Source organism: Rhodococcus shunpengi, assembly GCF_048381395.1.
Lineage (GTDB): Bacteria > Actinomycetota > Actinomycetes > Mycobacteriales > Mycobacteriaceae > Rhodococcus.
In genome coordinates this window covers 74237-131907 of record NZ_JBLWIU010000008.1, presented here as the reverse complement: position 1 = coordinate 131907, position 57671 = coordinate 74237, and the positions used below count along the sequence as shown (strand labels likewise).

Below are 57671 nucleotides of genomic sequence, written 5' to 3'. Positions count from 1 at the left end.
TGACACGCCTGCTGCCCGCGTCGTGGTTCCGAGGGCCCGGAGCTGTGATGACGACGATCCACGCCGAACTACGGGCTCATGGGCGCCGCGACGCCAGCCAGGTGTGCGAAGCCTACGAGGCCTTCGTCGTGTGGTGGTTCGACCAGCGGCTGGCGGACGCCGAACGTGTGATTTCCGGACCGAGAGGATCGATCTGATGCCGGGTTACGTACTCGACGGGGCAGGGCGGGTGGAGTTGCCTCGGCAACCGCTGGCCGTCACCGTCACAGCGCTCGACGTTCCGGTGGTCGTTCGTGCGACGACCGCGGACGGCCAGGACCTACCATCGGCGCTGCATCCGAAGCCCGGCTTCGTGGTGTTGCCGCGGATCGACAGGGATGTCGTCGTGGTTGCTACCCCTGGGAACGACTCGGGATTCCCGCAGGGCACGGTGCTTCAGGCGATCGTCGCGGTGGACACGACGAATGCTGTCGATCCGGACCGGGCCGAACTCACGCCCTTGGACGTGTCGGGATTACACCATGTCGAACTTGCCACCATCACCCCGACCGATGATCGGCTCGTCGTCCGCGCGCGCAAGACCGCAGTCGACGTCCCGCTGAACGAACTCGGTGCGCGAGCGCGCTCGGCCGCCCGAGGAGTGCTCGGTGTGGACCGGTTGCCGGAGTCCAGGCAGGTTCGGATCGAGGTCGACATCGACACCACAATGTCGATGCTTCCCCTCATCGAGAACGGCACCGTACGCGACGTCGTCGACCTTCTGACCGGCATCGCTGCTGTCGTCGGACGTCGGGAGCAACTGCACGTGAACCTGATCGGACACGGGGTCACGGCCTTGCCGATCGAGGAACTGCGACGCGCTGCAGATACCGTGCAGGGCGCTCTGGACGTTGCCGGACTGGGTATCGGCTTCCGGTCTTCCACCGTCGACCGGTCGCACCCCGCCGAACCGACTCTTGTCTTCACGGTGACCGACGCTGTGCCGGCGGATCACACCGCGGTCCCGGTCGAGGGGGTGCGACGACGTCCCATCATCCTGCAGGCCGGAGGGGACTCGCCGAACGAGCTCGAACCGGGCGGGACGGTCGTATCGACCGCGACCGAGACGCACGCGAGTCGGGGGTGGCTGGACGATCCGCACGATCTGTTCCGGACCGTGAAGTCGCTCGTGGCGGGACTGGCCCCTGGCATGCAGACGGAAGGTGCCTTCTGATGACGAAATGCCCACGGTGTTTCACCGACCTTCCGGCCGACCGGACTGCTTGGTTGCCCACTGCGCCCGCCGAGGTGGAGCCGGACCAGATCGCCACCGCTCATCAAGGGACGCCCGTCCGGTCGGGGAAGGTTGTCTACCTCGACCGCCCCGCTGCAGCAGGGGAGGACTGGTGGCCCGAGGCCGAGACGGTTGAGGAGAAGGCCGGAGGGCCGGCTGTCGAGGCATGCCCGACCTGCCACTACCGGCTTCCTGTCGGACTTCGGGGTGCGCAGACCACCTGTCTCGCGATGGCCGGAGCGCGCGCGACCGGAAAGACCGTCTACATTGCGGTTCTCGTCAAGGCCCTCCAGCTGCTCGGGGAGCGACTGAACTGCGTCGTGGAGCCGGCGACGTCCGAGACGGAGATGGTGTATCGCGAGCTGTACGAGAAGCCGCTCTACGAAGAACGCGGCATCCTCGAACCGACTCCCGCAGCGCATACGAGCAACCAGTACCAGCGTGAACCGCTGGTCTTCTCGCTCGGAGTATGGAACGGACGCCGTCAGTACTTGATCCTGCGGGACGTGGCGGGGGAGGACCTGGAGAATCCGAACAACGTCCACGTCCAGCACATGCGATTCTTCGCGCAAGCCGACGGCGTGGTGTTCATGTTCGATCCACTCCGGGTCGAATCCGTACGTCAGCAGCTGCACGACCTGGTGCCGGTGCAGGAGCGGGTCGGCGGTGACCCGCGTTCGGTGCTGCGCACAGTTCTCTCGATCATCGGGAACTTCACACCGAACCTTGCCGTGGTGCTGTCCAAATTCGATGCGCTCCAAGCACTCCACAACGTGGAGGGCAGCGACTGGAGTGAGATCATGGGGCAACCGGGTGCAGCGTTCTCCCGCGACCCGAGTCTGCAGTACGCGCCGTACAACGAGATGGACGGGCGACTCCTTCACGAGGAGGTCCGGAGTCTGCTGGACAAGCTCGAAGCGAAGTCGATGGTGATGTCGGTGGATCAGCCGCATACCGGAGTGACGCTGAACAGCAGATTCTTCGCTGTCTCCGCTCTCGGCGAGTCGCCGGTGGGGGATCGGCTGCACCACAACGGCATTTCGCCGTTCCGGTGCTTGGACCCAGTGAGGTGGATCCTTGCTCAGCGTGGGGTGTGGGTATGAGACAGCGCGTGCGATGGCTAGTTGGCGGTCAGAACGCATGCGCGGTCGAGGCTACCGTTTCGATCCCGAATCCCGTGTAACGACAGAGTTACTCGCGACGATTCTCCATTGTCCGGCTCGAAGTGCCGGTATCCAGAAGGAGATAGATCATGTCGTGGAGCGTCGGTACTTCTGTTCGTGCTGCAGGAGCCGTCTTGACGGTTGTGGGGTTGGCGGCAGGTCTGTCGGCCTGCGGCTCGGATTCCGAGTCCACGACAGAATCGGCCTCGACTTCCGTGACATCATCGGTGTCTCAACCGTCTACGACGACCCAGGCACGTACGTCGGCGGAGACCACGACGAAAGCGCCCGTGAGTTCTTCCACCACCGAGCTGCCTCCTGCTCCTGTAGCTGCGCCGAGGACCACCACGTCGTCGGCTACGCCTGTCCCGACGACGGTTCCCATGCCGAACGTGGTGTGCATGAATCTTCAGGACGCGCAGAACCTTATTCAGGAGCTCGGCGTCTTCTACTCGCGTAGTACCGATGCGACCGGTAAGGGACGGAACCAGGTACTCGATGCGAACTGGGTCGTGGTCGGACAGACTCCGGGCGTAGGTGTTCCGATCGGTGAGGGTGACGCGGTGCTCTCGGTTGTGAAGCTGACCGAGCCGAATCCCTGCTGATTCGACATCGAATGTAAGAGCCGGGGTCGTGCTGACCTGTGACGACCCCGGCTCGGGTATCAGAACAATGGGGTTGATGTGAATCCTTTGATCAAGTGGGAATATCTCACCGAGTCGATCAGTGTCACCGAGCGGTGGAACCCGAAGAAGCAAGCAGAGTCGCTGCAAAACTTCAGCGACCGCTTGAACGGTCTCGGGGCACAGGGGTGGGAAATGATCAGTTACCAGAACATCCCTTTGATGGGCAATCTGACGGGGAACGTGAAGGGTCAGCTCTACCTTGCGATCTTCAAAAGGCAATTGGCTTAACGGGCGCGGGGTACCTCGTCGCGGATCTTGCAAAGCTCGCCATCGCTGTTGTGTGCTGAGCTGATCCGCTGATCTATGTAGCCTTGGGGGGCTGCATCATTGAGTCCGCAGCGCATGCTGCATGATGGACGCCATGCAACAGCTCGAGGCGCGTGAAGTGCCGCTGAACAAGGTCTTCTGTGGCGACTACGACTTCCATATTCCGGAGTATCAGCGGCCTTATGCATGGCAGGTCGAGCAGGCCGGCCAGCTGCTCGAGGATCTTGTGGAAGCGATGGAACGCGGCGGCGACGAGCCTTACTTCCTCGGATCGATCGTTCTGGTCAAGTCTCCGAATGCGGCGCGCGCAGAAGTCATCGATGGTCAGCAACGTCTGACCACATTGACGATCCTGCTCGCGGTGCTTCGCGACTCCACGACGAACCCGGAACTTGCGAAGCAGATCGATGCGATGCTTCAAGAGCAGGGAAGCCTGATGCTCGACCTCGAAAGCAAACCGCGGTTGGCGCTTCGAGCCAGGGATCGCGAGTTCTTCGCCGAGCACGTCCAGTCGCCGGGCGGGATCAAGCTTCTTGAATACGTCAAGCCGGGAAATCTGAGGACGGACGCGCAGCGCGCCATCCATGGAAATGGTCGCGCTCTGTTCGGAACGATATCCGAATGGGCCGAGGATCGGCGGCTTCAACTCACGAAAATGCTTGCGGCCCGAACCTTCCTCGTGGTGGTTACTACTCCGGACCTTGCGAGCGCGCACCGCATTTTCAGCGTCATGAACTCGCGCGGTTTGGACCTGTCAGCGGCGGACATCTTCAAAGCGCGGGTCGTCGGCGACGTGGCAGAGAGTCGTCGCGACGAGTATGCCGATCGGTGGGACGACGCTGAAGAAGCTTTGGGAACAGACGACTTCGCTGACCTTTTCCTGCATATCAGAACGATTGTCGTCAAGGAACGTCCCAAGAAGGAGTTGCTGAAGGAGTTCGAGGAATCGGTCCTCTCGTCCTACATTCCCGGCAAGGGAGCGGAGTTTGTCGACTCTGTCGTTGTGCCGTACGCCGAGGCATATGGCACCTTGCGGGATCAGAATTACACCTCATCGTCGGGTGCGGAGGAGGTGAACCGCTGGCTGAAGCGATTGGATCAGCTGGACAACGGCGATTGGCGTGCACCTGCTCTGTGGGCGTTGAGAAACAAGAGTGATGACCCGGAGTTCCTCAACAGCTTCTTCCGCTCCCTCGAGCGACTCGCGGCAAGCATGCTCGTCCGGCGCGTGTATGCGACTCCCAGAGCCTCTCGCTACATCCAGTTGCTGAAAGACCTTACGGCCGGCCACGGTCTCGATTCGCCTGCGTTCGAGTTGAGTGGCGACGAGGTCAAGGAAACCGGAGATCGCCTGCGTGGCGAGATCTACAAGGTCGCTCCCGTGCGGAAGTACGTACTTCTCCGGCTCGATGAATTGTTGTCGAATGCGTCCGGAGTCTCGTACGACCACCCGCGCATCTCGGTCGAACATGTGCTCCCGCAGAATCCGAAGGTCGGGTCGGATTGGACGAAATGGTTCACTCCTGCGCAGCGCGAGTTCTGGACTCATCGACTCGGCAACTTGGTGCTGCTGAATCGGACGAAGAATGCTTCGGCAGGAAACTACGACTTCGACCGCAAGAAGACCCAGTACTTCACGGCGAAGTACGGCGTGGCGTCCTTCGCGATCACTACTCAGGTCCTGCAACAGAAAAAGTGGACGGCCGACATTCTTGAGGAGCGTCAGGAAGAACTCGTTGGTCTGCTGACAAAGGAGTGGAGGCTTGAAGGCGGACTGTGGTAGTCGTCGCAGACGAGCGATCGAATCGTCCGTTCATTAGACAGCGCGCTGGGACCTACTGAGTTCTCTGGTCCCGTTGCGTGCGGCTTCGCGCTGAATATCGATCTTGTTTGTGCCACGGACGAGTGCGGATAGCATTTGATCAGGAGGTAGGAAAGTGGTGAATCGCCGGGGTATGCACAGCCTCAGTGACTTTCTGGAGCCGTCGGACCAATCACTCCGCATGGAATGGCGCTCGGTTCTGGCCAGGCAGCCGGTAACGCCAGGACAGAGGCAGGTGAACTTCGTGCCCAGCGAAGTCGTCCTCTGCTTATGTGCCTCATTACTTGTCGACCACAGCCGGTTCGGTAGTGGCAGTGCACATCGTGCGGGCTTCCCGGTGCAAGAACTTGCAGCCCTGTACAAACGTCCACCGACGAGCATCCTGGCAAAGATGGCGAACCTCGACGGGACGCGTAGCAATGGTGGCCGACATGAACTCGAAGTATCGGCCCGAATGAGTTCCGACAGCGAGCTGTTGCAGGATGTCTATCTTCGAATTCTGCGTGCGGCTCGGGCAGAAGGTATTGATCGTGATCCATTACCGGATTTCCTAGAGCTGGAGCACGGAGGAACTCTCTGGCTTGCAGGTCAGGAGGAACTCGTTCCGAGTGAGATCGAGTCCGAGTTGGAAGTGACGATCGAGAAATGGGCACGTGACCGCACGGATATCCCGATCGAAGTAACGCAGCGCGTACTCACTTCAACGGTGAGAATCGGACAACACCGCTTCGCCAGAGCTGTTATGGGCAACCACGGCAATCGTTGCGTTTTTTGCGGGATGAGCAGCGTCGTCGGTGGGCAACGCTGGCCGAGAATGCTCACGGCCAGTCATATCAAACCGTGGCGTGACAGCTCGGATAAGGAAAGGCTCGACCATCTGAACGGGTTGGCTGCCTGCCCCACCCACGACGTCGCTTTCGACACTGGATTGATCACAGTTGCCGAGGACCTCTCAATCACTTATGCGCGAGACCTGGAGCGCGCGTTGGAGGAAGAGGAGCCTTTACGTCGAGCGTTCGGGAAGCCTCCGCTAGCGGACAAATTGATTCTTCCCAGCAGTGCGGATCTGCCTAACCGTGCATATCTTGGTTGGCATCGAACCAAGATCTTCGTGGCGACTTGACGTATAAGGCGCTTCGCTGGAGACAGGCTCAACGTCTTTCAGTCGCCGCTCGAATCTGCCGAATTTACCTGCGCATCTTCGGTAGTCATGCCTTGAACTGCGCTACGGGAGTGCTGTTCAGATCAAGAACGTGTGCTGCGGTAAGGTCATTCTGGGGCCCAGTAGCTGGTTTGCCGGTCGCTGCGGTGCTGCAACCCAGGAGACCTCGATTCGTTGCTGTTCGACGAAGATCGCGCCTTGCGAATGACCGACTGTGGTGATCTTTGCGAGGTGCGCTAGAGGTCGATTCGGGAGTACGCCTTGGTCGATATACAGCAGGGCGTCGTCTCGATCGCCCTGATGCGATACAGGCCGACCGTGTTGGCGGGGAGCGCGTAGCGGACATTCGGCAGCGCTATCCACGTGCTCCAACGATGTCCGCACCCACGGTTGGCTCTGGATGTCTGGCGTAAGCGAATCAACTGGGGGCGTCCCGGCATGGTGCTCTGTTATTGGCGGTCCGTCGTACATGCCTCCACGGAACCTGGAGCCTGCGGCCACCGCAGGCGCGAGTTGTTCGGAGAGGGAGCGCGATAACCGTCCGGTACCCAGCCGAACCGTACGGTCGGGACGAACCGAACTCCCGGCGGTACAACCCGATCGCCAACGCTTCCAGTCCCTTCCGGGTATGGGAATCCCTAGCAACTGTTGCGAACGATGCCTCGAATTCACCGTCGGTTGCATGGCGTAATGCCCAGAGCGCGGGTGCAGCCGTATGAGGGGCGCGATAGGGAATTTGCTTCGCGTGGCACCGGGACAATGGGCCCAGGCGCTCGCGAAGACTTCGTTCGGTCTACCAGATGTAGTCGAGACCATCGAAGTCTTTGTGGCGCACACAGTAGATGCCTGACAGTCGGGGGACAGCGGCATTGCAGGAAATACTCAGTAGGGGAAGCCCGCTACTCCATTCGAGGGTTGAGTCAACGATCATCGGATCTGCGTCCTACCGAACGCAGGGTAACAGGCGCTGAAGGTCGCTTCCCGGAAACCAGAGGAAAGCCGCGCCACGACATAAGCGGGAAGTGGTAACAATGCCCGCTAGCATGCCGGTTAGTCCAGCAAATCCCCGTCGAGAATGGACAAGACATGAGCACGCAAGCGGGATGGTACGCAGACGGCAATAGCCCGGGCGTCGAGCGCTGGTGGGACGGAAATCAATGGACAGAGCAGACTCGTCCGATGTCGGGGCCGGGATTCGGAGCGCCGGCTCCCGTAAATCCGGAGAAGAATGGGATGGGCCTGGCCTCGCTGATTCTGGGGATCGTGGGTCTCCTGTTCTGTTTGATGCCGATCACCGGGTTCATCGGCTTCATTCTCGGCATCATCGGGCTCGCTCTGGGTCTAGCGGGTATCAGCCGTTGTCGTAAGAACAAGGCGACGAACAAGAAGACCGCGATCTCGGGCATCATTCTCAGTGCCCTTGCCGTGATCTTCGGCATCGTTGGCATCGTCATGTTCTTCACCGCCGTCGACCAGCTCGGAAACGATCTCGACCAGATCGGAACCGACCTGCAGGATTACAGCGATTGCATCAGTGAGGCAGAGAATCTCGACGAAATGAACCTGTGCGAGTAGCCGCAGTTTCGGCTCTTCACGCTGCCTGAGCAGTTCGGCAGGGACACCTCACCGCCCTGCCGTGCGCGTCGTCCGGTAGCCACCCGTACTCGTCGCACGCTCCGCACTTCGCCGGTCGGATCCGTGGAACGGACAGTCCCTGCCACATCGGTAGCCACGCGTGCGCGTATCGCATCGGATCGCTGGGGCGATGCGCAGCCTTCGCGGTCGCTACCAGCGTCGGAACGCCGTGCGTCGCGATCAACGCTTCGATCGCGGCTACGGCATCCGGCCTGAGGTACGCGAATGTTGCTGTCAGTCCGGATTCTCTACATGCCGCCGCCAACCGGGCGACCTCGGGATTGTGCGATGCGTTCGAGACCTGGGACGTGCGGTTGGTTTCCGTCCTTGGTGAATCAGTACTTAAAAGACCGCCTGGCTCTCCGATGTCCGCGTTGCCGCGGGTCGGATTTTCAGGCCCCGGCTGGACGTGCGGCTCCTCGTAGATCGTCTGAATGGTGATCCACTGGCCACGCTCGTTCTGAATCTTCTCGCGGATCAGATATCCGAGTTCGGCAAGCTCTCGGAGAGCGGAGCGGATGGCGTCGCGACCTTCCTTCGGCGACTGGCCGGCGATCGAGTCGGACCGGGTACGCCAGTCGTCCGGTTTGGACAGCAACCAGATGAGCACACCGCGTGCGCGGAAGGAGAGGCGCTCGTCGTTGATGACGGCGTTGCTGAGGATGGTGAAGTTGCTGGCCAGGCGCGGTCCACGACGCACGCCGCCAGCCAGGGTATTCTGGCCCACGTTCGACTCCCTATAAGTCGGACATCCGGCCCGTCGGGAGTTGCCGCTCCTGGCGGGCCTTCTTCACTTGTGACGCCACGCGGATCGGTGACGATCTTGAGATCTTGGCACTCCTCTGGTTGTGTGCGCAAGGAAAAACTTCGAAGTCGCTTCAGCGCAACGGTTTACATGACCACGCGGGCCGCGACATCTCTGCGGCGGTCGTCATCGGGTCTTTCTGCCGGAGTTAGGGAGCCGATCAGATCCAGCTGCACGCTTCTCTATGCCGGCCGAGCGCCGCAGCGTCCGGGCGATGAGCGGAGCTTTTCGGTACGCGAAGCCGCTTGCCGGCCAGTGCGGCGTACTCGCTGCCCGCGAGTTGGGGAGCCACTTCGATGGTGAGGTCGCTGCGCACCGTCCACAGTTGCAGGTCGAACAAGGTGTGGAGGTCGGCGCGGAGGAGCAGACCCTTGGCCACATGGTTGCTGTGCTCTCCGAAGTAGCGGTCGATATGGGCTGCTTCCAGGACCGCCTCGACGTCGCATCCGGTGACTGCGCAACCACGTTCATACGCTGCCAGCAGTGCGCGACGGAACTTGGGCTGACCGTATCGCACAGCAATGGCTCGTTGAGCGCGCTTACGGACATCGTCGCCCTTCTCGTAGGTGGGAAGGCTGGCGGGCAGCTCTACATCGACGACGGGGAAGTGGGTGAAAGCAAGATCGGCTTCCGGGCCGAACAGAGAGCGCAAGCGACTCTCGGCAGACGGGTCGGACACTTGGTTGGCTCCGGCCTGCGCCGCGAGATTCCTCCCGAGCAACTTCTGCAACTGAGCCCAGGTGGGAGATGAAACTACGTCCTCACTGATTGTGTCGAACTCGAATCGGTGGGTGTAACCGCCGGTTCGACCGTCGCTCCAATGTGCGGGCGGCGCGCTGGGAGTGATTTCGTAGAGGCCGGAAGTTGCTCGTGCGTACGCGACGAACCCGTTGCCCTGACTCGTTATGCAGAAGTAGATGTCGTCACCGGGCACAATCTTCTTGAAGTACGACGGGCTACGCACATCCCAGAAGCCATCGTCCCGCGCGTAATCCCAGTGTTGTGGCGTCTTCTCGTTGATCTTGACGATCCAGCTGGTCATTGCCCATGCGCCTTCTCAGGTTCGCATCGGGTGGGGGCATGTCCTGCTGCGGAAGCCCGTCGGGCCGTGCTCGGTGTTCGATACTCGTCGTGAGGTGTCAGTCGGCGATCAGTGCACGGAGCGCATCGCGCGTTTCGGCGTCGGTCGAGTAGATGACGGTGCCGATCATTCCGCGGGTGAGCAGCACCTTGTAGACGTTGCGGACCAACCGGTCGAAGCGCACGTCGGAAATTCGCGTGCGGTTCTTGAAGTCGGGATCGCGGTTGGCCTCTCGGACCGTGGTGAATCGTCCGTTACGCCAGACCAGATCAGGTCCGAGGATGACTCCATTCCAGTCGTATTCGAAACCTTGGGCGGTGTAGACGCAACCGACCTGGCCGAAGCCGCCGCCCTCGGTAGCCCACAACGCTGCTGGGGGAGCGTCGCCGACCCGGCGGTCGCTCTTGCTGTTCCACGGACGCGCCCAGCTGCCGATCCGAACGTCGGGAACCAGATTTCCGGCCTTGTCCGCATTACTCCACGGCCAGCAGTAGCCCGCCGTCATCCGCGCCGAGTATCCGCGCTCCCGCTGCTGGGAGAGGAAATGTTCCATCTCTTCAGGGCTGTCCGCAACACGAACGGTGAACTGCGGATCGCCCTTCCACTCGAACGGCCCTCCGTCCTCCAGATCGAGCAGCCGTTTCACCCACAGCAGATACTCTTCGCTACCCCCGCAGCGGAACTGTTCTCCCAGGTGGATGTGCTGCGTCTCGAGCCCGAGCGCGGCTGCATAACGTTCGATCTGTGCGAAAGACCCCATCTCTCCGGGGCGTACCACTTGGTGCTCGTCGAGAAGGAAGACAGGGACGCGCGCGGCCGCAATGAGTTCGTCGACCTGCGGTCGGTCTGTGCGGAGCTCGGCTCGGGTGTAGCGGTCTACGGAAGTTTCGCGAATGCGGTGGGCCTCGTCGAGGATGAGGACGTCCAACCCATTGCGATCTGCCGTCATGAATTGGTTGAAGTACTTGAACATCTTCTGCACGCGCGGCGCACGGTGCCCCGCAACCTTCCGGAGGGTTTGCGTGAACGATCGAGACCCGGTCGCGTGTAGGACGGTTCGTCCACGCCGAGCGAGCTCGCCGAGCAGTGACAACGCCACCACGCTCTTGCCGCTGCCGGGACCGCCGGTGACGATGATGACGCGCTTGCGATCGGCGGCGCGTGACTGCTCGACCTCGTGGAGTACGAGGTCGACGGCGAGCTGCTGGTTTCCGAGCAAATGAAACTGGGGGCGGTCGCGTACTTCTGCGGCGGCAACCTCGAGGAGTTGCCGGGAGGGGGCGATCGCCGACTTCATCAGAGCGTCGCCGGCGGAATAGCCGGGCGCAGGGGCGAGACGGCTCCGAAGGAACGCAATCATGTCTCCGCGCTCGGCAGCGGTGAACATGCGTCCCGTGACGCTCATCGGATAGGAACGCAAATCGGCGACGGCGCTCTGATCGGTGGCGTTGTGGAGGTAGGCGATACCGGCAAGAGCGTCGGGTTGATCGGACACCGTGCGGGCGAAGTCCACGAGATAGTCGCAGTACCCCTTCACCTGTGCGGCCGGGTGCAGCTTCGGTCCTCCGGGCATCCCGGCTACCTCGACAAGTTCGGGGTTGTCCTCGTACCGCCGCGCTGCCGACCATTGCTTCAACTCGACGACCACATACGAAGCTGCACCGGTCTGCGGATGCGTCCCCGCCAGGACGACGTCGGCACGCTGGGACGTCAGAGGAAGGTGATATTCGAGCAGCATCTCGACGTCGTCCAACCCGGCGTCGACGAGGTCGCGAGCGAGAACGGGCAGGCTCCGTGCCCAGGACTTCTGCTCGGATTCTCCGGCGCGTCGTCCCGTGCGAAACAGCATCTGTTCCAACAACTGCTCCGCGAGCGATTCGGGACGATCGAGGTCGACGATCCGGCGGGCGGTAGTACGAAGCAGCGTCACAGTCAGGTCCCCAAGGCAGCACGAATCCACTCGTGCGGGTGGGGGCATGTCCGTAGCTGCTCATCGCAGCGGAAGTCCGTCGGGCCGCAGACAGAACTATATCGGTGAGGGTTGCCCCAACTCGTTCAGGGCGAGTGCGGCTGGTACGTACCGGACGATCTCCACAGCAACGAGCCGGCAGGCAAGGCCGCATAGACGCCGTGAGCGGCCGACGCCGTCCGCTTGTGCAGAACCGGGATCCGGGTGAGGCTGGAAACGTCGGCCAAGAATTGTCGTTCCAGGGCTCGCGTCACATGGTCCTGCACCGGGATGCTGGCCGACTTGTCGAGGTTGCATCGCGCGTCGGTTGCCACCAGGTTGGCAACACCGTCGATGGGGATCATCGACCACGGCACCACGTGATCGATGTGGACTTCGGATTGCAGACGACCGTCGCAGTAGAAGCAGCGACCCGACTGCAGGTCACGGAGCGGGTCGACGAGAGCACGCAGCGCGGTGCGGTCGGTGCCGAAGAGAAAGCCGTCGACGTCCTCGGCATCGAGTTCGGCGCGGTTGAGATCGATGACATCGTGCGCCCATACGGAGCGGACGAAGGTTCTGAGCAGCACGGATGTGCGGCGGAGCCCCTCGGGCACACCTGGGCGCAGCACGATGACGGCGATCCGGTCGACGTCACTCACGGTCATCTTCTTGTGAAAGCCCGCCGCGTCGTACAGGAACTCGTCGCGGGCAGCGCTGTGGGGAACGGTCTGAAGGTGCGTGAGCGGTTGTTGCGCGATCGTCAGCCGCACGGAGCGAACGAGTCGTCGATAGACCGGATGGGCGGACTCCCGAGCTGCCTCTGCGGTGCGAAGCCCATCGGATATCAGGATGTCTCTGACCTCTGCGATGCGATCCGGGATCGAACGTCCGCGCCGGACCTGAACGAGCCGTCCGTGGCGGTGGAACGAGCGAACCTGATTCCAGTAATAGCCGATGATCCGCTGCGCGATCTCGTCGATCGGAACGGTGAGACTCCCGTCGGGAGCAGCGGTGTTCTCGACACAGATATCGACGAGCGCCATGACGGTCGCGAGTTTGTACGTGGAATTGCGGCGACCGGCTTCGAGGAGTTGCACGACGCGGCCGGCGACGTCGAGAGGATCAAGTGCCGCGTAGCTCATCCCGGCACAATATCCGCCGCTCGAGCCGTGAGGCTTTCGCGCTACGAATTCTGAACCGGAGGTCGTGCGGTGAGAGCGCTCGGTCGATGCGGTTCTTCTGTCAATCCGAATCGTTCATCGAAGATGTCCTGCGACGTGAGAGCGATCTATTGCTCGGCTCAAGCATGGGCGAGCAGCATCGTGACGTTTGGTCACTGTTTGTGGGGCGGATCCGAATGGAGACAGGGACGACGAGCGGCCCGCAATGATCGAACTCGAACCCGAATTCGATATGTAGATGATAGGGGAGTCCAGTGGGCTTCCTCGCGCGCTGAACCGGGGCTTGCCCGCACTACACGCGGGGCGAGTCTCGGTTCAGCGCGCGAGAGTTGCACGGGCGCAGGCGGCCCGGAGACAGGTCCCCGGGCCTTCTGGATTACGACCCCTTCCACCACGACGTGTACACGCGACCGTCGTTGCCACAGATCAATGCGTCGAGATTTTTAGGACCACGCGCGATCGCGGTTACCTTACGACCGGCCGGGAAAACTCCGCCGATGTTGCGCCAGCGGTCGCCGATGCCCGACCAGTCGCCACCCTGGTACCACCACGACGTGTAGACACGACCATCGTTTCCGCAGATGAACAGGTCGATGCTGTCGCGGGACTTGGCAACTGCACTTACCGGCGCACGCTTCGGGAAGATACCGCCGATGTTCCTCCACGTGTTGTTGATGCCGGACCAGTCGCCGCCTTGGTACCACCAGGAGGTGTAGACGCGGCCGTCGTTGCCCGTGATGAAGGCGTCGAGGTTGCCGGCGCTGCGCGACGTGACCGCGACAGGGGCGCCCGGAGGGAAGAAACCACCGATCGAACGCCAGCGGTCGCCGATGCCGGACCAGTCGCCGCCCTGGTACCACCACGACGTGTACACACGTCCGTCGTTGCCGGTGATGAACAGGTCGATGCTGTTCGACGACTTCGCGATCGCGCTGACCGGTGCGCCCTTCGGGAAGACACCGCCGATATTGCGCCAGTTGTTGTTGATGCCGGATCAGTCGCCACCTTGGTACCACCAGGAGGTGTACACACGTCCGTCGTTCCCGGTGACGAACAGATCGAGATTGCCGGGGCTCCGTGAAGTGACCGAGATGGGCGCACCAGGAGGGAAGAATCCGCCGATGGAGCGCCAGCGGTCGCCGAGTCCGGACCAGTCGCTGCCGTAGTACCACCAGGAGGTGTGGACACGGCCGTCGTTGCCGGTGATGAACAGGTCGATGCTGTTCGACGACTTGGCGATCGCGGTGACCGGCGCGCCCTTGGGGAAGACACCACCGATGTTCCGCCATCGATTGCCGGTACCCGACCAGTCGTTGCCCTGGTACCACCACGAGGTGTAGACGCGTCCGTCGTTGCCTGTGATGAACGCGTCGAGGTTGCCGGCGCCACGTGACGTGACGGACAGCGGTGCTCCCGGTGGGAAGACGCCTCCGATGTTGCGCCATCGGTCACCGATGCCCGACCAATCCGGGTACAGCGTGTGCACTGCGGTGATGTCGCCGCGCGACAGGCCGTTCCGTTGCCCCATCACCACACCGGGCGGTAGTGGAACTCGCGGCACGATGGTGGGTTGCCCGTTGGTGCTGAAGGCCGTCGCCGAATAGTGCATGACGGATCCGAAGTCGTAGGCACCGATGTCGTCGCCGTCCGTGATGTGCTGGTTGAAATTGTGCTGACTCGCGGGATCGATGTTCGCGAAACGGATCTCGACGAGATTGTTGCGGTCCTCGCGGCTCTGCTCGTGCCACAGTCCCAGCGCGTGGGCCATCTCGTGGACGACGGTGCCGACAGGAGCATTGGCAGCGATCTCGATGTCCTGACGACCACCGCGCATACCTACCGGTGACCGGCTCGCTGTGCTCGGACGGAACCGAACGAAGTTCGCGTGTCCCGCACGCGCGATGAACCGTACTCGGGTGTTGGCGGTCCAATGTGCCACGGCGTCCGTGATGCGCTGAGCGTTGGGGAATGCGGGGTCGACCTCGAACGGGACGGTCGCGTTCGGCCAGCGCAGGTGAGGGCCCGTGATGCCGATCCCCTCGGGACCGGCCTGGGCTGCGACCTCCTCGACCGTACCCAGCACGATGTCGCCTTCGAACACCGCCAGGCCGTCCACGTCGGCGTACTGGACTTCCCGATCACCGTCGGTGGTGTGGACGACGGCTGTGCCGGCGACCGGCCCCGACCGGTATTCGCCGGTGTCGCCGTAGTCCTCGGCGTGGGTGAGTGGTGCTTCGTCGATGGACATGGGATGTGTTCCTTCCGTGGGGTGCGAACCGTCCCGGTCGGGAATCGATTCGTTCGGTGCGGGATCCGATGGCCTTCTCCCGCAGAGGTTGTGATCGCAGAGTCGTCACGTGACCACGTCGACCGGCACTGTGAGCGGACCGGCGTCACCGGTCACCGGCACCGGTATCGACCGGGTCGACAGCAGATCGCCGACCGCGACCACACCCTCACCGACGAGGTCGACGTGGCAACGCAGCGACAGTGCCGTAGCAGCAGACACTTCCGGTACATCGAGTACGAAGGAGATACGCCCCCCGGGCCGCACTGGAATGTCTTCCATCGCGACACTCGCCAGCACAGACGCAGTCCCGTCCGCGTACGACACGTCCCTGACCTCCACCACGACCCGCGCCGTCGTGGTGGGTGCATCGGTCGGAATCGTCACGACTCCGCGGACACGCCTCACGCGTCCTCGCATCGGTTGAGCCGTCACCAGTGGATGGCGGCCACCGAATCCAATGGTTCCGCGATCGCCTCCGCCGCGACCTGCAGATCCGCATCACGCAACGTCTGCGGGAACCGCAGCAGTGCGCGCTGTTCGATCTCGATCAACGGCACCTGGAAGACCCGGAACTCGTCGAGGTCGAGCACCTCGAGCTGGTCGAGGTTCTGGCTCAACAGGAAGCCTCGGGCCTTGAGCTCGCCGTTCTCCACGAATACGAGCACCTTCCAGAACTCGCGTGGGATCTTCACCCTCCGGAACTCGCGGTCGTCGTCCGCGAACACGGGGCCGCCGAACGCCGATACCTTCAGATCGTCGACGTCCACGTCTGCGAAGACGGCGTCCTCGAGCTTGCCCCAGACGCCGTCGCGGGCGCTCTGGTTGAAGTCGTCCATCTGCGGGGTGATGTTGGTGTAGAAGAACGAGTCGGTGTTCGCCTTCTTCGCCTCGCTTGTGCTGCCCCACAGCAGGTCGGCGCGTCGTGCGAGGTGGCCACGATCGAGTCGGTTCGCCCGGTACAGCTCGTTGCCGACCTGGGCGTCCGCAGCCAGACGCGGATCCTTGACGAAGTCGATGTTCTTGCGGCTGAGATTCTTCATGGATCCGCCATCGATGTTCCACGCCACCCAGGCCGCGAACCGACGCGACCTGCGCATCGCCAGCGAGAAGTGCGTGTAGTGCAGCACCTCGGACCCGTCGTTCGCCTTCGCGATGTCGGGCTTCACCTCGGCCGTCACTTCGGGAAGCGGGACGGGCGTCGACAGGAAGTTCGGGTCGTAGCCGACGTTCGCGACCGCCTCCGCCGAGGCCGGCGGGGTGAGGGTCACGCCCAGTTTCTCGAAGACGGACTGCGGCAGGCACGCCAACGCGTGCTCGTCGGAGTTGCCGTTGGCCTCCCCGGCGAAATGCAGACCGGCCAGGACCGTGGTCGCCGCGCCGGGTCCGGACCGGAACATCCATGCTGCTCCGGAGTCGCCGCCGCTGCTGATCTCACCGTCGGCTGCGGGGTGCTTCGGGTCGGGTCCGATCTCGAACCCACCGATGGACTTCGTGCCGACCCCTCGATACGTGATCTTGGCGATCACATCGACACGACGCACCAGGCCGTGGGTGATGCCGGTGGTGCGACCACTCTTGATCACCTTGTCGCCGAGCTCAGGTTCTCCTATGGCGTCCGGCACGACGCCGAGCCCGCAGATCTCCGGATCGAACTGCCGATCCTCGATCGTCGCCACGGCACAGTCCCCGGCCGGCCCGAGATGCGACCGCACGAGTCGTCCTACCCGGTTGTCGTCGATGCGATTGTCGTCGTGCGGACCGGGCTGGACGATCGTGTCACCCACCCGACCCGTCGCGTTGTGCAGTACGTGCCAGTTGCTGAGCATGTAGGGGGTGTGGTTGTCGACGTCGTAGACGATGCATCCGATCGTCCCGGCACTGACACTCGTGTGCCCGACGCTCACACCCGGGACGATCGGATCCAGTCGCGTCTTCCGGGGCGGCGTCGCTGCCTCCGGTACGCGATGGAATGCGGGTGCGTACGACCGCTCGATCACATCGGTCGGAACCTCCACACCGTTCACGGTGATGCTCTCGGGAAGCGGGGAGGTACCCAACGCTTCGAGAGCCTCGGGCTCCGATACCTTCTCGTTCACCGTGAACTGCACGGCGAGCTCGCCGGTGGGTTTGCCGTCCACATGCTTGTAACCGACGCCGACGGACGAGACGTTCGGATCGTCGAGGTAGCCAGCGCCCTTGGTGCGGATGAACTTCCGTAGAGCGACGGCGAGGTCGTCCTTTCCAGAGCGGGGTGTGCGCCCGTTTCCGCGATTCTTTGCAGGCATCCTGGATCCCCTTTCAACACGGCGCTGAAATGGTGGGTGGCGCCGTCGGCACGCCCCAATCGTCGCGGTGATTCCTGGGGACTACACGAGTAGGGCGCTACCCGAAATGACGGGGCGACGCCACCCGCACACGGGAGCACGGTGATTCCGTACTCGGACGATTGCCCGAGTACGACAGCAGGATCCGACCTCGCGACGTCTACTCGATTCGGCAACCCCTCGGCCACCCGAATCCGCGTAGTAGGGCACTCGTGCGGTCGGCGCTGTCCGCTTCCATCCTCGACACGAGTCCGAGTGAAACTCTCGGTCGAATTCGGAAGGAAGAACAATGACCCTTACATTCAACGGTGCCGTCGTCGTGACCGATGCTGCGGAAGAGACCTCGCCACTGGATCTCGTCGCCGCCGAGACGGTACTCGAGCAATCACCCCCATCCACCGGATCCGATTCGGGAGTGATCGATCGGACCTTGTCTGGCGTAGAGGTGCTCACCGACTATGCGGGAACCCCGCAACCCCTGGGCACCACACTGGAAGAGCTGCTGCGCCGGCAATTGCCGGACGCCGCGGAAGCGACCTTCGGTCCGGCAGAACAAGGCCAGCCGTCTCCCGAGTCCGTGATCGGGACGGACGACCGGGTGCGGATCGTCGACACTGCGGTGTACCCCTGGCGGGTCCACGCGTCACTGCTGATCCAGATGGCGGACGGATCTTTCGCTTCCGGCACGGGATTCTTCATCGGTCCGCGTACCGTCATCACGGCCGGCCATTGCGTCTTCGTTCAGGGCACCGGCCCCAGTCGCGGGTGGGTACGGTCGGTGACGGTGATGCCGGGACGGAACGGCACGTCTCTGCCTTACGGCTCGGTCGTTGTTGGTGCGGCAGGGATCCGGTCGGTATCGGGTTGGACGAACAGCGGAGATTCGAACTGGGATATCGGCGCACTGATCCTGCCGTCGAACCTCGGCTCGCAGACCGGCTGGCTCGGATTCGCGAACTACAGCGATGCCACCCTCCTGGCGACGACGGCGAACATCGCCGGCTACCCGGGTGACAAGCCGACGGGGACGCAGTGGTACCACTCTCGTCGCATGTCATCCGTGACGGCGCAGCGGCTCCGCTACGAGGTCGACACCTTCGGCGGTCAGAGCGGTAGCGCGGTGTACAGGTTGGAGAACGGCCAGCGGCACGCCGTCGGTATTCACACCAACGGTGTGTCCCCGGGAGTACCCGTGAACTCGGGTGTACGGATCACCCAGCCCGTTTTCGACCGGTTGAAAGCGTGGACCGCGTGATCCGAGGAATTGTCCGGTCTGCTGGTGCCCCGGTCCCGTTCGCCCGCGTGATGGTGGAGATGGGACCGGGGCCGATGCCCGACATCGCCATCCTTTCCGGCGCCGACGGGCGATTCGCCGTCGACACACCTTTTCGAGGGCCGTATGCGCTGATGATCTACGCGGATGAGTACCGACCGGCGCATCTCACTGCGGACGTGTCGAACCCTGAGGACTCGGTGGAAGTGGCGGTGGAACTTCGCCCCGACTCGCTCTGAGATCCGGATGGCCCCCGCATATGCATCGTGCGATGGAAGTGCACTCTCCCTGTTCCGAATGGGGGCGACGACATTCGCGTAGCGCACTACTCGTGCCTGCCGCACCCTGCCGCGTGACGATCGTTGCACCAGCTTCGAACCGATGCGGCAAGGACGAATCGACATGCCGAAGAACATCATCTATTGCGCTGACGGAACCTGGAACTCGGGCAAGCGGACGAACACGAACGTGCACCGCTTCCACGAAGCGCTCGCGTCGACCCCCACCCAGGTCAAGATCTACGACCCCGGAGTGGGTACGGAAGGGAACCTGCTCTCGCGTTTGCGGGGCGGCGCCTTCGGGCGGGGCCTCATCGAGAACGTACGGGAAGGTTACGGACGCATCGCCGACGTCTTCGAGGAAGGTGACCGTCTCTTCCTCATCGGCTTCAGCCGCGGCGCGTACACCGCGCGGAGTCTCGGCGGGATGATCGCCTACTGCGGGCTGCCGTCCCGTCGTCCCACGGGTCGCCTCGTCGAGCAGGCCTTCCGCGCCTACCGCAACCGGACACCCACCGACAAGAAGTGGACCGGTCCTGCCGACGGAATCCGCATGGTCGACGGGCACATCGAGATGATCGGCGTGTGGGACACGGTCGGAACACTCGGAATCCCGGGCGCACTCTTCGGCCGGCTCGACCAGAAGGACTACGGCTTCCTGGACACCCGGCTCCACCGGGACGTCAAGGCCGGCTACCACGCGCTGTCACTCGACGAGCGGCGTCGACAGTTCCCGCCGACCCTCTGGGAAGGTCCAGCGGCGGAGGGGCAGACCATCGAACAGGTCTGGTTCGCGGGAGTGCACTGCGACGTCGGAGGTGGCTTCCCGACGACCTCGCTGGCCGACATCAGCCTGGCCTGGATGTTGTCGAACGCCGAGAGGCACGGTGTCGAGATCGATCCGGCTGTCGCGTCGACCTATCCCGCGCTCCTGCTGGACTGCACTGCGGCACTCGGACCGGTCAACGAGTCGTGGAATCCCCTGTGGGGCTTCCCTCGTCGCCGGACGGTCGGGAGCGACCCGCGCGTGGCCGACTCGGTGGTCTTCCGGGTGACCATGAACTCCCGGTACTCACCTCCGCTGACCATGACCAACAATCCGCGGCGACTGTCGGCGTCGTACCGGCTCGCCTCGGTGGTTCGCATCTAGCCGGTCTCCACCGGCATCGATATCGACGACGGGAAACCCGGTGTTCACACGAGTTCGGCGCGATCGAACCCGCGAGGCGCGAGTAGTGGTGTACTCGAATTCGAGATGGCCCATCGCCCCGATTCGGGTGGAGTCAGCCCCGCTGAGTGGGGTCTGACCCACCAAGATCGTCGAAGGAGTGAACCGCATGCGTCCGACCGGCATCACCACGAACATCAACGTCCCGGACATCGGGGAGGCGCGGAGCTTCTACGCGGACTATCTGGGGCTGAGCGTCGAGGAGATGAACCTCGGGTGGGTCGCGCGGTTCACCACTCCCGATGGTCGCGCTGTCGTCCAATTGGTCAGCGGCGACGAGTCAGCTCCCGTGGACTCGGCGATCTCCGTCCATGTCGGCGACGAGGTGGAAGCCGCCTACGAGGAGGCGCAGCGTCGCGGGTTCGAGATCGTGTATCCGCTGACGACGGAGCCGTGGGGAGTGCGGCGGTTCTTCGTGCGCGCACCGGACGGCACGGTCGTCAATATCGTCAGCCACTCCGACGACCCGCGGTAAGGGGACGAGGACGCCGTTCCGATCCGGTGTTCTCGACGGCGTATATCGGTCGAGAACACCAGATCTTCCGGCTCGTCGCGCCGTCGCGTGCGGAGGCGAGGAAGTACCCGGTCCTGTAGCACGTCGGCGTACATCTGGCGCATCGCCTGATGCGGACACTGATTGTGTGGGTTCGACCCCTGATAGCGGGGCTCAACCCACACAGATCAGCTGAGGCCGAGGTCGATGGCGGCGAGTCCTGCCTGCGTGCGGTTGTGGACGTCGAGCTTGGTGTACACGTGCTCGACGTGATTGCGGTCGTCTTATGGGCGATGCCCAGCTCGTCGGCGATCTGCCGGTTCGAATAGCCGAGAGCGACGAGTCTGAGGATCTCCACCTCGCGACCCGTCAGTCCCGCAGGCCAGGGCGCGCGTCGCTTCGTCGGGTGCCCCGCCGCGAGCAGCACGGCCTCGACCGCTTCCGTGTCGAACAGGTCGGCCTGCGCGTCGCGGCACATCCGGGCCGCCGCGGCCTCCGCTGTCAGTGCTTGGCGGTGCGGCCGAGGTTCCCGTAGCCGCTGGTAGGTCTCCGCCGCGGCGAGGATGCGCGCCGTCACGCCCAGGTCGGCGGCCCGGAGTCCGCCGGGATATCCGGAGCCGTCGAGTCGCTCGCGGTGCGTCACAGCGACAGCGACGACGGACTCCAGCCCGCCGACGCGGCTGAGGATCCGTCCGGTCAGATACGGATACAAGCGGACCCGCTCCCATTCCGCGGTGGTGAGCGGACCGACCTTCTCCCAGATCTGATTGGGTACACCCATCCGTCCCAGTCCGTGCACGAGACCTGCGCGGTACAGGAGTTCGACCTCGTCGACCGGAAGTCCGCGATGCCGGCCCGCAGCTGCTGCCAGATCCGCGACGCGTCTCGAATGCCCCAACAGGTAAGGACATTTCAGGTCGACGAAATCCGCCATTGCGCGCAGCATCTCGTCCAGTTCGGGTCTGCTCAGGATGTAGTCACGATCGGACGCCTGGGCGAGCGCCGCCGACCATGCGTCCTGTTCGAGGACACCCGCCGTGATGGCGTCGACGTCGTCGACGAACACCTGCACTACACGAGGACCGAACTGGGTTCCGCTTCGCGCACGAGCGACAGCGACCGCCTGCGCGGACCCACCGAGACGCACGTACACCTCCGCGACATCGGCCAGCTGCACGATCTGCATCTCGACAGGAATCTCGTCACCGCGAACGCCCTCGGGTAACCCCGCGCCGTCCCAGCGCTCGAAGGTGAAGGTCAACATCGCACTCACCCGAGGGTCCAGCCCGACGCGATCGGAGAGAACACTCGCGGACCCGCAGTGGGACCGGATGAGTTCGGACACCTGCCGGCGCGCGGTGAACAGGAAGGCCGTGGCGTGGAGGAAGCGCTCGGCGTACGGCAGTCCCCGCCCACTGTGGCCCATCAGCATGCGGAAGAAGGGGAGTCCCGTCATGTCCACCGCGTAGGTGTCGGCGCGGAACGCGATGTCGTCACCGAACAACCGTGCCAATTCGTGGGAATCCGCGTGGCACCCGATCCAGGCCACCAGGTTGGCGTAGAAGACGACGTCCCGCTGGTCGCCGCTCAGCCCCATCCGGTCGGCGATGCGCGTGGCGATCACTGCGGAACGCAGCATGTGCTCCATCGGCTGACCGAGACCCAGATCGATAGCGAGGGACAACGCGGCGACCAGTTCCGCCCGTCGCGGACCGTCACCCGTGGACGTCATGGAATCAGTGTCCTCGCACGATGCCCGGTCCGAAAGATGAGGCAGCGGCCTCATGACGTGCGGACGCGGCGAGCACAGGATCGAAGTACCCGCAATCGAGGAGGACGACATGACCATCACCCCGCACGAAGCCGCCCAGCAGTCCTGCGAACTGCCCCGGGTTTCCGGAGAGCGTTTCGCCGGCTACGCCGTGATCGGCGCGCCGTTTGCAAGCGGCCACTATCTCGCGCTGCGCAGATTCCCGATCAACAGCATCGGCGACGGCTTCACGTCCGTGTGGCACCGCAACCCGGTCGGCACGTGGACTGTCTACAGCGACGTGCCCGCCGAGCTGAGCTGCCCGCGCTATCTCGGTCGCGCGCTGAGCCGTACCGAGCAGACCGACGTGCGCGCCGAGTGGACCGGACCGGCCGACCTGCACGTGACGGTCGGTGGCGAACTGGAGTGGGATCTCCGGATGACGACGTCGCCGGCGACCACCCTCATGAACGCGGCGGGCAGTCTGATGCCCGACGCCCTCTGGCACAGCCCGACGGTGCTGGCCGCGATGGGTCGCGTCGCCGGACCGGTGCTCGGCGCCGGCCGGATGCGGCTCGGTGGGCACCTGCCGAACGGGCAGTGGTTCCGGGCCAACCCGCGGCAACTGTGGGCCGCGCACACCGAACACGCCGTCGTAAATGGAGTGGATCTCGGCCCGGAAGGTCCACTGACCCAGCAGGACCGCCTCGGTGACTTCCGGCTCCCGCAACGCGGACTGTTCGCGACGGTGCAGGTCTGGCTCGAACCGTTCGACGCTCGACGTCACTTCCCGGCACGTCCCGACACGGTGTATGCGGACGACGAGTGACCGGTGGGTGTTCCCGGGGGTAACAGTCTCCGGGGCAGGAGTGTCACAAGGTTTCGTTCGAAAGTCGAGGCAACTCTTGCGCAAATGACACACAATGGATTTCGGTAACGAGTCGTCAAGTGGGAAAGGCAATTCAAGGTCAATTCACCCGCCCGCTCCGGTCTGCTGACACTTGCGGGAGGCCTGGCGTTTTCGGGATGTGCGATGATCGAAGCAGTCTTGGGAATCCATGCGAGAGACTACGAGCCCGTCGAGGTTCGATCCGGACCGCCCACGCGAACGGACGACGACGCAGGGGGCGGCGGCGTAGAACTCGGAAGACTGCTTGCCGTAGCGACTTTGACGCCTGCGCAGGCCGCGCTGCTCGTCACCGATACGGTCGATCAACTCGAACTCGCACACACCCGGGGCCACCATCCGATCCGCCTCCGAGGCGACGCCGTGATGGTGTCCGAGAGCGGACAGCTCACCATCGACTGCATCAAGAATGCACGCTCCTGGGACGAGGTGCGCGACGCGACAGCCGATCTTCTTCGCCGAATCGTGACGAACTGCCGCAACGAAGCGCTCGAGGAGAGAGTGGACGCGGCGATCACCGAGTCGTCGGATCTCGTCGGCCTGGCGAGACGCGTTCGTTATGCTGCTGCAACCGAATTCGATGAAACCGAGGTCGAAAGGAAACGATCTCAAATCGCCGCGCTCGTCTCGGTCGTGAAGGGAACTGCTCGTCCGGTGGACGGTACGGCGGAACGGACGGACGTGCCGCGCTCGACGACAGAGGGGACCTTCGTCCCGAATCGCCGTCGTCCGCCGGCCGGGAAGGTGTGGCATCGCAAGAAGCGACGGTTGCCGCGACGCCGGACCGTCATCGCGCTGCTCTCGATCATCGCGCTCGTCGGGCTGGCATGGGTCGCTCCCGCCGCGTGGTCGGAACTGAACCGGGGCTGGCAAACCCTTCTCGACCCGGTGGAGTCGTCGATGGACGACCGGATCGATCCGGTCTCACCACCGCCACCGGTGCCCGAAGTCGCACCGGGATCGCCCGTGCCGGGGCCCGTCGGCACCGGTCTTCCCGGAAGCGCCGGACCGATCACGCGGGTCGCCGCGAGCTTTGCGAACGGTCCCTGCGAGCCGGGAGAATCGTGCACCGTCCGCGTCGACGTCGGGCTCGACCCCGCGGCGAATATCGGTACAGTCACATGGAATCTGACCGTCTACGACCGATGTACGGGTGTGACACAGCCGGGAGGGGAGATCACTGTGCCGGTGCCACCGGGAGGCCCGGAGGCCTACGGCATCGGAAGCGTCGACCTGCCGCCCGGATCGGCACTCGCCGTCGCCGCGGTCACCACTGTTCCCGCATCGGCCGCGTCCGAGCCGATGTACGTTCCCGCCGAGAATGCCGCCTGCGTGCCCGGGGGCACTCGTGACGGCGGATAGGCACCCATCCGATCCCTGGCTCGTCACGGCGGCCGTCGCACTGGTCGCTCTCGGCATGCTCAACATGATCTCGACGGGCATGTCGTCGCTCGCAGTGCGTCACGCCGTTCTCGCGGCCGTGGGGCTCGGTGCGATGTGGGCGACCTCGCGCATGCGGATCGCCGCTCTGGGCCGTTTCGGGTGGGCGCTGTTCACCGCCTCGGTGGTCCTCCTCGCAGCGGTGCCGCTGGTGGGTATCGCGACCAAAGGCGCTCAACGCTGGCTCGATCTCGGCGTGTTCACCCTGCAGCCCTCCGAGATCGCCAAACTCGCTTTGGTCATGGTTCCCGCCGCGATACTGGCCGGCGGATACACGCTCGGCAGGTTCGTCGGTGTCCTGATCGTGTCGGCGGTGCCGATCGCCCTGGTGGCGCTGCAACCCGACCTTTCGACCGCCGTGGTGCTCGTGGCGACCGTGCTGCTCATGCTGATCCTGGCGAGAGTCCCGCTGCGGTCGCTGTTCCCACTGTTCGCGCTCGGGCTCGCCTCGTTGCCGATGGCCGTGCTGTTCCTGCGTCCGTATCAGCTCGAGCGGATCCACGTCTTCCTGTCGAACGACGCCGACCCGCAGGGATCGGGTTGGGCCGCATGGCAGGCGGACATCGCGATCGGCAGTGCGGGGTGGTGGGGCCTCGGCCGCGAACCGGACTACGACCTGCGGGCCCAGTACCTCCCCGAATCGGAACACGACCTCGCCTTCGCGAGTCTCGTGTACGGGTGGGGTCTGGTCGCCGGCATCGCCGTGGTGGCGGCCGTCGTGGTCATCGTGTGGCGTTCCGTGGTCGCCGCCCGCGTCGCACGCACCCGGGAGGCGGCACTCGTCGCAGCGGGCATCGGTGGTGTCTTCGGCCTGCACACCGTGGTGTCGGTGGCCCAGAGCCTGTCGCTGCTGCCGCACACCGGCATGCCGATCCCGATTTTCAGCTACGGAGGCACCGCCTCGATCATCGGGTTCGTCTCGATCGGGTTGGTGCTCGCAGTGCGCCGCGACGGGGTGACCCGGCCGCTGTGGGTGACCGAGCCCAAGAAGCGGCGTCTGCCGCGAGGAGTGTCGGTGGGTGCGCTGACGCTGACGGCCTCGCTCGCCGCGATGTCGGTGTTCGCGTGGCAGATGCAGACCGAGCACGGCACCGAGTTCCGCGCGACGAGCGATACCCAGATGCTCCGCTGCATCCGTCTGCCCGCCGAGCGCGGCCAGATCCTCGACCGGACCGGCGTTCCCGTCGCGACCAACGTCGCCGAGTACACCGTCGCCGTGGTCGCCCGGATGTTCGCCGAAGGTGCCCCGTCGGCGCGCTACGAGCTCGCCGCGCTGCTCGGCATGCCCCCGGAGAAGCTCGACGAGGAACTGCGGAGCAGTACCGGCGGGGACATCCAGGTCGTGCTCGGACGCGTCGGACCCGAACAGGCCCGGGCGATCGTGGACGCTCGGCTGCCCTGGGTGCTCGTCTACCCGACGGGACGCAGGCAGTACCCGCACGGAGAGGTGCTGGCGTCGCTCCTCGGGTACGTCGGTATCGCGGACGAGCAGGACATGGAGCTGTGGCCGACACTCGCGCTCGGATCACGGGTCGGCAAGGCCGGGCTCGAGCGGCAGTACGACGCGTTGCTGCGCGGCGTCGACGGCAGGCAGTGCGTCTACGTCGACCCGTCCGGGCTCCCGGTGGGCACGGGGGAGCGGGTGGATCCGATCCGCGGCCACGACCTGCGATTGCACCTCGATCTCGGCATGCAGCAGGCCGCGACCGACGCGCTCGCGCAGACGGTGCGCACCAGCGGAGGCGACCTGGGCGCGGCGGTCGTGATGGACGCCCGCACCGGTGCGGTGCTGGCGCTGGCCAGCGTTCCCGGCTACGACAACAACGTCTACGGACCCCCGGCCGACCTCGCCGCGATCGCGGCGCAGACCGCGGCATCGGGTCCGGGCCGCATGCTCAACCACGCGGTGCAGACGGCAGCGCCACCGGGGTCGACGTTCAAGATCGTCACAGCGTCGACGAACGCGGCGTTCGACGTGCTGTCCCCGGATGCCTTCCTGGCGGGTGGTGCGGCCTACACCTACGGCGGTCACACCTTCGCCAATTGGCAGCCGATGGGCCCGAACAACCTGCTCGGGGCGATCCAGTGGTCCGACAACGTCTACTTCTACCAACTGGCCGACCTTCTCGGTCCCTACCGCATCGCGCAGATCGCTTCCGAGCTCGGCGCGGGTGCCCCCTCGGGGATCGATCTGCCGGCCGAGTCCGCAGGCTTCCTCGGTACCCCGGACAACGTCGAGAGCATCGGAGGTGCCTGGTATCCGGGTTCGACCCTGCTCATGGGTATCGGCCAGGGCACCGTCACGGCAACCCCCATCCAGGTCGCGCGGTGGACGGCGGGTATCGCGTCGGGGCAGATGGTGACGCCGAAGCTCGCTGCCGCCTACGGCCCCGGCGACGCGGTCCCGATTCCTACCGAGAAACCGCGGCCGTTGTCGTTCGCCGACAAGCTCGAACCGGTGCGCGCGGGCATGCGGGCGTCGGCGTCGGCCGGCACCGCCGGTCAGCTCGCGAGCCTGCCGGTCACGGCCGCCGCCAAGACCGGCACGGCAGAGGATCCGTCGGCGCCGGGCAAGGGACTCAACGCCTGGTTCTCCGCGGTCGTGCCCGCCGAGTCGCCGGAGGTCGTGGTGACGGCGCTGGTGCGCGGCGGCGGTTTCGGATCGGCCACCTCGGGACCGGTCGTCAAGGGTCTGCTCGAGCGTTACCTCGCACAGCTCCGGACGTCGAATCCCTGAGTGGGTCGGGCGGCCGAGGGGTCAGGCGGCGTAGGCGGCGATCACGTCGGCGTGCTCGATGCACGAGGTCGCGCCCTCGGCGACGCAGGTGAGCGGCCGCTCGGCGGTCTTCACCGGCAGGCCGAAGGCCTCCTCGAGCAGTTGCGGCACGCCACGCAGCATCGATCCGCCGCCGATCGCCAGAATGCCTTCGGCCATCACGTCGCTGATCGCGCGCGGCGGCAGGTCGTCCAGGCAGCTCGACAGCGTCTGCACGATGCTCGTCGTGGTGGGCCGAACCGCATCCATGATCTCCTCGGTCTCGAGCGTCACCAGACGCGCGCGGCCGGTCGCGGCGTCGCGACCCTCGACCACGAGCGACCGTTCGTCGGCGGTCTCGGGCGCACCCACCTTGGCGCGCTCGGCAGTGAGTTCACCGACGATGATCTGGTGTTCCGCGCGGAGATACCGGAGGATCGCGCTCGTCAGGTCGTCCCCGGCGATGCGGCAGCTGCGGTGCGACAGGACACCGCCGTAGCAGAGAGCGGTGACTTCCGAAGTGCCACCGCCGATGTCGACGACGAGATGGGTTCGGGGCTCGAGCGGGTCGATCCCGCAACCGATGGCACCGGCGACCGGCTCGGGAATCAACCCGACCTTCCGCAGGCCGGCCTCGTGTCCGACCTCGAGCAGCGCACGACGCTCGAGCGGCGTGGCCCCGGCGGGAGCTGCGATGACGCCCACGGGCCGGATGCCGTAGCGGCGGCGCGGGGCGAGCTGGGCGAGCACGGCCGTGACGAATGTCCGTGCCGTTTCGAGATCGACGATCACCCCGTCGCGTATCGGGTGGACGGGGGTGATCCCACCGGGTGTGCGGTCGACGAGGTCGCTCGCCTCCTTGCCGATCGCGAGCGCGCGGCGCGGTTCCTTCGTCCGAACCATCATCAGTGACGGTTCGTTGAGGACTATGCCCTCGTCGGGCGTTCCGACGACGGTGTTGGCTGTTCCGAGATCGATACCGAATCCACGCACGTCGGCCTCCGAGAGGATCCCAGCGAAATTTTCCGGATGGTGTCCAGCGGCATCGTGATGATGTCGTGTACCGCTCAGGTTACCGCCGCCGAATTCCCTTACGCGCGTTGTTCACCGGAATGATATGGCGCGTTGTGCCGCTGAGTGCCCCACTCGTCTCGGATGACCGGATCAGGCGGGATCGAGTTGCAGCACAACCTCGACGCGACCGCGTTCGTCGCGTGTCGCAACGGCGTGGCCGGTGCGTTCCTCCTCGTCGAGCTCGATGCTCATGGGAGCACCGACGCCGAGAAAGTTGCGCCACCAGGACTTCTCGTCGGGCATCGCGACGCCGATCGTCACAGAGTCGCCCGAACGTCGGTAACTGATCGGTAACGTGATCGTCCTGCCGGATTTTCGACCCGTGTACGTGATCGGTGCGACATAGTTACGGATCCGGTTACCGATGACGGGTAGGCCGGCGGCTGCCATGACCATGGAATTGAAGGGACCTGCGAGACGGAAGAGCGAACCGGCAATTGTCATGTCTACCTCCCGCAGACACGGTACGGGAAGACGTAACCGTCCGACATCGATTCGGACTCGGACCTACGCTGGTGCGGTGACGATTCTCGTAACGGGGGCGACCGGAAACGTCGGCAGACTCGTGGTGGACGAACTGGTGCGGGCAGGCGCCTCGGATGTTCGCGCACTGACCGTGGATCCCGCTCGGGCAGCACTGCCCGCGGGCGTGGAGGTGGTGAAAGGGTATGTGGGCAGACCGCAATCCCTCGACGGCGTCTTCGACGGCATCGACACCGTCTATCTTGCTCCGGTTCCGGCCGTAGCGCGCGATGTTGCGGTACTCGCCCGGGATGCGGGTGCGCAACGGTTCGTCACCCTCACCGGAGCGCCCGGGACGGAGTGGCACGGCATCGAGGCCGACGTCGAAGCGTCGGGTCTGCCGTGCACGCATCTCGAACCGGGGGAGTTCATGGCGAACGCGACCATCTTCGCCGGGCAGATCCGCACGACCGGCCGGGTCCTCGGCGCCTATCCCACCGCGGCGAACGCTCCGATCGCTCTCGAGGACATCGCCGCGGTCGCGGCCCGCGCACTGCTCGACGACTCGCATGCGGGCCGGACGTACGACCTGACCGGACCGGAGTCGCTGACCCACCCGCAGATCGTCCACGAGATCGGACGTGCCCTCGGCCGCGACGTGCCGTTCGTCGAAGTGCCACGCGAGGAGGCCGAAGCGGTGCTCGCCGACGCGATGGGGGAGTACGCCGGCTGGTATCTCGACGGTCGCTCCGAACTCGTCGGCAACCCGCAACTGCCGACGACGGCGGTCGCGGACGTGCTCGGCCGGCCTGCGACGACTTTCGCTCAGTGGGCCGACGCGCACGTCGACGAGTTCCGCTGAGGTCTACTCCTCCGAGCGCTTCTCCTCTTCGGAAGCAGCGCCGGGAGGAGCCGGTATCACCGCGGTCGTCAGGGTGATGCGCATCCGGTCGTCACCGGTATCCGTGCGATACGGGGCAAGGATGTCGGCGAACCTGCTCTGGATCTCCGCGAGATCGTCGGTGGTGACGTAGAGCGGGGTGGTACCGAAGCCCAGATAGTCCCGCAGGCTCCGATCGTCGTCCTCGATGAACTTGTCGAAGCTCTCGCCGAGCGCACCCAGGAAGGTGACGAAGGCATTGCGCAGTTCGGCGTCGCTCATCGCGGCGAGGTCGTCGTGGCCGACGTGTGCCATGCGGTCGCCGAGCGCGAGGGTGCGTTCGACGGTCCCGCGCACGCGACGTTCGTCGACGACGGTGACGATCTCGGCGTCGATCAATGCTGCGACGTGTCGGTAGAGCGTGGCCTGGGTGACGTCGGGAAGTGCCGACCGGAGTTCGCTCGTAGTCAGCTGCCGTCCTCCGAGTTGCTGCACGATCCGCAGCCGAACCGGATGCAGCACGACTTTCGCAATCGGGGACGTCTTCGTCATCGGTACCTACCCATCATTGTTATCACCCTGATAATGTTCTCAGTGCTGTAGCCAGTTTACCGTCGACGGAAGGTCCGACGTCATGGCCGAAACGACATACGACAACGCAACCCTCCACCTGTCCTTCTCTCGGTGGGAAGCCTTCCTGGTCCGCCGCGCCGCGATGGAGATGCCGATCTCGGCGATCACCCGCGTAGAGGTCCTTCCGGGATGGACGTCCGAGATCCTCGGCATCAGATCGGGCATGGTGATCTCCGGCCTCTTGAAAGTGGGCACCTTCCGGCACCCGCGCGGCATCAAGCGCCTGGTCGCCATGAAGCGAGGTCATCCGGTGCTGCGCGTCGCGCTGGGTGGCCCCGGCGTCGAGTTCGACGAACTTCTCCTGAGTTCTCCTGAGGCGTACGCCCTCGCGGACGCCCTGCGCTCGGCCGGGGTTCGATGAGCGGCGGCCTCAGTCGGTGAGTTCCGCGAACAGTGCCCGCGCCGCCTCCACGGTGGCGTTCTCGTCGCCGGCGATGACGGCGGTGACCAGGGTGGTGTGTTCAGGTTCGAAACCGAGACCGGTGACGCGGACGTGCCGGTCGATGGTCCGCCGGATCGACGGGAGCAGCGAGTCGTAGAACTCGAGGTACACCGCGTTGTGGCTCGCCTCGACGATGCCGCGGTGCAATGCGACATCGGCGGCCACCGCGGCGTCGGTGTCGGATCCGGCGAACAACCGGTTGCGCTCGGCGAGCAACTGCTCGAGCCGGGCCACGTCGTCGGGGGTGCGTCGGCGCGCAGCCAGGACGGCGGCGGTGACGTCGAGTGCCTGCCGCAGTTCGAGGACGTCGCGTTCGTGGGCGGTGGCGAAGTACTTGCCGAGGGTGCCGGTGACGTCGGAGGTCGCGATGACATAGGTGCCCGAGCCCTGCCGGCGTTCGAGCATGCCGGTATGGACGAGTGCCTGCACGGCCTCGCGGACGGTGTTGCGTCCGGTGCCGGTGAACTCGCACAGCTGCGGTTCGGTGGGGATCTTCTCGCCCACCTTCCAGCGTCCGCTGCAGATCTCACTGCGCAACTGCTCGGTGACCTGCTCGATCAGGTTCGTCCGCTGAACAGGTTTTCCCAAAGTCATCCCATCATCCTATGATTTCCGGTGTGAGTCTTCTGCGTGGTCGGCTGCTGGTGTTCTGTGCGATCGCGATGTCGGCCCTCGTGCTGAGACTCGCGGTCACCTCGTTCAGCCCGCTCGCCGCGCAGATCAGTGAGGAGATCGGCTTCTCGTCCACGGTCGTCGGCGTGTTCGGCATGATCCCGACCGCGATGTTCGCGGCTTTCGGCCTCGCCACCCCGGCGCTCGGCCGACGATGGGGGCTCGAACGCACCGCGCTGATCGCGATGCTCATGGCCGGTGTGGGCATGGCGACCCGCGCGCTCATGACCGACACGTGGTCGCTGCTGCTCCTGTCGGGGCTCGCGCTCGGTGGGATGGGCATCGGCAACGTCGTCATCCCTCCTCTGGTCAAGCGCTACTTCTCCGACACGCTGGCACTCGTCAGTTCGGTATACATCGTCGGCGTGCAGTTGAGCACCATCGTGCCCGCCTTCGTCGCGGTTCCCCTCGCCGACGCCTTCGGCTGGCGCGTCTCGCTCGGAGTGTGGGCGCTCATCGGGTTCGCCGCGGCCGTTCCGTGGGTGTGGGTGCTGCTGCGTCATCGGAACGCCGATGCCGGGGACGTGGCTCCCGTCGACCGGAACGTCGACGGCAGGGTGTGGCGGTCGCCGGTGGGCTGGGGAATGGCCGGCATGTTCGGCATGACATCCCTCGTCACCTACTCGATGTTCACGTGGATCCCGGACATCCTCGCCGACGCCGGTGCCAGCGCTGCCTTCGGCGGTGCGATGGTGGGCTTGTTCGCCCTGCTCGGCCTGGTCTCCGCGTTCGGCGCTCCGTCGCTGTGCGCGCGGATGACGAATCCGTTCCCGGTGGTCGTGGCGTGTGCGTCGTGCTTCCTCATCGCGTTCGCCGGTCTGTGGATCGCGCCGATGAGTGCCCCGATCCTGTGGATCGTGCTGCTCGGACTCGGGCCGAGCACGTTCCCGATGGCCCTGACTCTCATCAACCTGCGCTCCCGCAGCCACGCCGGATCCGCGGCCCTGTCGGGCTTCACGCAAGGCGTCGGTTACACCGTCGCGTGCCTGGGCCCGCTGCTGTTCGGTGTCTTCCACGACCTCACCTCGGGCTGGACGGCCTCGTTCGCCTTCATGACGGTCGCCGTCGCGGTACTGGTGACCGGTGCCTATCAGGCCTGCAAGCCGCGGGTGGTCGAGGACGGCTGGAACGCCCGCCCGATTTCGGTGGGTTAGACCCCGCTCGGCGGGGCCGGATCCACCGAAATCGTCGTTCGGTCCTGAGCCTTCCGGGAACGTCCCATTGAGCGGGCGCATCCTTGGATCGGCCCGCCCGGGTCGACAGAGTCGAAGTGATGGGCATCACGCAACCGCTGTGACCCATCGACTCCGTCCCTGCGACCCCAGGAGTACTGAATGGAGCAGCCTGCGTCGACCCCGACCGAGGAAACGAACACAGCGCGCGACGTACAGAGCCCGCCGTCAGGTGACATCGCGCAACTGCGGAAGGTCACCCTGTCGAGCCTGCTCGGCACCACCATCGAGTACTACGACTTCCTGCTCTACAGCACGATGGCCGCCCTCGTCTTCGGCGACCTGTTCTTCCCGTCGTCGAACTCGGCGGTCTCGACGATCGCGGCCTTCGGAACACTCGCGGCCGGATACGTCGCGCGACCGCTGGGCGGCCTGGTGTTCGGGCACTTCGGCGATCGGCTCGGGCGCAAGTCGATGCTCGTCATCACGATGGTGATGATGGGTATCGCCAGCTTCGCGATCGGCATCCTTCCCACCTACGAACAGATCGGCATGCTGGCGCCCGTCCTTCTCGTGACGCTGCGTGTCGTGCAGGGTGTCGCCGTCGGTGGCGAGTGGGGTGGCGCGGCACTGATGGTCGCCGAGCACTCCGACGACCGTCGTCGCGGACTGTGGACCGGCCTCATGCAGCTCGGTTCGCCGATCGGATTCCTGTTGTCGACGTCGGCCGTGATGCTCGCGACCCTGCTGCCGGACGAGTCGTTCGAATCGTGGGGATGGCGACTGCCATTCATCGCCAGCGCAGCGCTTCTGGCGATCGGCCTCTACGTGCGCATGAGTGTCGTCGAGAGCCCGGTCTTCGAGCAGGCCCCGGCGAGAGCGGAGGACGCCGCGGAGGCGAAACCGCCGGTGCTGCAGCTGCTCCGGCGTCCGCGCCCGCTCATCCTTGCGTGTGCGGTGGGTATCGGCCCGTTCGCGATGACGGCCCTGATCACGTCGCACATCATCGCCTACACGACATCGGTGGGATACAGCTCGTCGACCGTCATGCGGATTCTGGTGCTGATGTCTGTCGTCTCGATCTTCGCGATCCCCGGCTTCTCGGCGTTGTCCGACCGCGTGGGACGTCGCGCGGTGAGCCTCACGGGTGCGGCCGTCGCGGTGCTGTACGCCTTCCCGCTGTACATGATGATCAACACGGGTTCGATCGCGCTGCTCACGGTCGCGTTGCTGTTCGGGCAGGTCGTGCAGTCGGCGATGTACGCGCCGCTCGCACCGATGCTGTCGGAGATGTTCGGCACCGACGTGCGGTACACCGGGGTGTCGTTCGGCTACCAGTTCGCCAGCCTGATCGGCGCCGGCTTCACGCCGATGATCGCGGCGAGCCTGCTGGTCGCGTCGGACGGATCGAGCCTGCCGCTGAGCCTCATCCTCGTTGGTACCGCGTGTGTGACGATCTTCGCCGCGTGGATCGCGTCGGAGACCCGGGGCAAGAACCTCGCCGCTGCCCGGACCGAACAGATCTGACGTCGATTTCGGTGGGTTCGACCCCGCTGAGCGGGGACGAACCCACCGAAGTCCTGTGACTGCTCTACTGGAAGGAGACACCGAGAGCAGAGGAGGACCTCGATGAACGACACGAAGCCGAACACCGTCTCCGCGGAGTGGTTGTACGAGCAGTTGGGGGACGAGGACCTCGTCATCGTCGACGCGACCGTGCACCTGAGCATGCCACCGGACGGGTCCGTGCACATCGAGCCCGGGTTGGCGACCTACCTGGAGGAACACATTCCCGGCGCGGTCTACGCCGACCTGTTCACCGACTTCTCCGATCACGAAGCGCCACAACCGTTCACCGCCGCATCGTCGGACCGGTTCGCCACCGCCGCCGGTGCGGTCGGAATCGGTGAGGGACGTCGGGTGGTGCTGTACGACCAGAAGAACGGCATCTGGGCCGCGCGACTGTGGTGGCAGCTGCGGCTCGAAGGTTTCGACGACGCCGCCGTGCTCGACGGCGGGCTGCCCGCCTGGAAGGCCGCCGGATATCCGGTCTCGGACGAGCAGGTGGTCCCGCACGGCGCGACCTTCACCTCGCAGCACCGTCCCGAGCTCGTGCGGTCGACGGAGGAGATCGCGGCGTCGCTCGACGACCCGAACACGCTGATCATCAACGCCCTGGATCCCGCGACCTACCGCGGTGAGAGCCCGTCCTACCCGCGACGCGGCCACATCCCCGGCAGCATCAACATCCCCTTTGGCGACCTCGTCGACCCGTCGACCGGACGCTTGAAGCCGGCGGCGGAACTACGCGAGATCTTCGACAAGGCGGGTGCCCTCAACCCGGACGTCAAGCCGGTGACCTACTGCGGTGGAGGTATCGCTGCCTCCGGCCTCGCGCACGCGCTCGCAGCGGCAGGTCGGTCGGACGTCGCGGTGTACGACGGTTCGCTCAACGCGTGGACCGCCGACGAGTCCCTGCCGCTCGTGGAGGGCCCCGACCCCCGCTGATTCGATGAAACTTCGGTGTTCTCGACGTCGCACAGCGCTGTCGAGAACACCGAAGTCGGTTTCGCCGTTGCATCAGTTAGAGCAAACATGATCTAATCGCTGCCACAAGCGAAAGGCGGCGATGATGATCGCATTTCTGAACTCGACGGCGTTCACCGCACTCGGTACGCCCACGACCTGGGCCGAGGTGATCGGTTTCGTCAGCGGCGCGTGGTGCGTGTACCTGGTGGGACGGCAGTCGATCCTCAACTGGCCGATCGGGATCGCCAACAACCTCGTGTGGATCCTGCTCTTCGCGACCGCCGGGCTCTACGCCGACTCCGGACTGCAGGTCGTGTACATCGCGCTCGCCGTGTGGGGGTGGAGCAACTGGGCGCGGGGCAGGGACGGCGACGCTCTGCAGGTGACGGGCACGAACACGACCGAATGGAGCGTGCTCGCGGTCGTCGGTGTCGCTGCGGTGATCGGGCTGACGGCACTGCTGGAAGTCGCGACGAACTCGACCGTTGCGTTCTGGGACGCGACCACCACCGTGTTGTCATTGCTGGCGACGTGGGGGCAGGCGAAGAAGCGGTGGGAGTCGTGGCTGCTGTGGATCGCCGCCGACCTGATCTACATCCCGCTCTACCTGCACAAGGGGCTGACGCTCACGGCGCTGTTGTACGCGGGCTTCCTGCTCCTGTGCATTCGGGGCCTGCTCGCCTGGCGACGCTCCATGGCGGCCGAGCGGGAACTCGTGGAGGTGCGCTGATGTATCGGCACGCACTCGTCATCGGGAAATTCTACCCACCTCACGTCGGTCACCATCACCTCGTCCGGCGTGGCGCGGAGGTCGCCGAACGCGTCACCGTCGTCGTGATGTCCTCTGCGGCAGAGACGATTCCGCTGGATGACCGCGTGTCGTGGATGCGCGAATCGCACGTCGCCGACACGGCGGTCACCGTGACGGGGATCCCGTGCGACGCACCGATGGATCTGGAATCGGACACCGTATGGACCGCGCAGGTCGCCTGCATGAAAGCAGCCGCGCGCACCGTCACCGATGTTCCGGTCGATGCGGTGGTCTCCAGCGAGAAGTACGGCGACGAGCTCGCTCGACGCTTCTCGGCCACGCACGTGTGCGTCGACCCGCTGCGTGTCGCGCATCCTGCCTCCGGCACGGCCTGTCGCAATGATCTCGCGGGGCGCTGGGACGATCTCGACGCACCCGCCCGGGCCGGCCTCGCGACCCGCATCGTCGTCCTCGGCGCCGAATCCACGGGTACCACCACCGTGAGCCGAGAGTTGGTGCGTCGATTCCGTGCTCGCGGTGGTGTGTGGGAACGAACCGGCTGGGTGCCGGAATACGGTCGACAGGTCACCTACGACAAGCTCGGCACCGGAACCGTCGACGACATCGTGTGGACCGGCGACGATTTCGAGAACATCGCCGTCGAACAGACGCGACTCGAGGAACGGGCAGCACGGGAGGGGTCTCCGCTGCTCGTCTGCGACACCGATGCCTTCGCGACCACCGTCTGGGAGCGACGCTATCTCGGCAGCAGTGAGCGGGCGTGGCGCGGTGTCCGCGATCGGCGAGCGCTGTGCCTGCTCACCGACTACAGCGGTGTTCCGTTCGTGCAGGACGGCATCCGGGACGGCGAGCATATCCGCGCGCGGATGACGGAGTGGTTCGTCGACGCGCTCACTGCCACGGGACGCTCGTGGGTGTTGCTCACCGGCAGTCTCGAGGAACGGGTGGACCTGGCGGTACGGGTGGCGGACGAGGCGTTGCGGTTGGGCTCGCAGTTCGGCGCGCCGCTGTAGAGGTGGATTTCGTCTTCCCCTTCTCACGTTATACCGGATCCTCGGCCCTCATGAGGATCGAAAATTGGGTTCATACTCGCCCACACAGCATTGAAGTCGCAGGTGGGGAGCTGGAATGGGTTACGTACAGAATTTTCGGGAGATCGACCGCACGGCGGTGTCGATCGTGGGTGGCAAGGGAGCGAGTCTGGGGGAGTTGTGGCGCATCGCCGACGTCGACGTGCCGGACGGGTTCTGTGTGACGACGGGCGCCTATCGAATGGTGCTCTCCGAGCTATCGCGCGTCGACGACCTGCTCGAGCGACTCGCGAAGGCCGAATCCGACGACATCGCAGCGCTGAGCGCGCAGATTCGCGCGGAGATCGAGGGGTGCACGATCCCCGGCGACATCGCGGAGGAGATCGCCGCGTGGGTCCGCGACCTCGGGGAGGACGTGCCTGTCGCGGTGCGCTCGAGCGCGACCGCCGAGGATCTGCCGACGGCGTCGTTCGCGGGGCAACAGGACAGTTACCTGGACATCCGGGGCGTCGAAGACGTTCTCCGGCATGTGAGCAGGTGCTGGGCCTCGTTGTTCACCGAGCGCGCCGTCGCCTATCGGGTGAACAACGGCTTCGACCACCGGAAGGTGCATATGGCCGTGGTCGTGCAGCGGATGGTGTTCCCGCAGGCCTCGGGTGTTCTGTTCACCGCCGATCCTGTCACCTCGGACCGCACGGTGTCCCGGGTGGATGCGGTCGCCGGGTTGGGTGACGACCTGGTGTCGGGTCTGGTGAACGCCGACGCGTACGCGGTGCGTGCCGGCGAGGTCGTGGACCGGACGCAGCGCCAGGAGGTACCGGTGCTGAGCGACACGCACCTCGTCGAACTCGTGCAGCTGGGCAGACGCATCGAAGCGCACTTCGGGCGTCCCCAGGACATCGAATGGTGCTTGGCCGACGACGTCTTCCACATCGTGCAGAGCCGCCCGATCACCACGCTGTTCCCCGTTCCGGAGGCCGGCGACGACGACAACCACGTGTACCTGTCCGTCGGTCACCAGCAGATGATGACCGATCCGCTGAAGCCACTGGGAATCTCCGTGTGGCAGTTGACCAGTCGTGCGCCCATGCGTCACGCGGGTGGACGGCTCTTCGTCGACGTCACGCCCATGCTGGCCTCACCCACCCAGGGGCCGGGCATCGTCGGGATGATCGGCAGCTCCGACCCGCTCTTCGGCGACGCGCTGCGAACCGTGCTCGATCGAGGATTCGTCCCGACGCGCCCGGACGGCCCTGCTGCCGCGCGGGTCGGTCTGCCCCCTGCCCCGGACGAGATCGACCCGGCCGTCGTGCCCGAACTCGTCGCCCGCAACGAGGCCGCGATCGCCGAGTCGGCACGTCGCATCGAGAACGAAACCGGTTCGGCGCTATTCGATGTCATCCGCGCCGACATCCGCGAGCTGCAGGATTCGTTGTTCGGTAAAGAGGTCGGAGAGGTGCTCGCTGCCGGTATGCAGGCGGCCGAGCGGCTCAACGAGTTGGGGCAGGAATGGTTGGGGGAGAAGAACGTTGCGGACGTCGTCTCCCGCTCGGTGCCCTACAACGTCACGTCGGAGATGGGGTTGGCGTTGCTCGGCGTCGCCGATGCTGCGCGCCCGTACCCGGACGTCGTGGCGTTCCTGCGGCAGGTCGACGAGGAGGGCTTCGACGACGCACGCTTCCTCGACGCACTCGGCGCGAGTGAGGGCGGACCGCAGGTACGAGCGGCATTCGAGGACTTCCTCGGCAAGTACGGCAGACGATGTGTCGGGGAAATCGACATCACCCGGCCCAGGTGGGGTGAGCGCCCCACGATGCTGGTGCCGATGATCGTCAGCAATCTCGACAACTTCGAACCCGGTGCCGCGGCACAGCGTTTCGACGAGGGTCGCCGCCGAGCGGAGGAGAAGAAGCGCGAACTCCTCGAACGCGTGCGGGGTCTGCCCGACGGGGAGCAGAAGGCGCGGGAGATCGAGAGGCTCGTCGACCGGGTCCGCGCGTTCGCGGGATATCGCGAGTATCCGAAGTACGGCATGGTCGGCCGCTACTTCGTCTACAAGCAGGCGCTGCTGCGCGAGGCGGAGCGTCTCGTCCGAGCCGGGGTGATCGACGAGAAGGAGGACATCTTCTTCCTGAGGTTCGACGAACTCGAGGACGTGGTGCGCGCACCACGTCCGGTCGGCGACCTCGTCGCCGAGCGGAAGCGGGAGTTCGCCTCGTTCGCCACTCTCACACCCCCTCGGGTATTGCTGTCGACAGGCGAGACACTCACCGGTGCGTACAGCCGTGACGGCCTGCCCGACGGGGCGCTACCCGGTATCGCGGTGTCCACCGGTGTCGTGGAGGGCCGCGCCCGCGTGGTCACCGACATGGACCGGGCCGATCTCGAACCCGGTGACATCCTGGTCACGGCGTTCACCGACCCCAGCTGGACCCCGGCGTTCGTCACCGTCAGCGCGCTGGTGACGGAGGTCGGCGGCGTGATGACCCACGGCGCGGTCATCGCGCGCGAGTACGGGCTGCCGGCCGTCGTGGGTGTCGAGGACGCGACCCGCATCATCCGCGACGGGCAGCGTATCCGCGTACACGGCACGGAAGGGTACGTCGAGATCCTGACCTGAGCCGCGGCGGCGGGACATGTGAGGATTGTCGTCGTCACGGAGCGGAGGAGGGCGTCGGGTGAAGAGCGTCGAGGCGGTCGAGAGCAGGACGTTGCCGGTCTACGAGGCCGGCGAGATCGACGTGCCCTTCGTCATCGCGGGCATGGACGAGCTCGTCTCCCGCGAGACCCGCTTCGAGGCGCATTCGCATCCGACGCACGAACTGCTGTGGAACGACCGGGGTGCCTCCACCGCGACCATCGGTTCGCGCACATGGACGATCACCCCGACCATGGGCCTGTGGATTCCGGCGGGCCTGCTGCACTGGGGTGTCCTGCCCGCCGGAACCTGGTACCGCACCGCGCATTTCGGGATCAACTCGGCCCCGTCGTTGTCCGACGGACCGGTGGCGGTGGAGATGACATCCCTGCTGCGACTGCTGCTCGACCGGCTGACGGACGATCGTCTCGGCAACGACTCGCGCTCGCTGACCGAACGCATGGTGATCGACGTGCTGGCGCCGGCCGAGAACGAACTGATGGTGCAGGTGCCCTCGTCGCCGGTCGTGCGGCCGATCGTCGAGGCGATCGCCGAGGACCCGAGCGATCCGCGGACGCTCTCGGACTGGGCGGCCGAACTGGGTGTGAGCACCCGCACCATCACTCGCACCTTCCGGTCGGAGACCGGCCTGAGTCTCGGGCGCTGGGTCGCGGCGGTGCGTGCCCAGAGAGCGGTGATGTTGCTCGGTCACGGCACCGACGTCGACGACGTCGCCGAGCAGGTGGGCTACCGATCGGCGAGTGCGTTCGGTGCGGCCTTCCGCCGGGTCACCGGCACGACGCCCGGGGTGTTCCGCGTCGGCTGATGTCCCGATCGCTACAGGAGCTGTCCCGATCGAGCGATTGCGTCGGATTCGGGCGAACATTACGGTTTAGGCAAACCTCGCCTAACTGCCGCCGGTGGTAAGACCGAGGGCCCTACCCCGTACGAGAGTGAGTTCTGCCTCCATGCGTTCGAAGCGCTTTCTGACGATCGCCGCCGCATCCGTCGCGGTCGCCCTCGGTCTCACCGCCTGTGGATCCGACTCCTCGGAGACCACCGACTCCGGCACCGCCGGTTCGGGTGAGTACCCCCTCACCATCGAGCACGCGCTCGGCACCGTCACCCTCGACGCGAAGCCCGAGCGCGTCGCCACGGTCAACTGGGCCAACCACGAGGTGCCGCTGGCCCTCGGGGTGGTGCCGGTAGGTATGGCGGCCGCCAACTTCGGCGACGACGACGGCAACGGCATGCTGCCGTGGGTCGAGGAACGTCTCGAGGAACTCGGCGCCGAGACCCCCGTGCTGTTCGACGAGACCGACGGCATCGACTTCGAGGCTGTGTCCGATACGAACCCCGACGTCATCCTCGCCGCCTACTCCGGTCTGACGCAGGAGGACTACGAGACCCTCAGCGAGATCGCTCCCGTCGTCGCGTACCCCGAAGCTCCTTGGGCCACCTCGTGGCGCGACATGATCGAGCTCAACAGCGCCGGGCTGGGTATGGCCGAGGAGGGCAAGGAGCTCGTCGCGAGCCTCGAGCAGGAGATCTCCGACGCGGCCGCCGCCCACCCCGAACTCGAGGGTAAGGCGACGATGTTCCTCACCCACGTCGACACCGCCGACCTGAGCCAGGTCAGCTTCTACACCGCCAACGACACCCGCGCCGCCTTCTTCGAGGACCTCGGACTGGCCACCCCGAAGAGCGTCGCGGACGCCTCCACCGACGACGCCTTCTCCAAGAAGGTCAGCGCCGAGCAGGTCGACGTCTTCGACGACGTGCAGATCATCGTCACCTACGGCGACCAGGAACTCGTCGACGCGCTCGAGGCCGATCCGCTGCTGTCGCAGATGCCCGCCGTCCGCAACGGCTCGATCGTCTTCCTCGACGGCTCCGGCCCGCTCGGTACCGCAGCGAACCCGACGCCGCTGGCGATCTCCTGGGTCCTCTCCGACTACGTCCAGCTGCTCTCCGACGCAGCTGCCAAGACGAACGCGGAGTGACCGCACTACACGACGAGTCGATGCCGAGCGCCCCCGAGAAGGGGCGCTCGGCCATCGGCAATTCCGTCTGGCTTCTCGTTCTGCTCGGTGTGCTCGTCCTGCTGGTGATCGCATCGATCACGATCGGTTCGCGCAACGTCGACTGGGCCGACATCGTCGCGGCCCTCGGCGGCGCCACCGACAACATCGGTCAGGGCGCGATCGCCAAGCGCATCCCGCGCACGGTGCTCGCGCTGCTGGTCGGCGCGGCGCTCGGTCTCGCCGGTGCCGTGATGCAGGGGGTGACCCGTAATCCCTTGGCGGACCCGGGCATTCTCGGCGTCAATATGGGCGCCTCGCTCGCCGTCGTGATCGGCATGGCGTGGTTCGGACTGTGGACGCAGACCTCGATCATCTGGATCGCGATCATCGGTGCCGCCGCTGCTGCGGTGTTCGTCTACACGATCGGGTCGCTCGGGCGTGGGGGAGCGACACCCCTCAAACTCGCCCTCGCCGGTGCCGCCACTTCGGCGGCGCTCGCGTCGTTCGTCACCGCCGTGATCCTGCCGCGCGGCGACATCGCCGGCAGCGTGCGGTCGTGGCAGATCGGCGGCGTGGGCGGCGCGAACTACGACGCCATCTCCCAGGCCTTGCCGTTCTTCGTCGTCGGCTTCGTCATCTGCCTGCTGTCGGCGCGCAGCCTCAACTCCCTCGCGCTCGGCGACGACATGGCCGCCGGACTCGGGGAACGCGTCGCTCTCGCCCGCGGCATCGCCGCGCTCGGCGCTGTGCTGCTGTGCGGAGCGGCGACCGCCATCGCCGGCCCCATCGCATTCGTCGGTCTCGTCGTGCCGCACCTGTGCCGGTTGCTCATCGGTATCGACAACCGGTGGCTGCTGCCCTTCTCCGCATTCGTCGGGGCGGGACTGCTGACCGCCGCCGACGTCGTGGGCCGCATCGTGGCGCGACCCGCCGAGATCGACGTCGGCATCATCACCGCGCTCATCGGGGCGCCCTTCTTCGTGTACATCGTCCGACGGCAGAAACTGCGCGAACTGTGACCGCCACACTCGAGACCACCGACACCGGCATCGACGAACTCGCCGCGAACCGGGTACGACGCGGGCGACGTCGTCGTCTCGTCATCGCCGCGCTCGCGACCCTTGTGGCCGCAGCCTTCGTGGCGAGCCTGATGTTCGGCCGGACCTTCTATCCGCCCGCGGATGTGTTGCGCGTCGTCTTCGGACAGGACGTGGCCGGGGCGACCTTCGCCGTCGGCCGCCTGAGACTTCCCCGCGCGGTCCTCGCGGTGGTCGCCGGCATCTGCTTCGGCCTCGGCGGCATCACCTTCCAGACGATGCTCCGCAACCCCCTCGCAAGCCCCGACATCATCGGCATCAGCTCCGGGGCGAGCGCCGCGGCGGCCTTCGCGATCATCGTGCTCGGCCTCGGTGGTACCGGAGTGTCGGTCTTCGCGATCGTCGCCGGTCTGGCCGTCGCCCTCCTGATCTACGGGCTGTCCTATCGCGGTGGGGTGGCGGGCACGCGCCTGATCCTCATCGGCATCGGCATCGCCGCGATGCTCGACAGCGTCACCTCCTATCTGCTGAGCACCGCGGCGACGTGGGACCTGCAGGAGACCATGCGCTGGCTCACCGGCAGCCTCAACGGTGCGACCTGGGGTGCGACGGTGCCCGTGATCGTCGCGCTCGTGATGCTCGGGCCCGTGCTGCTCGTGCAGACCCGCAACCTGTCGATGGTCCAGCTCGGCGACGACGCGGCGCAGGCACTGGGTGTGCGGGTCGAACGCACACGCGTGTTCGCGATCGTCTCGGCGGTCGGGCTCATCGCGTTCGCGACCGCCGCGGCCGGACCCATCGCATTCGTCGCTTTCCTGTCCGGCCCGATCGCCGCGCGGATCGTGGGACGGGGCACGTTGTTGTTCGTCCCGGCGGCACTCGTCGGGGCGCTGCTCGTGCTGGTCGCGGATTTCGTCGGCCAGTACGCCTTCGGCACGCGCTACCCGGTGGGCGTGGTGACGGGTGCGCTCGGCGCGCCCTATCTCGTCTACCTCATCATTCGCTCCAACCGCGCGGGAGGCTCGCTGTGACCGCAACGCACACCCTGATCGCCGAGAATCTCGAACTCGGCTACGGCAACCGCACCGTCGTAGAGAACCTCGACCTGCAGGTGCCGCCGGGGCGCATCACGTGCATCGTCGGCGCCAACGCGTGCGGGAAATCGACCCTGCTGCGGTCGATGTCGCGATTGTTGTCGCCGCGCGGCGGGCACGTCCTGCTCGACGGCAAGGACGTCCACCGACTGCCCGCCAAGAAGCTCGCCCGCACCCTCGGTCTGTTGCCCCAGTCGCCGATCGCACCCGAGGGTATCGTCGTCGCCGACCTCGTGGGCCGTGGCCGGCATCCGCACCAGCGGGTGCTCTCGCGTTGGAGCCGAGAGGACGACGCGGCGGTCGCCGATGCGCTCGCCGCTACCCACACCACCGAACTCGCCGAGCGTTCCGTGGACGAACTGTCGGGCGGGCAGCGGCAGCGTGTGTGGATCGCGATGGTGCTGGCGCAGCAGACCGACCTGCTGCTGCTCGACGAACCCACCACCTTCCTCGACGTGAGTCACCAGGTGGAGGTTCTCGACCTGCTCACCGACCTCAACCGCGATCGGGGTACGACGATCGTGATGGTGCTGCACGACCTCAACCTCGCCGCGCGGTACGCCGACCACCTCGTCGCGATGGCCGACGGCAGCATCTACGCGTCGGGGGACCCCTCGGACGTGCTCACCGGGGAGACGGTGAAGGCGGTCTTCGGTCTGGACAGCCGCGTCATCTCCGATCCGGTCTCCGGCAAGCCGCTCGTCCTGCCCGTAGGCCGGCACCACATCATGTGATCGTCCATCCGCTACAGGAATGGTCATCCGCTACGGAAATTTTCTGCAGCGGGTAGCAAAAGTCGTAGCGAATGCGCGGGAGAGGCCGGAGGGTTCGTCCTGTTCTCCGCGCGAACTCTGCTCTCCCTGTCTCGTGTCCCTACAATCCGGGAATGGGGAACAGGTCGGTCACCAGTTACGACGTCGCCCGCCGCGCGGGGGTGTCGCAATCGACGGTCTCGCGCGCCCTGCGCGACGACCCGCGCGTCGTGGAGAAGACCCGCCTGCGCATCCGGGCTCTCGCGAAGGAGATGGGGTACGTCCCGCACGTCACGGCCCGGAGCCTGATCACCCGGAAGTCGTCGACCATCGGGATCGTCAGCGGCGACCTGCACAACCCGTCGTACCCGACGCTGGTGAACACCCTGCAGGACTGCTTCGCCCGCAATGATTACCGGGTCCTGCTCATGAGCGACCGCACCGAGGGATCTCTGGAGAAGGACATCCTCGCGTTGCGCGGGGGACTGGTGGACGGCGTCGTGTTCATCTCCTCGCGCCTCGATTCACCGATGGTGTCGGAGATCATCGACTGGAAGATTCCCCTCGTCATCCTCAATCGCGACGTCGACGGTCGGTATGCGCACCGGGTGGATCGGGTCACCTCCGACAACATCGGTGGTGGCAGGCTTGTCGCCGACCATCTGGTCGACATGGGACACACCCGCATCGCCCTGATCTCCGGTCCTCTGGAGAACCCCAGCATCCGATTGCGTGAGAAGGGCTTCCGCGACCGGCTCGAGGAGCGCGGTGTACCGATCGACGAGGGGTGCGTCCACCGCGGTGCCGTCGATGCGGCCACCGGTCTCGCCGGCGGGTTGACGCTGCTGACCGGACCGGATCGTCCCACGGCGGTGTTCTGCGCGACGGACTACATCGCGTACGGCACCCTCGACGCGGCCAAGCGGCTCGATCTGGATGTGCCCGGTGAGGTCTCGGTGGTGGGATACAACGACCTGCAACAGTCGAGCTGGTCGATTTTCGATCTGACGACCGTGCGCCAGCCGCTCGAGGACATGGCGGTGGCCGCCGCGGAGCTGCTGCTGGCGCGGATCGACGGGGACGGGGGACGGCCGGTGCATCGGAACTTCGACGTCGAGTGGGTGCCGCGGGGGAGTGCGGCACCCTGTTCGGTGCCCTTTGCGCAGTCCGTCGCCGATCGTTAACGCGGGCAACAATCCCGTTACCCGTCGACACACATCCGGCAACAACTCCTGAATACATTCGAAGTCACAGCGAGCCAGGCAGTGCCGCCGGATCGCTTCCTCGAATCTCCCCGCCTCTCAGGAGTGAGTGACATGGAAATCGGCGTCTTCATCCCCATCGGCAACAACGGCTGGCTCATCTCCAAGAGCGCCCCGCAGTACATGCCGTCGTTCGAACTCAACAAGACGATCGTGCAGAAGGCGGAGAAGCACGGCCTCGACTTCGCACTCTCGATGATCAAGCTCAAAGGCTTCGGTGGCGAGACCGAGTTCTGGGACCACAACCTCGAATCCTTCACGCTCATGGCCGGTCTCGCGGCCGTCACCGAAAAGATCAAACTGTTCGCCTCCACTCCGATCCTCACCCTGCCGCCGGCGATGGTCGCCCGGATGGCGTCGACGATCGACTCGATCGCTCCCGGCCGGTTCGGTGTCAACATCGTGACCGGTTGGGCGCCAAACGAATACACGCAGATGGGTTTGTGGCCCGGCGACGAGTACTTCGGCTACCGCTACGCGCAGGCCACCGAGTACGTGACGGTGATGAAGCAGCTGTGGGCCGACGGAGTCAGCAACTTCAAGGGCGAGCACTACACGATGGACGAGTGCGTCCTGTCGCCGAGCCCCACCGGAGGCGGGGTGCCGATCGTCGCGGCGGGACAGTCCAAGAGTGGCATGAAGTTCGCCTCCGAGATGGCCGACTTCAACTTCATCATGGGTACCGGGATCAACACTCCGACGGCGATCTCGGATTCGGTGGCGACCCTCGTCGAGGCGGCCGGTGAGACCGGCCGGGACGTCGGTGCGCTGACCCTGTTCATGATCATCGCCGACGAGACGGACGAAGCGGCGCAGGCGAAGTGGCAGGACTACCACGACAACGCCGACCTCGCCGCACTCGGCTACATGGCCGATCAGTCCGCCGCCGACGCCACCGCCGACGATTCCTCCACGGCGAAGACCATCTCGCTTCCCGAGGGCGCGGTGAACTTCAACATGGGCACCCTCGTCGGCTCCTACGAGACCGTCGCGAAGATGCTCGACGAGGTCGCGGAACTCGAGGGCATCAAGGGCATCATGCTCACCTTCGACGACTTCGTCGAGGGCATCGAGAACTTCGGCACCCGCATCCAACCTCTGATGAAAAGCCGCAACACCATCCAGGCCGCCGCAGCCTGACACGAACGACGGGTGGGAGCGCGAGTGTCGAGCCGCGCTCCCACCCGTCCTCCCAGTTCCAGGAGGTTCCTCTTGACTTCGCGCACCCTCGACGTCGCCATCGTTCAGGCCGGCGAACTGACCGAGGACCTCCTCGGCAACCTTGCCGGGCTCGCCGCCCTCGTGCGCGCGGCAGCAGCACCCGACGGCGACGGCACCACCCCCGACCTGGTGGTCCTGCCCGAACTGATCACCACCCCCTACTTCTGCACCAGCCACGAGGTCGACCGCACGTCCTGGGCCGAGACGATCCCCGGTGACGCCACCGACCTGTTCGGCGCACTCGCGCGAGAACTCGGCTGCGCCATTGTTTTCGGAGTCTTCGAACGTACCGCCCACGACGTGACCCACAACTCCGTCGTGATGATCGACGCCACCGGCGAGATCCTGAGCTGGCGCACCTCCGACGGCGGAACACTGCCCGCCTACCGGAAACTGTCGCTGCCGGCGAGCAAGGTCGGCGACGTCGACATCGACGAGAAGTACCACTTCGCGCCCGGGCAGGCGCCCGCGACCGTCGACGCTTTCGGCACCCGGTTCGGGTGCGTCATCTGCTACGACCGCACGTTCCCCGAGAACTGGGCGGTCGCCCGTGCTCTCGGCGCCGAGGTGATGCTCGCGATCGTCTCGTCGCTCGGCACCCGCGAGGACCTCTTCCTCGCCGAACTGCAGACCCGCGCCCTCGAATCGCAGATGTGGATCGTCGCGGCCAACCGCGCCGGCCCGGAGACCCTCAACGGCGTGACGGTCGACTACTTCGGCCTGTCGTGCGTGATCGCCCCCAACGGTGCGATCGTCGCCCAGGCCCCGGCCCATCGTGCGGGGGAGACGCTGCGCTTCGTCCTCGACCTCGATGCGGTCCCCACGCAGCGCGCCGCCTTTCCGCTGACCCGGGACCGGCGCCCGGACGTACTGCGCCTGCTCGCAGACCTCACCGCGGGCACCGTGCGGCCCGCTCCGCTGCCTCGGCCGGCCTCCGCGACGACGGAGGTGCTCCGATGACGACCACCGACTATCCCGACCTCACCGCCGCGTCCGCCACGACCGTCGACGACCTGCTCCCGCAGGCCCGCGCCGACATGGAGCCGCTTCTCGAGGCGGGGCGACACACGCCCCTGGCCCCGGTGCCGGACGGCTCGGCCTGCGAGCCGGCGCATTCCGCGGCGTTGCTGGCGGCGAGCCCGGTCCTCGCGTCGCCGATCGAAGCGCCGGCCTACTCCGCTAGCACCGAGGCACCCGTGCACGAACTCGGCGTCCTCGACCTGCTCGCCGCCTATCGGTCCGCCGCGACCACACCCACCGACGTCCTCGACGCGCTGCGGGCCCGGTGGAGCGACCCGGGATTGTCCGGAGGGGCAATCCTCGCCGTGATCGAGGGCGCCGACGACGCGGCCGCGGACTCGGACCGACGATGGAGCGACGGCACCGCCCGCCCGCTCGAAGGCATCTTCTTCGCCGTCAAGGACATCATCGACGTGGCCGGAGCGCCCGTCACCGCCGGCTCGCGCACCACCGGCGACCGCATCGCTGTCACCGACGCGACTGTCGTCGCACGCCTTCGCGCGGCCGGGGCCATCCCTGTACTCATGACCGCCACCACCGAGTTCGCCTGCGGTGCACCGCACAACGCACGCTACGGTGCCGTGACCAACCCGTGGGACCGGACCCGATGGACCGGTGGCTCGTCGACCGGCTCGGCCGGTGCCCTCGCCGCGCGGCTCGTCCCGCTCGCCCTCGGCACCGACACCGGTGGATCCATCCGGGTGCCCAGCGCCCTGTGCAACCTCACGGGCATCAAGCCCACCTACGGACTCGTGCCGCGCACCGGCGTCGCGTCGCTGTCGTGGACCCTCGACCACATCGGTCCCATGGCACGTTCTGCCGCGGACCTGCGGATCGTCCTGGAAGTGCTTGCAGGGCCCGACGGGTACGACCCTGCCGCCGTCCCGGACGAGACGGCCCGGCAGGTACGGGATGGGCTCGCCGCCACCGGCACCACCGGGCCCGTCTCGCTGGCCGGCGTACGTCTCGGCGTACCTACTGCCTGGTTCACCGAATTGTGTGACGCCGGCGTACTCGCCGCCTGGGAAACCGTCGTGGACACCTTCCGCGAGCGCGGCGCGGAGATCGTGCCCGTCGACATCCCCGATGCACACCGCCTCCACGACGACGTCACGATCGTCATGACCTGCGAGCTGGCCTCCAATCAGGAGGGCTCCCTGGAGAAGTTCGCGCTGTACGACATCGGTACCCAGGTGCGGATCGCGCGTGGACTGGTGCCCTCTGCGGTGGACTACCTGCGGTCGGTGCGCCGGCGCACTCTCGCCCAGCGGGAGACGGTCCGCGCCTTCGACGCCGCGGGTATCGACGTGCTCGTCACGCCGGGTATCGGCGCCACGGCGGCGCGGTTGTCGGACGTGACGATGGAGATCGACGGGGCGCGGTACCCGATGCAGTCGATCGTCGGCCGCAACACCGGCCTGTTCGACTATCTCGGCCTGCCCGCCGTCATGGCGCCCGCCGGCTTCTCCGACGGAATGCCGGTCGGCGTGCAATTGGTGGGACGGCCGTGGGCGGACGACACGTGCCTGCGCTTGGCGCAGGTCTTGCAGTCCGTCACCGACGTCCACGACCGCCGTGCCGATGGATAGCCGTGCTGATGGATAGCACGGCCCCGCAGCGTCATTCGCATCCGTGGCGGGTGTTCTCGGCGACGAGCATCGGGGTCGTCGCGGTATTCCTCAGCCTGAGCGGGTTGACCGTCGCACTGCCCACGGTCGCACGCGAACTCGATGCCTCCGGCGCCCAGTCGACGTGGATCCTGCTCGGCTACATGCTCGTCACGACCGCCCTGATCCTGGTGTTCGGCCGGCTCGCCGACATCATCGGACGACGACCGCTCTACCTCGCAGGACTGATCACCTTCACCGTCGCGACGGGACTGTGCATGCTGGCGCCCTCGGCGGGTTGGCTCGTCGCGGCTCGCGTGCTCCAGGGAGCCGGGGCGGCTGCCATCGTCACGAACAACACGGCGCTGCTCACCGACACCTTCCCGCCGCGGACCCTCGGTCGGGCGCTGGGCTGGAACGCGACGGTCGCGGCCGTCGCGCAGGTGGTCGGACCGGTGATCGGCGGTGCCGCCACTGCAGTCTTCGGGTGGCGCGGGCTGTTCGTCGTGGTGCTGCCCGTGGGGCTGCTCGCGATCGCCGCGTCGATCGCGGTGATTCCGCGGAGTCCCTCCAGGGCGGTGACCCGGGAGCCCTTCGATGTCTCCGGCGCGGTGCTGTCCACCGCGCTGCTCGCCGCGGTCGTCCTGGCTCTCACGCCGGGGGTCGGTTCGATGCCCTGGTTGCCCTGGGCGTGCGGCACGGCGAGCCTCGTCCTCGCCGTAGCGTTCGTCGCGGTGCAGATCAGACGGACCCATCCGCTCGTCGACCTGTCGTTGTTCCGCAACCGGGGTATCGCACTCGTTCTCGCCGCGGTGCTCGTGAATGCGATCGCCACCTACGCCGTGACGCTGCTCGTGTCGCTGTACGGGCAGGCGGTGAGCGGAATTTCCGCGGTCGCTGCTGGTGCGCTGGTGATGCCGGTCGCGATCGGCACCGTCGTCGCCGCGGCAGCAGCGGGATCTCTGATGCTGCGTTTCAGTCCTCGTACGCTCACCGCTGCCGGCATGGGACTCAACGCCGTCGGCCTGCTCGGAGTGGCACTGTTGTTGTCGCCGGACGGCGGTTCACTCGGGGCGACCGCCCCCTTCCTGTTCGTGCTCGGTTGCGGCACCGGACTGTTCATGACACCGAGCACCAGCGCGTTGATGCTCACGGCCCCTGCAGACCGCCGCGGCATCGCCAACGGGCTGCGCTCGACCCTGCAGAACGTCGGCTACCTGCTCAGCACCGCGCTGGCGCTCGTCTTCGCCACTGCCGGCCTCAGCGCCGCTGCCCGCCAGGCCGCCTACGGCGGGACCCTCGGCACGCTCGGCAGTGCGGAGGTGGCGCGGTTCGTCGACAACGTGCGAGTGGTCGGCATCGCGCTCGCCGTCGTCGCCCTGCTCGGTGTCGGTGTGTGTCTCGCCTTTCCGCGCCGGAATCCGGCCGCGACCGTCCACACCCTCGAATCCGTCACCCCACTGAAGGAGTCCGCATGACCATCGTCGATCGTGCAGAACAGGCCGCCGACTACGCCCGCGCCGGTTTCGGGCAGGAGCTCCAGCCCGGAACCCGTCCCGCGCTGGTCGTCATCGATCCCGCCCGTGCCTACATCGATCCCGACTGCCCGTTGTACGCAGGGGTCGAGGAGAACGTCGAGGCGATGCGCACCCTGCTCACTTCTGCGCGCGAAGCCGGAATCCCGGTGGTGATCACCGAGGTTCGTCTGCGTGCCGACGGTGCCGACGCCGGGGTGTTCTTCAAGAAGTCGGGCACTCTCGTCGCGTTCTGCGAAGGCAGTCCGTACGGAGAGTTGATCGAGGGTCTCGAACCGACGTGCGCGGAAATGCTGGTGACGAAGAAGTATCCGAGTGCGTTCTTCGGGACCACTCTCAATTCGCACCTCACGTCGCTCGGCGTGGACACCGTGCTCATCGCCGGGTTGTCCACCAGCGGTTGCGTCCGCGCGACGACGCTGGATGCGATGCAGCACGGCTTCGTTCCGGTCGTCGTGGAAGACGCTGTGGGGGATCGTGATCCGGCGATCCATTCGTCGAACCTGTTCGACATGCAGCAGAAGATGGCGGAGGTGTGGCCGCTCGCCCGGGCACGGGAGTACCTGAAGACGATTTCCGCACGCAATTAACACGATCGAACCAAGGGTGTCGCCGCACGCAACACGCTGCGGATACATTCGAAGTCATCGCCTTCCCCAGCCGGTCCCGCAACGACGCGGCCGCTTCTTCTTCGGCACCCTCCTCATCCCCTCAGGAGAATCCATGCGTCATTCCCTCCCGGCCGCGCCGCGATCGCCGCGCTCGCCTTCTCGGCTGTCTTCGGTCTCGCCGCGTGCAGCAGTGAGGGTTCGGGTGGCGGCGAGGTGTCCGACGCCGACGTCACCGCCGGAATCGAGTACGCCCGCGCCCAGCTCGCCCTGTACGAGGCGGACCCGGAGTTCACGCTCGAGGCCGAGCCGTTCCCGATGAAGGACATCGCCGGCAAGACGATCTTCGCGATCCCCACCAACAGCGAGAACCCGTACAACGTCGCCGTCGACGAGGAATCGAAGAAGGTCGCCGAAAGCTACGGCGCCACCTGGATCGAGTACACGAACCAGGGCCAGCCCGCCCAGTGGGCCACCGGTGTCGAACAGGCCGTGAACCAGAAGGTCGACCTCATCATCCTGTCGCAGGGTGTCGACGCATCCCTCATCAAGCCGGCGCTCGAAAAGGCCGACGCTGCCGGGATTCCTGTTCTGCTCACCCATACGATCCTGCGCGGCGAACCGGTACCCGCAGATCTCGACGGACTGATCGACGCCACCACCGACGCCCCGCTCTCCGAGGCCAACCGCCTCACCGTCGACTGGATGATCGACCGCACCGAAGGCGAAGGCAACGCGCTCATCATCACCTCCAACGAGGTTCCCCCGGCAAAGGCCGAGGTGGCCGCCATGGAGGACGAGATCGCGCAGTACTGCCCGAAGTGCACCTACAAGATCGTCAATGTCCCGGTCACGGAGTGGGCCACCAAGATCCAGTCCGAGGTGCAGTCCGCACTCTCCGCCGACCCGAACATCAACTTCATCCTGCCCATCTACGATTCGATGTCGCTCTACGCCCAGTCGGGCATCAAGGCCGCGGGCAAGACCGGCCAGGTCGAGATCTCCTCGGTCAACGGCACCCCCGCCGTCCTCAAGATCCAGCAGGACGACGGCATCGTCACCATGAACGTCGGTGAATCCATTCCGTGGCTCGCATGGGCGACGATGGACCAGGCCGGTCGCCTCCTGCTCGGCTACGACCCCGTCCCGAACGGCGCACAGGAAACCCCGCTCAAGCTCATCACCGCCGAGAACATCGACGAGACCGGCACCCCGCCGCAGCCCGACAAGGGCTACGGCACGGCATACGTCACCGGTTACGAAGCACTGTGGGGGCCCAGTGAGCAGTCCTGATCCCATCGTCAACATCGTCGGTCTGTCCAAGACCTTCGGTGAGCACACGGTGCTGAAGAAGGTCGGCCTGACGATCCACGCCGGTGAGGTGCACGGCCTGCTCGGGGAGAACGGTTCCGGCAAGTCCACGCTCATCAAGGTCCTGGCCGGCTTCCACGCCCCCGACCCCGGCGCTGCGCTGCAGGTGCGCGGCAGGGACGTGACACTGCCGGTCCCGGCCGGCGGATTCCGCGACCTCGGCATCAGCTTCGTCCACCAGGACCTCGCCCTCGTGCCCGACCTGTCGGTGGTCGAGAACCTCCGCGTCGGACCGGTCGTGGCCGGATCGAGGCCCTGGATCTCGTGGCGGCGCGAGAAGCGCACCGCCCGAGCACTGTTCGAGCGCTTCGGACTCCACATCGATCCCGAGGCGCCGGTGTCGAGCCTGAACGAGACCGAACGCGCCCTCCTCGCGATCCTGCGGGCGACCGAGGAACTGGGGGAGCGCCGCACCCTGCTCGTGCTCGACGAACCCACGGTCTTCCTGCCCCGTGAGGGCACCGACCTGCTGTTCGCCGTCGTCCGCGAGATCGTCGCCGACAAGAAGGCCGCCGTCCTGTTCGTCTCCCACGACCTCGACGAGGTGCTCGACCACACCGACCGCGTCACCGTGCTGCGCGACGGGGTGTCGCAGGGTACGCACCGTACCCGCGACCTCACGGCGACCTCGCTCATCGACCTCATCGTCGGACGCAGTCTCGACTCCGCCGACCCGCGCGTCGCCGGACCCGTCCGCGACTTCGAGGACGTACCGGCCCTCGCCCGGATCGAGGACCTCGAGACCACCACCGTCGACGGCGTCGGGTTCGACGTGCGGCCCGGGGAGGTCGTCGGACTCACCGGCATCGCCGGTTCGGGATACGACGACGTGCTGCCCGCCCTGTACGGGGCGCGGCAGGCTCGTGGCGGGCGGCTGACGGTCGACGACGACAGCGTGGACCTGCCCGCGATGACACCGATCGACGCGCTCGCCCGCAAGGTCGTCTACGTGCCGCCGGACCGCAAGGTCGAGGGCAGCGCACCCGAGCTGACCGTCGCCGAGAACGTCACCCTGCCCGTGCTCGGTACAGGATTCGTCAAACCGCGGGCGCTGAAGGACATCGCGACCGCGCTCGCCGAGCACTGTGACGTCCGGCCACGGGACCCGCAGGCCGTCTACGGGTCGCTGTCCGGCGGCAACCAGCAGAAGGCTCTGCTCGGCAAGTGGCTCCAGACCGACCCGGTACTGGTGCTCCTCGCCGAACCCACCCAGGGTGTGGACATCGGTGCCCGCGCCCGCATCTTCGAGATGTTGCGGGAGACCGCGCGTGGGGGAGCGGGCATCGTCGTCGCCAGCTCCGACTACGAGCAGTTGTCGGTCCTGTGCGACCGCGTCCTCGTCTTCTCCCACGGGCACGTCGTCGCCGAACTCACCGGCGACAACCTCTCCAAGCATCACATCTCGGACAGTGTTCTCGGTCTGACCCGACAGGAAGTGATCGCCTGATGTCCGTCACCATCGACAAGAGCACCACCGCGAAAACCGCATCCACCGAATCGGATCCCGCGCGCCCCCGTCGCTCTCTCGGTCCGCTGTTCGAGAAGTACGCGCTCGTCCTGGCACTGATCGCCGTCATCGTCGTGTTCAGTGCCCTGCGACCCGAGACCTACCCGACCGCCAACAACCTGCAGAACATCCTCGGATCCCAGGCCGTCCTGCTCGTCCTGGCCCTGGGGCTCATCGTCCCGCTCACCGCCGGTGAGTTCGACCTGTCGGCCGTGTCGACGATGTCGCTGGCCGCCATGACGATCGCGGTACTGAACGTGCAACACGGCTGGTCGCTGCTGCCGGCCATCGCCGTCGCCGTACTCGCGTGCCTCGTCGTCGGCCTGATCAACGCACTGCTGGTCGTGCGATTGCAGATCGACTCGTTCATCGCGACCCTCGGCAGCGGCACCGTCGTCCTCGGTGTGGTGCAGTGGATCTCCGACTCGACCTCGGTCACCGGTGTCGACGCCGCACTCGTGGACGCCACCATCGGCACCCGCATCTTCGGGGTGTCGCTGCAGTTCTACTACGCCCTCGCCCTGGTGCTGATCATGGCGGTGGTCTTCCAGTACACCCCGATCGGACGCCGACTGCTCTTCGTCGGACGCGGTGCCCAGGTGGCCCGGCTCAGCGGCCTGCACGTCGACCGCATCCGCGGCGGCGCACTCGTCACCTCCGCGCTCGTCGCGGCTCTGGCCGGCATCGTCTACGCCGGCATGCTCGGTGGCGCCGACCCGTCTTCGGGCCAGTCGTTCATGCTGCCCGCCTTCGCGGCCGCCTTCCTCGGCGCCACCGCGATCGTCCCCGGCCGCTTCAACGCGTTCGGCACGCTGGTCGCGGTGTACTTCCTCGTCGCCGGGGTGGTCGGCCTGCAGATGCTCGGTGTCGCCAGCTTCGTCCAGCAGTTGTTCTACGGCGGCGCACTGGTGGTCGCGGTCGCGCTGTCCGGCGCGGTGCGGCGCCGCACGGCGTCACGCTCCACGCGCTGAGACGGGCCGCGAGATCGTCGAATGCGAGTGCCTCGTCGTATTGCGCGGCTGTCACGGTTGCGCAACACGGCGGGGCACTCGTCCCGTATCAGGACGAACGCTCCGGAACCCCGCTCCGAAGACTCGCGCAACGCGCGCGTTACCGCTACGGAACCGAATCGCCGCCGCTCACCGACGACACTTCACACGCCACCGCGGACATGCGGTCACCCAGTTTCGGAAAGAAAAGGCGGAAGACATGTTTCATCTCGGATGGTTTCTCGGAAGCGGCTTCGGCATCCAGCCCTGGAACCCGGCCGGCGGCGACGGTGTGTACACCGGCGCGAACATGCGGGACTGGATGAAGCCGGACCTGTACGTCGATCTCGCGGCCTCGCTAGAGCGCGCCTGCTTCGACTACATCCTCATCGAGGACACCGCGATGGTCGAGGACAGCTACAACGGTTCCGCGGAGGTGTCGCTCCGACGGGGCTTCATGGCACCGAAGAACGATCCGATGCCCCTCGTGCCGCTGATGACCCAGCGCACCAAGCACATCGGCATCGTTCCCACCGTCTCGACGATCCAGTACCACCCCTATCTCGCCGCCCGCCTCTACACCACGCTCGACCACCTCACCGAGGGCCGGGTGGGCATGAACGTCGTCACCTCGGTGACCGACCGCGTGGCCCAGAACTTCGGCTTCGAGCAACATTTCGACCACGACGAGCGGTACCGGATGGCCGAGGAGTGGGTCGACGTCGTCAAGCAGCTCCAGCACTCCTGGGATGTCGACGCCGTGGTCGCCGACGACGTGAACGGCATCTACGCCGACCACACCAAGGTCCACCCCATCAACTTCGAGGGCAAATACTTCCGTTCGCGCGGCCCCCTCAACACGATCCCCGGCCCGCAGCGCGACATTCCCGTCGTCTCGGCCGGCGGTTCGGTGCCGGGCCGCGAGCTCGCCGCCCGCCACGGCGACACGCAGATGGCGATGTGCAAGACCGTCGAGGACATGAAGGCCTACCGGGACGACATCCACCGCAGGATGATCACCCACGGCCGCAAGCCGAGCGACATCAAACTGCTGTTCCTCGCCACCCCGATCGTTGCCCCCACGGACGCCGAGGCGCGGGAGAAGGCCGAGGCGCTGCGCCGGTACCGGTACACCGATGCCGCGGTGGAGTACAACCTCTGGAACATGAGCTACACGAGCGGCGGGCGCATCGACTTCGGTGCGATCGACCTCGACACTCCGGTCGCCGACATCGACCTGTCCAAGGGCAACGGTGAGCGCTCCTCGATCGCCAACCTCTTCCAGGACACCGAGGGCAAGACCCTGCGGCAGGTCGCGGCCGAGTCGTTCCAGATCACCGACCTCGGTCTCGTCGGCAGCCCAGACACCGTGGCCGCGAAGATGGAGGAGATCATGGACGAGGTCGGGGGTGACGGCTTCCTGCTGTACTCGCCGATGACCCGCCACAGCATCGCGGAGATCGCCGACGGACTCGCCCCCGCACTGAAGCGTCGCGGAGCGATCCGCGACGGATACACCTACACGACCTTGAACGAGAACATCCACGAGTTCTGATCCGGTGGCACCGGTCGAGG

At 66.0% G+C, this 57671-nt stretch carries 51 protein-coding genes and 1 pseudogene (1 of these 52 cut by a window edge); 38 read left to right on the top strand and 14 right to left on the bottom strand.

The window, feature by feature from the left end; translation table 11 throughout:
• The 3 genes in view from ACNJ7K_RS01555 to ACNJ7K_RS01545 are tightly spaced (each overlapping or abutting the next) and all read left to right on the top strand, a layout consistent with a single transcriptional unit that may run on beyond the window.
• A protein-coding gene (locus ACNJ7K_RS01555) for a GAP1-N2 domain-containing protein (RefSeq protein ID WP_487041074.1) crosses the window boundary here: on the top strand, window positions 1-197 show its 3' end. 2533 nt of this gene lie to the left of the window's left edge; 197 of the gene's 2730 nt are visible here — the last part of the coding sequence; the start codon falls outside the window, past its left edge; it ends in the stop codon at window positions 195-197.
• Window positions 197-1213 carry a hypothetical protein gene (locus ACNJ7K_RS01550; RefSeq protein WP_487041073.1) on the top strand — a complete coding sequence of 339 codons (1017 nt, stop codon included), beginning with the start codon at window positions 197-199 and terminating at the stop codon, window positions 1211-1213. Before ACNJ7K_RS01555 ends, ACNJ7K_RS01550 begins: the two co-directional genes overlap by 1 nt.
• Window positions 1213-2376, top strand: a complete 1164-nt coding sequence (locus tag ACNJ7K_RS01545; protein ID WP_120282008.1) for a TRAFAC clade GTPase domain-containing protein — start codon at window positions 1213-1215, stop codon at window positions 2374-2376. Before ACNJ7K_RS01550 ends, ACNJ7K_RS01545 begins: the two co-directional genes overlap by 1 nt.
• A 292-nt stretch (window positions 2377-2668) precedes the next feature.
• Here the strand turns inward: ACNJ7K_RS01545 and ACNJ7K_RS01540 are convergent, their stop codons facing one another.
• Entirely contained in the window at window positions 2669-2839 is a 171-nt protein-coding gene (locus ACNJ7K_RS01540) for a hypothetical protein (RefSeq protein WP_183070820.1), read from the bottom strand.
• Between ACNJ7K_RS01540 and ACNJ7K_RS01535 the strand changes: the two genes are divergently transcribed.
• From ACNJ7K_RS01535 to ACNJ7K_RS01515, 5 genes are all read left to right on the top strand, one after another.
• Window positions 2838-3041 carry a hypothetical protein gene (locus ACNJ7K_RS01535; RefSeq protein WP_060651576.1) on the top strand — a complete coding sequence of 68 codons (204 nt, stop codon included), beginning with the start codon at window positions 2838-2840 and terminating at the stop codon, window positions 3039-3041. The genes ACNJ7K_RS01540 and ACNJ7K_RS01535 overlap by 2 nt on opposite strands.
• Window positions 3042-3119: 78 nt before the next feature.
• Window positions 3120-3350 carry a DUF4177 domain-containing protein gene (locus ACNJ7K_RS01530; protein ID WP_487041072.1) on the top strand — a complete coding sequence of 77 codons (231 nt, stop codon included), beginning with the start codon at window positions 3120-3122 and terminating at the stop codon, window positions 3348-3350.
• 133 nt (window positions 3351-3483) lie between these two features.
• Window positions 3484-5172: a DUF262 domain-containing protein gene (locus ACNJ7K_RS01525; protein WP_487041071.1), complete on the top strand. Its 1689-nt coding sequence runs from the start codon at window positions 3484-3486 to the stop codon at window positions 5170-5172.
• A gap of 430 nt (window positions 5173-5602) precedes the next feature.
• Window positions 5603-6334 carry an HNH endonuclease gene (locus ACNJ7K_RS01520; RefSeq protein ID WP_487041070.1) on the top strand — a complete coding sequence of 244 codons (732 nt, stop codon included), beginning with the start codon at window positions 5603-5605 and terminating at the stop codon, window positions 6332-6334.
• 1125 nt (window positions 6335-7459) lie between these two features.
• Window positions 7460-7948 (top strand): DUF2510 domain-containing protein, encoded by a 489-nt coding sequence (locus ACNJ7K_RS01515; protein ID WP_120282013.1) that lies wholly within the window; start codon window positions 7460-7462, stop codon window positions 7946-7948.
• 16 nt (window positions 7949-7964) lie between these two features.
• Here ACNJ7K_RS01515 and ACNJ7K_RS01510 read toward each other — a convergent pair whose 3' ends face one another.
• From ACNJ7K_RS01510 to ACNJ7K_RS01475, 8 genes are all read right to left on the bottom strand, one after another.
• The gene (locus ACNJ7K_RS01510) at window positions 7965-8735 is read right to left on the bottom strand and encodes a replication protein (protein WP_487041069.1); all 771 of its coding nucleotides are present in this window, start codon (window positions 8733-8735) and stop codon (window positions 7965-7967) included.
• Window positions 8736-8973: 238 nt separating this feature from the next.
• Window positions 8974-9855: an HNH endonuclease gene (locus ACNJ7K_RS01505; RefSeq protein ID WP_487041068.1), complete on the bottom strand. Its 882-nt coding sequence runs from the start codon at window positions 9853-9855 to the stop codon at window positions 8974-8976.
• A gap of 97 nt (window positions 9856-9952) precedes the next feature.
• Complete coding sequence (locus ACNJ7K_RS01500; RefSeq protein ID WP_487041067.1) at window positions 9953-11824, bottom strand: DNA/RNA helicase domain-containing protein; 1872 nt, start codon at window positions 11822-11824, stop codon at window positions 9953-9955.
• A gap of 125 nt (window positions 11825-11949) precedes the next feature.
• The gene (locus tag ACNJ7K_RS01495) at window positions 11950-12987 is read right to left on the bottom strand and encodes an HNH endonuclease domain-containing protein (RefSeq protein ID WP_120282017.1); all 1038 of its coding nucleotides are present in this window, start codon (window positions 12985-12987) and stop codon (window positions 11950-11952) included.
• A gap of 415 nt (window positions 12988-13402) precedes the next feature.
• Complete coding sequence (locus tag ACNJ7K_RS01490) at window positions 13403-13900, bottom strand: PLL family lectin (RefSeq protein ID WP_487041066.1); 498 nt, start codon at window positions 13898-13900, stop codon at window positions 13403-13405.
• A 120-nt stretch (window positions 13901-14020) separates the two neighbouring features.
• A complete protein-coding gene (locus ACNJ7K_RS01485; RefSeq protein WP_487041065.1) occupies window positions 14021-15274 on the bottom strand; it encodes a M12 family metallopeptidase in 1254 nt (417 codons plus the stop codon).
• Between the two features lie 105 nt (window positions 15275-15379).
• The gene (locus ACNJ7K_RS01480) at window positions 15380-15535 is read right to left on the bottom strand and encodes a hypothetical protein (protein ID WP_230840498.1); all 156 of its coding nucleotides are present in this window, start codon (window positions 15533-15535) and stop codon (window positions 15380-15382) included.
• A gap of 209 nt (window positions 15536-15744) precedes the next feature.
• On the bottom strand, window positions 15745-17601 hold the full coding sequence (locus ACNJ7K_RS01475) for a DNA/RNA non-specific endonuclease (RefSeq protein ID WP_487041064.1): 1857 nt from the start codon (window positions 17599-17601) through the stop codon (window positions 15745-15747).
• A 328-nt stretch (window positions 17602-17929) separates the two neighbouring features.
• Between ACNJ7K_RS01475 and ACNJ7K_RS01470 the strand changes: the two genes are divergently transcribed.
• From ACNJ7K_RS01470 to ACNJ7K_RS01455, 4 genes are all read left to right on the top strand, one after another.
• Window positions 17930-18895, top strand: a complete 966-nt coding sequence (locus ACNJ7K_RS01470; protein ID WP_106200267.1) for a trypsin-like serine peptidase — start codon at window positions 17930-17932, stop codon at window positions 18893-18895.
• The gene (locus ACNJ7K_RS01465) at window positions 18883-19152 is read left to right on the top strand and encodes a carboxypeptidase-like regulatory domain-containing protein (RefSeq protein ID WP_487041063.1); all 270 of its coding nucleotides are present in this window, start codon (window positions 18883-18885) and stop codon (window positions 19150-19152) included. The genes ACNJ7K_RS01470 and ACNJ7K_RS01465 overlap by 13 nt, the downstream gene beginning before the upstream one ends.
• A gap of 163 nt (window positions 19153-19315) precedes the next feature.
• Window positions 19316-20341 (top strand): DUF2235 domain-containing protein, encoded by a 1026-nt coding sequence (locus ACNJ7K_RS01460; protein ID WP_487041062.1) that lies wholly within the window; start codon window positions 19316-19318, stop codon window positions 20339-20341.
• A gap of 187 nt (window positions 20342-20528) precedes the next feature.
• Window positions 20529-20894 (top strand): VOC family protein, encoded by a 366-nt coding sequence (locus ACNJ7K_RS01455; RefSeq protein ID WP_159418789.1) that lies wholly within the window; start codon window positions 20529-20531, stop codon window positions 20892-20894.
• A gap of 206 nt (window positions 20895-21100) precedes the next feature.
• Here the strand turns inward: ACNJ7K_RS01455 and ACNJ7K_RS01450 are convergent.
• Window positions 21101-22644: pseudogene (locus tag ACNJ7K_RS01450) on the bottom strand (HD domain-containing phosphohydrolase).
• A 109-nt stretch (window positions 22645-22753) separates the two neighbouring features.
• On the opposite strand from ACNJ7K_RS01450, the gene ACNJ7K_RS01445 reads away from it, so the two are divergent.
• The 3 genes from ACNJ7K_RS01445 to ACNJ7K_RS01435 all read left to right on the top strand — a co-directional run bounded on the left by ACNJ7K_RS01445 (window position 22754) and on the right by ACNJ7K_RS01435 (window position 27746).
• Entirely contained in the window at window positions 22754-23491 is a 738-nt protein-coding gene (locus ACNJ7K_RS01445) for a hypothetical protein (RefSeq protein WP_487041061.1), read from the top strand.
• Window positions 23492-23830: 339 nt separating this feature from the next.
• On the top strand, window positions 23831-24931 hold the full coding sequence (locus ACNJ7K_RS01440; protein WP_487041060.1) for a hypothetical protein: 1101 nt from the start codon (window positions 23831-23833) through the stop codon (window positions 24929-24931).
• Entirely contained in the window at window positions 24918-27746 is a 2829-nt protein-coding gene (locus ACNJ7K_RS01435) for an FtsW/RodA/SpoVE family cell cycle protein (protein WP_487041059.1), read from the top strand. Before ACNJ7K_RS01440 ends, ACNJ7K_RS01435 begins: the two co-directional genes overlap by 14 nt.
• A 21-nt stretch (window positions 27747-27767) precedes the next feature.
• On the opposite strand, the gene mreB is transcribed toward ACNJ7K_RS01435, so the two are convergent.
• Window positions 27768-28757, bottom strand: a complete 990-nt coding sequence (mreB, locus tag ACNJ7K_RS01430; protein WP_060654410.1) for a rod shape-determining protein — start codon at window positions 28755-28757, stop codon at window positions 27768-27770.
• A gap of 171 nt (window positions 28758-28928) precedes the next feature.
• Window positions 28929-29282, bottom strand: coding sequence for a hypothetical protein (locus tag ACNJ7K_RS01425; RefSeq protein ID WP_159418783.1), 354 nt, complete (start codon window positions 29280-29282; stop codon window positions 28929-28931).
• Window positions 29283-29358: 76 nt separating this feature from the next.
• Between ACNJ7K_RS01425 and ACNJ7K_RS01420 the strand changes: the two genes are divergently transcribed.
• Window positions 29359-30162 (top strand): NmrA family NAD(P)-binding protein, encoded by an 804-nt coding sequence (locus ACNJ7K_RS01420; RefSeq protein ID WP_487041058.1) that lies wholly within the window; start codon window positions 29359-29361, stop codon window positions 30160-30162.
• A gap of 3 nt (window positions 30163-30165) precedes the next feature.
• Here the strand turns inward: ACNJ7K_RS01420 and ACNJ7K_RS01415 are convergent, their stop codons facing one another.
• Complete coding sequence (locus ACNJ7K_RS01415) at window positions 30166-30732, bottom strand: helix-turn-helix domain-containing protein (RefSeq protein WP_487041057.1); 567 nt, start codon at window positions 30730-30732, stop codon at window positions 30166-30168.
• 82 nt (window positions 30733-30814) lie between these two features.
• Between ACNJ7K_RS01415 and ACNJ7K_RS01410 the strand changes: the two genes are divergently transcribed.
• Entirely contained in the window at window positions 30815-31174 is a 360-nt protein-coding gene (locus ACNJ7K_RS01410) for a hypothetical protein (RefSeq protein WP_487041056.1), read from the top strand.
• A 9-nt stretch (window positions 31175-31183) separates the two neighbouring features.
• On the opposite strand, the gene ACNJ7K_RS01405 is transcribed toward ACNJ7K_RS01410, so the two are convergent.
• Window positions 31184-31849, bottom strand: coding sequence for a FadR/GntR family transcriptional regulator (locus ACNJ7K_RS01405; protein WP_120282032.1), 666 nt, complete (start codon window positions 31847-31849; stop codon window positions 31184-31186).
• Window positions 31850-31860: 11 nt separating this feature from the next.
• On the opposite strand from ACNJ7K_RS01405, the gene ACNJ7K_RS01400 reads away from it, so the two are divergent.
• From ACNJ7K_RS01400 to ACNJ7K_RS01300, 21 genes are all read left to right on the top strand, one after another.
• Entirely contained in the window at window positions 31861-33081 is a 1221-nt protein-coding gene (locus ACNJ7K_RS01400) for an MFS transporter (protein WP_487041055.1), read from the top strand.
• Window positions 33082-33261: 180 nt separating this feature from the next.
• Window positions 33262-34626 carry an MFS transporter gene (locus tag ACNJ7K_RS01395; RefSeq protein WP_487041054.1) on the top strand — a complete coding sequence of 455 codons (1365 nt, stop codon included), beginning with the start codon at window positions 33262-33264 and terminating at the stop codon, window positions 34624-34626.
• A 102-nt stretch (window positions 34627-34728) separates the two neighbouring features.
• The gene (locus ACNJ7K_RS01390; RefSeq protein WP_487041053.1) at window positions 34729-35607 is read left to right on the top strand and encodes a sulfurtransferase; all 879 of its coding nucleotides are present in this window, start codon (window positions 34729-34731) and stop codon (window positions 35605-35607) included.
• A 121-nt stretch (window positions 35608-35728) separates the two neighbouring features.
• Entirely contained in the window at window positions 35729-36358 is a 630-nt protein-coding gene (gene pnuC, locus ACNJ7K_RS01385) for a nicotinamide riboside transporter PnuC (protein WP_487041052.1), read from the top strand.
• The gene (locus ACNJ7K_RS01380) at window positions 36358-37413 is read left to right on the top strand and encodes an AAA family ATPase (RefSeq protein WP_487041051.1); all 1056 of its coding nucleotides are present in this window, start codon (window positions 36358-36360) and stop codon (window positions 37411-37413) included. The genes pnuC and ACNJ7K_RS01380 overlap by 1 nt, the downstream gene beginning before the upstream one ends.
• A 115-nt stretch (window positions 37414-37528) precedes the next feature.
• Window positions 37529-40051, top strand: a complete 2523-nt coding sequence (gene rph / locus ACNJ7K_RS01375; RefSeq protein WP_487041050.1) for a rifamycin-inactivating phosphotransferase — start codon at window positions 37529-37531, stop codon at window positions 40049-40051.
• 58 nt (window positions 40052-40109) lie between these two features.
• Window positions 40110-40895 carry an AraC family transcriptional regulator gene (locus ACNJ7K_RS01370; RefSeq protein ID WP_230825258.1) on the top strand — a complete coding sequence of 262 codons (786 nt, stop codon included), beginning with the start codon at window positions 40110-40112 and terminating at the stop codon, window positions 40893-40895.
• A 142-nt stretch (window positions 40896-41037) separates the two neighbouring features.
• On the top strand, window positions 41038-42072 hold the full coding sequence (locus tag ACNJ7K_RS01365; protein ID WP_145691965.1) for an iron-siderophore ABC transporter substrate-binding protein: 1035 nt from the start codon (window positions 41038-41040) through the stop codon (window positions 42070-42072).
• A 20-nt stretch (window positions 42073-42092) separates the two neighbouring features.
• Entirely contained in the window at window positions 42093-43112 is a 1020-nt protein-coding gene (locus ACNJ7K_RS01360; RefSeq protein WP_230825361.1) for a FecCD family ABC transporter permease, read from the top strand.
• Entirely contained in the window at window positions 43109-44161 is a 1053-nt protein-coding gene (locus ACNJ7K_RS01355) for a FecCD family ABC transporter permease (RefSeq protein WP_487041049.1), read from the top strand. The genes ACNJ7K_RS01360 and ACNJ7K_RS01355 overlap by 4 nt, the downstream gene beginning before the upstream one ends.
• Complete coding sequence (locus tag ACNJ7K_RS01350; RefSeq protein ID WP_120282040.1) at window positions 44158-44958, top strand: ABC transporter ATP-binding protein; 801 nt, start codon at window positions 44158-44160, stop codon at window positions 44956-44958. Before ACNJ7K_RS01355 ends, ACNJ7K_RS01350 begins: the two co-directional genes overlap by 4 nt.
• A 152-nt stretch (window positions 44959-45110) precedes the next feature.
• Window positions 45111-46160, top strand: coding sequence for a LacI family DNA-binding transcriptional regulator (locus tag ACNJ7K_RS01345; protein ID WP_487041048.1), 1050 nt, complete (start codon window positions 45111-45113; stop codon window positions 46158-46160).
• Window positions 46161-46292: 132 nt separating this feature from the next.
• Window positions 46293-47378 (top strand): pyrimidine utilization protein A, encoded by a 1086-nt coding sequence (rutA, locus tag ACNJ7K_RS01340; RefSeq protein ID WP_487041047.1) that lies wholly within the window; start codon window positions 46293-46295, stop codon window positions 47376-47378.
• 72 nt (window positions 47379-47450) lie between these two features.
• On the top strand, window positions 47451-48419 hold the full coding sequence (locus ACNJ7K_RS01335; RefSeq protein ID WP_487041046.1) for a carbon-nitrogen hydrolase family protein: 969 nt from the start codon (window positions 47451-47453) through the stop codon (window positions 48417-48419).
• Window positions 48416-50068, top strand: coding sequence for an amidase (locus ACNJ7K_RS01330; protein ID WP_487041045.1), 1653 nt, complete (start codon window positions 48416-48418; stop codon window positions 50066-50068). Before ACNJ7K_RS01335 ends, ACNJ7K_RS01330 begins: the two co-directional genes overlap by 4 nt.
• Window positions 50069-50076: 8 nt before the next feature.
• On the top strand, window positions 50077-51564 hold the full coding sequence (locus tag ACNJ7K_RS01325) for an MFS transporter (RefSeq protein WP_487041044.1): 1488 nt from the start codon (window positions 50077-50079) through the stop codon (window positions 51562-51564).
• The gene (locus ACNJ7K_RS01320; RefSeq protein ID WP_487041043.1) at window positions 51561-52211 is read left to right on the top strand and encodes an isochorismatase family protein; all 651 of its coding nucleotides are present in this window, start codon (window positions 51561-51563) and stop codon (window positions 52209-52211) included. The genes ACNJ7K_RS01325 and ACNJ7K_RS01320 overlap by 4 nt, the downstream gene beginning before the upstream one ends.
• Window positions 52212-52445: 234 nt before the next feature.
• The gene (locus ACNJ7K_RS01315) at window positions 52446-53522 is read left to right on the top strand and encodes a sugar ABC transporter substrate-binding protein (protein WP_487041042.1); all 1077 of its coding nucleotides are present in this window, start codon (window positions 52446-52448) and stop codon (window positions 53520-53522) included.
• Window positions 53509-55047, top strand: coding sequence for a sugar ABC transporter ATP-binding protein (locus ACNJ7K_RS01310; RefSeq protein ID WP_487041041.1), 1539 nt, complete (start codon window positions 53509-53511; stop codon window positions 55045-55047). Before ACNJ7K_RS01315 ends, ACNJ7K_RS01310 begins: the two co-directional genes overlap by 14 nt.
• Window positions 55047-56078 carry an ABC transporter permease gene (locus ACNJ7K_RS01305; protein ID WP_230791986.1) on the top strand — a complete coding sequence of 344 codons (1032 nt, stop codon included), beginning with the start codon at window positions 55047-55049 and terminating at the stop codon, window positions 56076-56078. The genes ACNJ7K_RS01310 and ACNJ7K_RS01305 overlap by 1 nt, the downstream gene beginning before the upstream one ends.
• A gap of 238 nt (window positions 56079-56316) precedes the next feature.
• Window positions 56317-57651 carry an NtaA/DmoA family FMN-dependent monooxygenase gene (locus ACNJ7K_RS01300; protein WP_006552848.1) on the top strand — a complete coding sequence of 445 codons (1335 nt, stop codon included), beginning with the start codon at window positions 56317-56319 and terminating at the stop codon, window positions 57649-57651.
• Window positions 57652-57671 lie beyond the last annotated feature (20 nt).

Excerpts from the sequence above, each read along its gene's own strand:
- ACNJ7K_RS01550 (WP_487041073.1), top strand. The coding sequence starts at position 197 with ATGCCGGGTTACGTACTCGACGGGGCAGGGCGGGTGGAGTTGCCTCGG.
- ACNJ7K_RS01545 (WP_120282008.1), top strand. The coding sequence starts at position 1,213 with ATGACGAAATGCCCACGGTGTTTCACCGACCTTCCGGCCGACCGGACT.
- ACNJ7K_RS01535 (WP_060651576.1), top strand. The coding sequence starts at position 2,838 with ATGAATCTTCAGGACGCGCAGAACCTTATTCAGGAGCTCGGCGTCTTC.
- ACNJ7K_RS01540 (WP_183070820.1), bottom strand. The coding sequence starts at position 2,839 with ATGCACACCACGTTCGGCATGGGAACCGTCGTCGGGACAGGCGTAGCC.
- ACNJ7K_RS01525 (WP_487041071.1), top strand. The coding sequence starts at position 3,484 with ATGCAACAGCTCGAGGCGCGTGAAGTGCCGCTGAACAAGGTCTTCTGT.
- ACNJ7K_RS01520 (WP_487041070.1), top strand. The coding sequence starts at position 5,603 with ATGGCGAACCTCGACGGGACGCGTAGCAATGGTGGCCGACATGAACTC.
- ACNJ7K_RS01515 (WP_120282013.1), top strand. The coding sequence starts at position 7,460 with ATGAGCACGCAAGCGGGATGGTACGCAGACGGCAATAGCCCGGGCGTC.
- ACNJ7K_RS01505 (WP_487041068.1), bottom strand. The coding sequence starts at position 9,855 with ATGACCAGCTGGATCGTCAAGATCAACGAGAAGACGCCACAACACTGG.
- ACNJ7K_RS01495 (WP_120282017.1), bottom strand. The coding sequence starts at position 12,987 with ATGAGCTACGCGGCACTTGATCCTCTCGACGTCGCCGGCCGCGTCGTG.
- ACNJ7K_RS01485 (WP_487041065.1), bottom strand. The coding sequence starts at position 15,274 with ATGTCCATCGACGAAGCACCACTCACCCACGCCGAGGACTACGGCGAC.
- ACNJ7K_RS01475 (WP_487041064.1), bottom strand. The coding sequence starts at position 17,601 with ATGCCTGCAAAGAATCGCGGAAACGGGCGCACACCCCGCTCTGGAAAG.
- ACNJ7K_RS01470 (WP_106200267.1), top strand. The coding sequence starts at position 17,930 with ATGACCCTTACATTCAACGGTGCCGTCGTCGTGACCGATGCTGCGGAA.
- ACNJ7K_RS01460 (WP_487041062.1), top strand. The coding sequence starts at position 19,316 with ATGCCGAAGAACATCATCTATTGCGCTGACGGAACCTGGAACTCGGGC.
- ACNJ7K_RS01455 (WP_159418789.1), top strand. The coding sequence starts at position 20,529 with ATGCGTCCGACCGGCATCACCACGAACATCAACGTCCCGGACATCGGG.
- ACNJ7K_RS01445 (WP_487041061.1), top strand. The coding sequence starts at position 22,754 with ATGACCATCACCCCGCACGAAGCCGCCCAGCAGTCCTGCGAACTGCCC.
- ACNJ7K_RS01425 (WP_159418783.1), bottom strand. The coding sequence starts at position 29,282 with ATGACAATTGCCGGTTCGCTCTTCCGTCTCGCAGGTCCCTTCAATTCC.
- ACNJ7K_RS01415 (WP_487041057.1), bottom strand. The coding sequence starts at position 30,732 with ATGACGAAGACGTCCCCGATTGCGAAAGTCGTGCTGCATCCGGTTCGG.
- ACNJ7K_RS01410 (WP_487041056.1), top strand. The coding sequence starts at position 30,815 with ATGGCCGAAACGACATACGACAACGCAACCCTCCACCTGTCCTTCTCT.
- ACNJ7K_RS01405 (WP_120282032.1), bottom strand. The coding sequence starts at position 31,849 with ATGACTTTGGGAAAACCTGTTCAGCGGACGAACCTGATCGAGCAGGTC.
- ACNJ7K_RS01400 (WP_487041055.1), top strand. The coding sequence starts at position 31,861 with ATGATTTCCGGTGTGAGTCTTCTGCGTGGTCGGCTGCTGGTGTTCTGT.
- ACNJ7K_RS01395 (WP_487041054.1), top strand. The coding sequence starts at position 33,262 with ATGGAGCAGCCTGCGTCGACCCCGACCGAGGAAACGAACACAGCGCGC.
- ACNJ7K_RS01390 (WP_487041053.1), top strand. The coding sequence starts at position 34,729 with ATGAACGACACGAAGCCGAACACCGTCTCCGCGGAGTGGTTGTACGAG.
- pnuC (WP_487041052.1), top strand. The coding sequence starts at position 35,729 with ATGATGATCGCATTTCTGAACTCGACGGCGTTCACCGCACTCGGTACG.
- ACNJ7K_RS01380 (WP_487041051.1), top strand. The coding sequence starts at position 36,358 with ATGTATCGGCACGCACTCGTCATCGGGAAATTCTACCCACCTCACGTC.
- rph (WP_487041050.1), top strand. The coding sequence starts at position 37,529 with ATGGGTTACGTACAGAATTTTCGGGAGATCGACCGCACGGCGGTGTCG.
- ACNJ7K_RS01365 (WP_145691965.1), top strand. The coding sequence starts at position 41,038 with ATGCGTTCGAAGCGCTTTCTGACGATCGCCGCCGCATCCGTCGCGGTC.
- ACNJ7K_RS01360 (WP_230825361.1), top strand. The coding sequence starts at position 42,093 with ATGCCGAGCGCCCCCGAGAAGGGGCGCTCGGCCATCGGCAATTCCGTC.
- ACNJ7K_RS01345 (WP_487041048.1), top strand. The coding sequence starts at position 45,111 with ATGGGGAACAGGTCGGTCACCAGTTACGACGTCGCCCGCCGCGCGGGG.
- rutA (WP_487041047.1), top strand. The coding sequence starts at position 46,293 with ATGGAAATCGGCGTCTTCATCCCCATCGGCAACAACGGCTGGCTCATC.
- ACNJ7K_RS01330 (WP_487041045.1), top strand. The coding sequence starts at position 48,416 with ATGACGACCACCGACTATCCCGACCTCACCGCCGCGTCCGCCACGACC.
- ACNJ7K_RS01325 (WP_487041044.1), top strand. The coding sequence starts at position 50,077 with ATGGATAGCACGGCCCCGCAGCGTCATTCGCATCCGTGGCGGGTGTTC.
- ACNJ7K_RS01320 (WP_487041043.1), top strand. The coding sequence starts at position 51,561 with ATGACCATCGTCGATCGTGCAGAACAGGCCGCCGACTACGCCCGCGCC.
- ACNJ7K_RS01305 (WP_230791986.1), top strand. The coding sequence starts at position 55,047 with ATGTCCGTCACCATCGACAAGAGCACCACCGCGAAAACCGCATCCACC.
- ACNJ7K_RS01300 (WP_006552848.1), top strand. The coding sequence starts at position 56,317 with ATGTTTCATCTCGGATGGTTTCTCGGAAGCGGCTTCGGCATCCAGCCC.